Origin of the sequence: Streptomyces sp. NPDC006197, from assembly GCF_040613865.1 — a bacterium.
In the GTDB taxonomy this organism is placed as follows: Bacteria; Actinomycetota; Actinomycetes; order Streptomycetales; family Streptomycetaceae; genus Streptomyces.
The window spans coordinates 1-55,462 of the sequence record NZ_JBEXSZ010000011.1 but is presented as its reverse complement, the minus strand read 5'-3'; the positions used below and the strand labels follow the sequence as shown (position 1 = coordinate 55,462).

Below are 55,462 nucleotides of genomic sequence, written 5' to 3'. Positions count from 1 at the left end.
GGCCACGAGCCGGTAGAGGATCAGGAGGATGACAGCTCCGACGACGGCGGCGATCCATGTGGAGAGCTCGAAGAAGCCGTCGATGGAGTCGACGCCGAAAATGACCTTTCCGAGCCATCCTCCCAAAAGGGCGCCGGCGATTCCGATCAGTATCGTCACGATGCAGCCGCCGGGGTCCCGGCCAGGCATCAAGGCTTTCGCGATGATTCCGGCGAGCAGGCCCAGCAGAATCCAGCCGATGATTCCCATGGGGTTCCTCTTGTCAGGGCGGCAATCTTCTGTAATCCGTCTGCACAGCCCAGCCGATGCCAAACATGGAAGGCCCATAAATCTGAAGCGTCAACGAGCGCCGAAACGCCGGGCGGCGGCCCCTGCCCAGGAGGACCCCTCGCAGCGCGATCGGACAGCGGACGGCACTCGTCCGTGCGTGGCGGGCGCATCCGCGCATGGCGGGTGCGTCCCTGCATCGCGGGCGTGTCCGTGTATCGCGGGCGTATCGAAAATCGCATACGCCCCCGCAACCGCCCGCCGTCTCCAATGGGGGCATGAACCACGACGCGTCCCTGCCCTCCCCGTCCCGCCGCACGCGCGGGGCCGTGCTCCTCGGCCTGGCGGTCCTCGGCACGGCGAGCGCCTTGTTCGCCGTGCGGAGGCCGCTCATGATGTCCGCTCCGATGTGCCTGGCCGGGCGGTGGCACGGTTGCCTGGACACGTTCAACGGCGTCGTGCTCGTCACCCTGGCCGCGCTGCCCCTGGCCGTTCTGGTGGCGTGGGCTCTGGCGCGCCGCCGGCGCGCCGCCGGTGTCGCGGGGGCCTGGCGGATGTCGCTGGCCGAGGTGGGGATGGTGCACGGGACGGTGCCGTTCCTGTGGCTGACCATGATGCCGGGCGCCGGGGCCGGCACCGTCCCCGGCCGGGTGAGCCTGGTGCCGCTGCGGGACCTGGTCACGATGGGGCCGCTCGGGATCGCCGGCAACCTGCTGGTCTTCGCGTCCCTGGGGTTCTTCGCGCCGGTGCGGTTCGGGGCGGTGGCGTCCCTGCCGAGGATCCTGGCGCTCGGGGCGGGCTGCTCGGTCCTGGTCGAGACCGCGCAGTACGTCCTGCGGCTCGACCGGGTGTCCTCCGTGGACGACGTCCTGGTCAACGCCGCCGGCGCCGTGCTGGCCGCACTGGCGTCGCGCCGCTGGTGGCGCACTCCGGCGGACGCTCCGGCGGAGCGGCCCCGCCCCGCTCCGGCAGCGGCGGGCTGAGCCGCGACCCCGGCGGGCTCCACGTCTCCGCATACGCGGGCGATATGCGGGGTTGTCTAGGCTTCGGCCATGCGTGTACTGATCGTGGAGGACGAGCCCTACCTGGCGGAAGCCGTACGGGACGGCCTGCGGCTGGAGGCGATCGCCGCCGACATCGCCGGCGACGGCGACTCCGCCCTGGAGCTGCTCGGCGTCCACTCCTACGACCTCGCGGTCCTCGACCGGGACATCCCGGGCCCCTCCGGCGACGAGGTCGCCCGGCGCATCGTGGCCTCCGGCAGCGGCATCCCGATCCTCATGCTCACCGCCGCCGACCGCATCGACGACAAGGCCTCCGGTTTCGAACTCGGCGCCGATGACTACCTCACCAAACCGTTCGAGCTGCGGGAGCTCGTCCTGCGACTGCGGGCGCTCGACCGCAGGCGCGCGTACGCCCGGCCCCCGGTCCGCGAGCTCGCGGGCCTGCGCGTCGACCCCTTCCGCCGGGAGGTGTTCCGCGACGGGCGTCACGTCGCGCTCACCCGTAAGCAGTTCGCCGTGCTCGAGGTCCTCGTCGCCGCCGAAGGCGGGGTCGTGGGCGCCGAGGAGCTGCTGGCGCGGGCCTGGGACGAGCACGCCGACCCCTTCACCAACGCCGTCCGCATCACCGTCTCCGCCCTGCGCAAACGGCTCGGCGAACCGTGGGTCATCGCCACGGTGCCGGGGGTCGGCTATCGCATCGACGTCGGCCCCGTGAGCCCGGCATGATCCGAAAGGCAGGCCCCAGACGCCCGGGGCTCAGCGTCCGGCTGAGGCTCACCCTCAGCTACGCCGGGTTCCTCGCCGTCGCCGGCGCCCTCCTGCTGGCCGTGGTGTGGGGGTTCCTGCTGCGCTACGTACCGGACAATTCGCAGGGTCTCCTCGGGATCTCGCCCAACCGCTACCTCCTCGTGCACACCTTCGCCCCCGCCGCGGCCGTGGCGATGGCCTTCCTGCTCGTCTTCGGCCTGGTCGGGGGATGGATCCTCGCGGGCCGGATGCTCGCGCCGCTCACACGGATCACGGCCGCGGCACGGACCGCCGGGAGCGGGTCGCTGTCCCACCGGATCCGTCTGGAGGGGCGCCGGGACGAGTTCCGCGAACTGGCCGACACCTTCGACGCCATGCTCGAACAGCTGGAGTCGCACGTCGCCGAGCAGCAGAGGTTCGCCGCGAACGCCTCTCACGAGCTGCGCACCCCCCTGGCCATCTCGCAGGCGCTGCTCGACGTCGCCCGCAGGGATCCCGCGCGGGACCGGGACGAGCTCCTGGAGCGGCTGCGGGCCGTCAACACGCGGGCGATCGACCTCACCGAGGCCCTCCTCGTGCTCAGCCGCAGCGACCGGGGGGCCTTCGGCCGCGAGAGCGTCGACCTCTCCCTCGTCGCCGAGGAGGCCGCCGAGACCCTGCTGCCCCTCGCCGAACAGCGCGGGATCACGCTCGACGTCACCGGCGGGGCAGCCCGGACCAGCGGCTCCGCGGAGCTCCTGCTGCGGCTGGTGACGAACCTCGTCCAGAACGCCGTCGTGCACAACCTCCCCGCCGGCGGCACCGTGACGGTCCATACCGGGACGCGGGGCGGGGCGAGCGTGGTGCGGGTCGAGAACACGGGCCATCCGCTCCCGCCGGACCTGGTGCCGACCCTCACCGAGCCCTTCCGGCGCGGCACGGAGCGGGTGCGCACCGACGAGCACGCCGGCGTCGGTCTGGGCCTGGCCATCGTGCACAGCATCGTCCGCGCCCACGACGGGACCCTCGACCTCGTCCCCCGCCCCACCGGCGGTCTCGTCGTCACGGTCCGGCTCCCCGGCATGCCGTAGGCCTCGCTCCCGGAGGTCGCCGCACGACCGCCCGCGGCCGTGTGACCCGTGTCACACGCTGTTCCTGTCAGGAATCGGAGCGCTGTCCCGCTCAAGTCACCGGAAAGCAGCCAACCGACGGGAGCACCTCATGAAGCACCGCATCGTCGTCCTCGGCGCCGGGTACGCCGGGGCCTACGTGGCCGGGAACCTGGCACGGCGACTGTCCCCCGCGGACGCCGAGATCACCGTGGTCAACGCCGTGCCGGAGTTCGTCCAGCGGCTGCGGCTGCACCAGCTCGCGGCCGGCCAGGAGGTCGCGGCGCCGAGGCTCGCCGACGTCTTCGCGGGGACGGGGGTGCGGCTGCGCGTGGCCCGTGTCACCGCGGTCGACCCCGACCGCCGGGCCGTCACCGTGGCCGACGCCGACGGCGGCGGCGAGCTCCGCTACGACACGCTCTTCTACGCGCTCGGCAGCCACGGCGACGACCACCGGGTCCCCGGCGCGGCCGAGCACGCCTTCGACGTCGGTTCACGGCCCGCGGCGCTGCGGCTGCGCGAGCGCCTGGACGGCCTGTGCGGGCGGGAGGAGGGCGGGAACGTCCTGGTCGTCGGCGACGGGCTGACCGGCATCGAGACGGCCACCGAGATCGCCGAGTCCCGCCCCGGTCTGTCGGTCACGCTGGTCGCCCGCGGCGAGCTGGGCGCCCGGCTCTCCGCCGGAGCCCGCGACCATCTGCGCCGGGCCTGCGACCGGCTCGGCGTCACCGTCCTGGAGCACACCGATGTCGAAGCCGTCGAGGCGACTCGGGCGCTGTGCGCCGACGGCACCGTCCTGGCGTCCGACGCGACCGTGTGGACGGCCGGGTTCGCGGTCGGTCCCCTCGCGGCCGCCTGCGGGCTCGACGTCACCGAGAGCGGCCGGATCGTCGTCGACCGCGCCATGCGGTCGGTCTCGCACCCGGACGTCTACGCCGTCGGCGACAGCGCCCACGCGGTCGGCGACAACGGCCTGCCGCTGCCGATGTCCTGCGCCTCGGCCGGCTTCACCGCCATGCAGGCCACGGCCGCGGTCATGGGACGCCTGACGGGCCGCAAGGTCACGGACACGAAGCTGGGGTACGCGGGCAACCACATCAGCCTCGGGCGCCGGGACGGGATCCTGCAGCTGGTCGACGGCGAAGGGCGGGCGAAGCCGAAGTACCTGGGCGGCCGGAAGGCCGCGCGGATCAAGGCGGGCATCCTCGGGATGTCGCTCTGGACCACCTCGCACCCGACCTTCGGCCTGCCCAGGCTCAGGCACCGCCTCATCGCCGCGACGGACCCGTCCGGCGAGAAGGCGTTCGCGTAACCGCCCGGGACGGTCTCCATGGACAGCATCACCACGGACCGCTTCGACACCGGCCGGTTCGAGGCCGACCGCGCGCGACTGGCCTCGCTGGCGTACCGGCTCCTCGGCTCCGCCGCCGACGCGGAGGACGCCGTGCAGGACGCGTTCCTGCACTGGCAGGCCGCCGACCGGCGGCGGATCCGGGTGCCGGAGGCGTGGCTGACCAAGGTCGTCACGCACCTGTGCCTCGACCGGCTCCGCTCGGCACGGGCCCGTCGCGAACGGGCCGTCGGCGCCTGGCTGCCCGAACCGCTCCTCGACGGCGATCCGATGCTCGGCCCGGCCGACACCTTCGAGCAGCGCGAATCGGTCTCCCTCGCCGTGCTGACGCTGATGGAGCGCCTGTCGCCCCTGGAGCGGGCGGTCTACCTCCTGCGTGAGGCGTTCTCGTACAGCCACGCCGAGATCGCCGGGATCCTCGACGTCACCGAGTCCGCGAGCCAGCAGCACCTGCACCGGGCCCGGAGCCGGATCACCGCCGCGCGGCGCCGCGGCGGTGACGAGGTCGACCCGGCGTCCGCGCGCAGGATCGTCGAGGAGTTCCTCGACGCCGCCTCCTCGGGCCGGACCGAACGCCTGGTCGCGCTGCTCACCGACGACGTGACCGCGGTCTCCGACGGCGCCGGCCTGACCGAGAGGCTTCTGCGGTACGACACCCCGCGGCGCGTCGCCGCCGTCGCGCGGGCCGGCTTCAGACCCACTCCCGCGAAACGGCGGCTCGTCGGTGGCACCCCCGCCGTCCACCACGCGCTCGTCAACGGCGCTCCCGCCATGCTCTTCGTCCTCGGCGACCGGGTGATCGGCTGCGTCACCTTCGACATCGTCGGCGGCAGGATCGCGACCGTGCGCGGCATCGCCGCGCCCACCCGTCTCACCCGCCTCGCCGAGGCCTGGCGGCGGCGCGCACCGGACGTGCCGCTCGTCGCCCGGTGGTGACGGCCGCGCCCCGCCGCCCGTGGAGCGTCAGACGGTTCCCGTGGCGGCCGGGGCCCGCAGGGCGTCGGCGATGCCCCGGGCCAGGAACGGGATGCGGTGCGCGGGGACGCCCGCGATGTTGATGCGGCCCGCGGTCGTGCCGTAGATGCCGGACCGGCGGCGCATCCGGAGCATTCCCTCGGGGGTGAGGGGCAGCATCGAGAACATGCCCTTCTGGCGCCCGAGGGCGCTCGCCGCCTCCTCGTGGCCGAGGGCGCCGAGGTGGGCGACGAGGTCCGTCCGGTTGGCCGTGATGCGGTGGCGCATCGCGTCGAGTTCGGCGAGCCAGGCGGCCTTCAGGCGCTCGTCCTCCAGGACGGTGGCGACGACGGCGGCGCCGTGGTCGGGCGGCATGGAGTACAGGGTGCGGGCGGCGTTCTGGAGGGCGGTCTCGACGTGCCGGAGCGCCCGTGCCGAGGAGCCGACGACGACGGCGCAGCCGGTGCGGTCGCTGTAGAGGCCGAAGTTCTTGGAGCAGCTGACGGCGATCAGCACCTCGGGGAGCCGTTCGGCCAGCATCCGGGTCGGCCGCAGGTCGGCGTCGAGGCCGTCGCCGAGGCCGTGGTAGGCGAGGTCGACGAAGGGGACCCAGCCGTTCGTCGCGGCGAGTCCGGCGAGCTCTTCCCAGGTCTCCGGGGAGGGGTCCGCTCCGGTGGGGTTGTGGCAGCAGCCCTGCAGCAGGACGACGTCGCCGCGCCCCGCCTCGCGGAGGTCCTCGAGGAGTCCCGTGGGGTCGAGCCACCGGAAGGTGCGGACGGTGAGGCCCGCCCCTTCGAGGATGGGACGGTGGTTGACGTACGCGGGGTCGCTGATCCACACGGTGGTGCCGGGGCGCGTCTGCCGTACGAGGTCGGCGAGGAGGCGCAGGGCGCCGGTTCCGGCCACGGTCTGGACGGCCGTCGCCCGGGCGGTGAGGGCCTCGGTGCCGAGGACGGTGGTGAGCATGGCGCGGTTGAAGGCGGTGTTGCCGGACAGGCCGAGGTACTCCTTGGAGCCGGAGCGTTCCGCCAGGCGCATCTCGGCCTCCTTGACCGCCGCCATGACGGGGGTGACCCCGGTGTGGTCGCGGTAGACGCCGAGGACGAGGTCGAGGCGCTCGGGGCGCGGGTCCGCGGCGTACTCGGCGGTCAGGTCCCAGAGCGGGTCGGCGGGCGGGGCGGGGAGGAGCTCAAGCATCGGCGGAGACCTTGGTTCGGGAGCGTCGGCGTCCGTTGGCGAGCGCGACGCCGAGGGTGATGAGGGGGACGCCGACCATGACGGGCAGGGTCGGCGACTCGTCGAGGAGGGGCACGGCGAGCAGGACGACGGCGACCGGGCTGAGGCTGCCGACGACGGAGCTGCGCTCGGGGCCGAGCCGGCGGATCGCGAAGGCGTACGTCAGCCCCGCGCACAGGCCTACGCCCAGGCCCTGGACGACGAGGAAGAGCGCGATGTCGCCGCCGGCCGCGTGGGCGAGGCCGGTGGGCAGGACGCCGGTCAGCGTCAGCAGTGCGATGACGGCGAAGGAGGGCAGGCAGAGCAGGCCGATGGACCCGATCGGGTCGAGGTCGACCTCCCGCAGGCCCACGGTGTAGAGGGCCCACAGTCCGCTGGCGACGAGCAGCGTGCCCGTGCCGAGCAGGACGTCCGCGTCGAGGGCCGCGGTGTGGCGCCAGACCAGGGCCGCGACGCCGGCCACGATGAGGGCGAGGCCTGCCGCCTGGGTGCCGCGCGGGGCGCTCTTGCCGCCCGCGACCATGAGGGCGGAGACGAACAGCGGGACCATGCCGGGCACGATCGCCCCGACGAAGGCGGCGGAGGTCAGCGAGCCGCCGTACATGGCGGCGAGGAAGAACGGGACCCCCGCACCACAGATGATCTTGGCCGCGGGGCCGAACCGGACGGCGGCCAGTCGGCGCCTGCGCCGCCACAGGGCGGGCGCCAGGACCACCAGGGGCACGCCGAACCGCAGCAGTGCGGCGTCGGCGGGCAGCAGCGTGGAGGCGCTCAGGGCGCGGGCGCTGAGCGCGAAGGCGGCCCAGATGGCCACGGTGAGGAGCAGGGCGAGCATGCCCACGGCCTGCGGGGAGGGCCCCCGGAGCCGGCCGGTGCGGGGCTTCCCGTCGTGCCCCTCGGGCGGAGTGCGCGTGCCCTGCGCCTCCCCCGTTCTCGCCCCCACCGATCGTGTTGCGGCCACCGGCCGTTCCTCCCTCTCGAAGCCGTTCGGGCGGAGCCGGTGCCCGGCCCACCCCCAGGAAGCAACGCTAGGGCTTCGGGCGGGGCAGGCGATTGCCAGTTATGCCCCTCAGACATAGCGTGGGGGCAGAATCTGCCAAGTTTCGCGAAGGAGAGCCGATGGACGCCGTGGACTTCCAGATCGTCCATGAGCTGCAGACGGACGGCCGCCTGTCGAACCAGGACCTCGCCGACCGGATCAGGCTGTCCCCCTCCCCCTGCCTGCGCCGGGTGCGCCGCCTTGAGGAGTCGGGGCTGATCGGCGGCTACACGGCCACCGTCGACCAGGTCGCCTTCGGTCTGCCGATCACCGTCTTCGTACGGATCCGCCTGGAGCGGCACACGGCCGAGGCGGTGAACGTGTTCGAGCAGCACGTCGGCCTCATCGACCACATCCAGGACTGCTATCTGATGGCCGGCAGCAGCGACTACCTGCTCAGGGTCGTCATCGAGAGCCTGGAGGCGTACGAGGCGCTCGTCCGCACCCGGATCCACGCCATCCCGGGCATCGCCTCGATCGAGTCGAGCTTCGCCTTCGGCAGCGTCAAGCAGTCCAGGGTCTACCCCCGGCCGGGCGTCCCGTCGAAGCGGACGACCGGGTCGCGATGATCCATGACATCGCCCCGGGATCTTCAGCAGGCCGCGGCGCAGCCCGTAGCGTTGCCGTGACGAGCCGGGCACGGTGAAGGGAGCAGGATGTTCCGCAAGGTGCTGGTGGCCAACCGCGGGGAGATCGCGATTCGCGCGTTCCGCGCGGGCTACGAACTGGGGGCGCGCACGGTCGCCGTCTTCCCGCACGAGGACCGCAACTCGCTGCACCGGCTGAAGGCCGACGAGGCCTACGAGATCGGTGAACCCGGTCATCCGGTACGGGCCTACCTCTCGGTGGCGGAGGTCATCCGGGCGGCCCGCCTGGCCGGTGCCGACGCCGTCTACCCGGGCTACGGATTCCTGTCCGAGAACCCGGAACTGGCGCGCGCCTGCGAGGAGGCGGGCATCACGTTCGTGGGGCCGTCGGCGCAGACCCTGGAGCTGACCGGGAACAAGGCGCGCGCGGTGGCCGCGGCCCGCGAGGCCGGCGTGCCGGTGCTCGCTTCCTCGGCGCCCTCCACCGACGTGGACGAACTCGTGGCGGCCGCCGAGGGGATCGGCTTCCCGGTGTTCGTCAAGGCCGTCGCCGGCGGCGGCGGTCGCGGCATGCGGCGGGTCGAGGACCCGGCGACGCTGCGCGAGTCCATCGAGGCGGCAGCCCGCGAGGCCGAGTCCGCCTTCGGCGACGCGACCGTCTTCCTGGAGAAGGCCGTCGTCGACCCGCGCCACATCGAGGTGCAGATCCTCGCCGACGGCGAGGGCGGGGTCATCCACCTGTACGAGCGCGACTGCTCGCTGCAGCGCCGCCACCAGAAGGTGATCGAGCTCGCGCCCGCCCCGAACCTCGACCCGGCGGTGCGGCAGCGGATCTGCGACGACGCCGTGAGGTTCGCCCGCCGGATCGGCTACCGGAACGCCGGCACCGTGGAGTTCCTCCTCGACCGCGACGGCGACCACGTCTTCATCGAGATGAACCCGCGCATCCAGGTCGAGCACACGGTGACCGAGGAGGTCACCGACATCGACCTGGTGCAGTCGCAGCTGCGCATCGCCGCCGGGGAGACCCTCGCCGACCTCGGCCTGACCCAGGAGTCCGTCGTCCTGCGCGGTGCCGCCCTGCAGTGCCGCATCACCACCGAGGACCCGGCCAACGGCTTCCGACCCGACACCGGGATGATCAGCGCCTACCGCTCCCCGGGCGGCTCCGGCATCCGGCTCGACGGCGGCACCACCCACGCCGGTACGGAGGTCAGCGCCCACTTCGACTCGATGCTGGTCAAACTGACCTGCCGGGGACGGGACTTCAGGACCGCCGTCGTCCGGGCCCGGCGCGCGGTGGCCGAGTTCCGCATCCGGGGCGTGTCCACGAACATCCCCTTCCTGCAGGCCGTGCTCGACGACCCGGACTTCCAGGCCGGGCGGGTCACGACGGCCTTCATCGAGCAGCGGCCGCACCTGCTCACCGCCCGCCACTCGGCCGACCGCGGCACGAAGCTGCTCACCTACCTCGCCGACGTCACCGTCAACAAGCCGCACGGCCCGCGTCCCGAGCTCGTCTCCCCGGTCACCAAGCTGCCCCGGCTGCCCGCCGGCCGGCCGCCCGCCGGCTCCCGGCAGCGGCTGACCGAGCTCGGCCCGGAGGGCTTCGCGCGGAGCCTGCGCGAGTCGCCGACCCTCGGCGTCACCGACACCACCTTCCGCGACGCCCACCAGTCGCTGCTCGCCACCCGCGTCCGTACGAAGGACCTGCTCGCCGTCGCCCCGGCGGTCGCGCACACGCTGCCGCGGCTGCTGTCCCTGGAGTGCTGGGGCGGCGCCACCTACGACGTCGCGCTGCGCTTCCTCGCCGAGGACCCCTGGGAGCGCCTGGCCGCGCTGCGCGAGGCCGTGCCGAACATCTGCCTGCAGATGCTGCTGCGGGGCCGCAACACCGTGGGGTACACCCCGTACCCGACCGAGGTGACCGACGCCTTCGTGCAGGAGGCCGCCGCCACCGGCATCGACATCTTCCGGATCTTCGACGCGCTGAACGACGTCGACCGGATGCGGCCCGCCATCGACGCCGTACGCGAGACGGGGACGGCGGTCGCCGAGGTCGCTCTGTGCTACACGTCGGACCTCTCCGACCCGGCGGAGAAGCTGTACACCCTGGACTACTACCTGCGGCTCGCCGAGAAGATCGTCGCCGCGGGCGCGCACGTCCTCGCGGTCAAGGACATGGCCGGTCTGCTGCGCGCCCCCGCCGCGGCGAAGCTGGTCTCCGCGCTGCGCCGGGAGTTCGACCTGCCGGTGCACCTCCACACCCACGACACGGCGGGCGGCCAGCTGGCCACGTACCTCGCGGCGATCCAGGCCGGCGTGGACGCGGTGGACGGCGCGGTGGCCTCCATGGCCGGCACCACCTCGCAGCCCTCGCTGCCGGCGATCGTCGCCGCGACCGACCACTCCGAGCGGCCCACCGGTCTCGACCTGGAGGCGGTCGGCGACCTGGAGCCGTACTGGGAGAGCGTCCGCAGGATCTACGCCCCCTTCGAAGCGGGCCTGGACTCGCCGACGGGACGCGTCTACCACCACGAGATCCCCGGCGGGCAGCTCTCCAACCTGCGCACCCAGGCCGTCGCGCTCGGCCTCGGCGACCGGTTCGAGGACGTCGAGTCGACGTACGCCGCCGCGGACCGGATGCTGGGCCGGCTGGTGAAGGTCACCCCGTCGTCGAAGGTGGTGGGCGACCTCGCGCTGCACCTCGTCGGCGCCGGGGTGGCGCCCGAGGACTTCGAGGCGGCGCCGAACCGGTACGACATCCCCGACTCGGTCGTCGGCTTCCTCCACGGCGAGCTGGGCACGCCGCCCGGCGGCTGGCCCGAGCCGTTCCGCACCAGGGCGCTGGAGGGCCGGGCCGGTCCCAAGCCGATGCGGGAGCTCACCGCGGAGGACCGCACCGGCCTGGCCGAGGACCGGCGCGCCACGCTGAACCGCCTCCTCTTCCCCGGTCCGACACAGGCGTACGAGGCGCACCGCCGGGCGTACGGCGACACCAGCGTGCTCGACAGCAAGGACTTCTTCTACGGGCTGCGCCCCGGGAAGGAGTACGGCGTCGACTTCGGGCCCGGCGTGCGGCTGCTCATCGAACTGGAGGCCATCGGCGAGGCCGACGAGCGCGGCATGCGCACGGTGATGTCCACCCTGAACGGCCAGCTGCGGCCGATCCAGGTGCAGGACAGGGCCGCGGCCGCCGGCCTCCCGGTGACCGAGAAGGCCGACAGGTCCGACCCCGGCCATGTCGCCGCGCCGTTCGCCGGTGTGGTCACGCTGGCCGTCGCCGAGGGCGACGAGGTCGAGGCCGGCGCGACGGTGGCCACGATCGAGGCGATGAAGATGGAGGCCTCGATCACCGCCCCACGGAGCGGACGGGTGTCCCGTCTGGCCATCACCCGGATCCAGCAGGTGGAGGGTGGCGACCTCCTCGTCGAGATCGGCTGAGGCGGCGGACGGCGGACGACAGGCGGCCGGGGCGCCGGGAAGGTGCCCCGGCCGCTCTCGTACCGCCGGCGCCTCCTGCCCCGTCGGGCGTGCCGGGCAGGAGGCGCGGAGGCCGTTTCCGGTGCACACTGGGCACCAAAGTGGCGTCGAGTCCTGTTGGGGGCCGAAAGAGTGAACGGCGGCAGCGGCGGACGGCGCCTGCCCGGCCGCGGCTCGGCCGGGCGGGACCCGGCGGGACGCCGCGCTGCCCGGGAGAACGTCCGGTTCCGAAGGGGCAGGGGCGTTCTGCCGCCCGACCGGTTCACCATGCGCAGCCGGCTCGCCTGGCTGAACTCCGCCACCTCCAGGATCGGCACGACCCTGGACCTGGAGCGCACCGCACAGGAACTCGCCGAGTTCACCGTGCCCCGCTTCGCCGACGGGGCGGCCGTGGACATCCTCGAGAGCGTCCTGCGGGGTGACGAGGGCTCCCGGTGGACGGAACCGGGCATCCCGCCCATGCGGGCCACGGCGCTGTGCGCCATCGAGGAGCTCTCCTCGCTGGAGCCGACCCCGGTGGGCGAGACCTTCGTCCATGCCGAGCAGCCCCACGAGACCCTGCTCCACCGGTACTGCCTCCGGCAGGGCAAGCCGGTCCTGCTGAGCCGGATGCGCGACGACGACTTCATCCGCGTCGCGCCCACCGCGAGCGCGGCCGCCAAGATGCGGGCCGCCGGGGTGCACAGCTATCTGGCCGTGCCCCTCATCGCCCGCGGGCTGCTCCTCGGCAGCGCCGACTTCGTCCGTGCCCCCGGGACGCCCCCGTTCTCCACCACCGATCTGGCGCTGGCCGAGCAGCTCGCCTCCAAGGCGGCCGTCTTCATCGACAACGCCCGGCTGTACGGGCGCGAGCGCGAGCACGTCGTCTCCTTGCAGCGCAGCCTGCTGCCCCGGGTGAACCCGGCGACGCCGGGCCTGCTGGTGCACTCCGAGTACGCGCCCGCGACGGCCCACCACGGCGTGGGCGGGGACTGGTACGACGTGATGGCGCTGCCCGGCGGGCGGACGGCCCTCATGGTGGGCGACGTGATGGGGCACGGTCTGCCGGCCGCCGCCACCATGGGGCGGCTGCGGACCGTCGCCCGCACCCTCATGACCCTGGACACGGCCCCCGAGCGGATCCTGGCCCGGCTGGACCTGGCCACCCGCGACCTGGAGGACGAGCAGGTCGCCACCTGTCTCTGTGCCGTCTACGACCCCGCCGACTCCACGTACACGCTGGCGAGCGCCGGGCACCTGCCGCCGCTGCTCCTCGACGGGCAGGGCGCCGGCGAGTTCGTCCCGGTGCCGATCGGCGCGCCGCTGGGGGCGGGAGTCATCCCGTACGACCCGCTGCGGCTCCGCGTCCCGGACGGCGCCCATCTGGTCATGTACACGGATGGCCTGGTCAAGTCCCGCGAGGAGGACGTGGACGCCCAGCTGGAGCGACTCCGCTCGGCGGCGCTGGGTCTGACTCCCGAGGCGCTGGAGCAGGGCGGTCTGGTGGAGTGCGCTCCGGCCGCCGCCGCCCGCTTCGACGAGGCCGTGCTCCTCGTGACGGCGGACTCCCCGCTCCCGGCCGGGGATCTGCGGGTGTGGAAGCTGCCGCAGGACGGGAGGGCCGCCTCGGTCGCCCGGGGGCTCGTCACCGGGCAGCTCGCCACGTGGGGGCTGGCGGAGCTGGCCGACGTGTCCGAGCTCGTCGTCTCCGAGCTGGTCGGCAACGCGCTGCGGTACGGCAACGGCCCGGGCGAGCTGCGGTTGCTGCGGGGGGAGCGGCTCGTCGTGGAGGTCTCGGACACCGGCCCCGACCTGCCCCAGATCCAGCACGCGGACCTCAGCGACGAGGGCGGTCGGGGGCTTCAGCTCATCAACATGTTGTGCCGCAGATGGGGTTCCTGTCGCACCGTCACCGGCAAGGTGGTCTGGGCGGAACAGAACATGCCGTCCTGAAGCGTGGTGTCTTCGGGCGGTGACCGGCCCGTCGGGACGTGCCGGTCACCGCTCGTGCCGGGTCAGCGGACGGCGAGGGCGACGATCTGGGTGACCGCCTCCGTGTCGAAGTTGTCGTCGCTGACCAGGATCAGCGACCGCTCGCCGGACGGCAGGACCGGTCCCCAGGTCATGCCTTCGGTGTTGTCGACGGTGGAGAGGCCGAGGGTGTGGAAGTCCGCGACGAGCGTCTTGCGCATCGCCACCACGGGCTGTCCGGCCAGGGATTCCATCGCCCGCACATCGGTCGCCCCGCGCGTGGTGGCGTCGTAGAGGCGGATCTTGTATCCCGAGCCGGCGACCCAGGTGCGCTCGAGCACGAGGTAGCGCTCGGGGTCGTCGGGGAAGGCGAGGATCGACGGGACGCCGGTGTCCGGGCCCCAGGGGCTGGTCGGGTCGGACGGGGCGAAGATCTTCTCGATGGGGTACGCGAACTGTCCGAGCACCCGGCCTCCGCGCGTCTGCTGCGTGACCCGGACGAGGGCGCCGTGCTCCAGGTCGGGCACGGGGCCGTCCTGGATCAGGGGGCCTTCGACCGCGCTGGTCACCACACGGCCGTGGGAGCCGAAGGTGATGGCCTCGATCACCTGGTTCCGGCGCGGCCCGCGCTCGTCCATGGTGATCTCGTAGTTCGACGGCAGCCGCAGCCGCCCCAGGTAGGCGCCGGTAGGGCCGGCGAACTGGACGGACGGCTGGACCACCGGTCCGGTGCCGACCGCCTTGGGCCGGTCGCCCTCCTGCGCCCACCAGTAGTCGCAGCTGCGCGGGTCGACCCGGATCTCCTCGGGATCGACGGCCTTGCCGTCCCCGACGGACGGTGACGGGTAGACGGAGCCGTCCGGCTGGAGGAACGGGTGGGTGCCGGTGAAGTCCACGGAGTGCACGCCGGCCGCGTCCACGTCCAGCTCGGCGGTGTAGAAGCGGGCGGGCTGCAGGTACGAGCGGTCGTCGCTGATGAACACGTACTCGCCGGTGCACCGGTTGCGGTCGACACCGGAGAAGCCGCCGACCGTGGTGCCCTGGAAGTCGAGCTTGTGCGGGACGATTTTCTCACCGAGCAGACGGGCGTGGGCGGCGCGCTCCGACGGGCGGCTCTCTCCGCCGGGTTGAGCGGCCACGGCCACGGCGGGGGCCAGCGTCGACGTCAGGAGCAGGGCCGCGGCGAGCGCCCGGCGTGTCAGGGAAGATCTCATGTTGATGATCTTGCCGTTACCCCGCGTGACGGCACAGTCACCCAATCGGGTGTTCCTGTCGGTGCGACACGCTCGGGCCCTGCCGTGACGGCGGGGCCCGAGGGGTGATCGGATCGATCGGGCGGAACGACGGTGCGTCAGAGGACGTTGACCCCGGTCCAGGCCGCGGCCACGGTGGCGTACTCGGGGCTGGTGGCGCCGTACAGGTCCTTCGCCGCGTTCAGGGTCGCCACGCGGGCGCCCTTGTAGTCCGTGGTGGAGGTCATGTAGACGGTCAGCGCCCGGTACCAGATGGCGGAGGCCTTCTGGTTGCCGATGCCGGTGACGGTGGAGCCGTTGTACGTCGGGCTGTTGTAGGTGACGCCGTTGATCGTCTTGCTGCCGCTGCCCTCGCTGGCGAGGTAGAACCAGTGGTTGCCGACGCCCGAGGAGTTGTGCACGTCGAGCCGGCCGACGGACTTCGACCAGTAGTCGGCGGAGCGGCCGTCCAGGGAGGGCTTGTCCATGCGGCGCAGCCACGGCGGGGTGGACTGGTCGCTGAAGAGGTAGTCCGGGGTGTCGATCGCGTTGTTGGCGTACCACTCGACCATCGTGCCGAAGATGTCGCTGGTGGCCTCGTTCAGGCCGCCGGACTCGCCGCTGTAGCGCAGGTTGGCGGTGGCGGAGGTGACGCCGTGGGTCATCTCGTGGCCCATGGTGTCGAGGTCGACCTGCTCGGGGTCGACCGTGCCGTTGCCGTCGCCGGTCATCATGCAGAAGCAGGCGTCCGACCACTGGGCGTTGTCCCAGTTGGTGCCGACGTGAACGAAGACGGTGGCGCCGCGGCCGTCGTTCTTGATGCCGTTGCGGCCGAAGGTGCTCTTGTAGTAGTCGAAGGTCTTCGCGGTGTTGGCGTGCGCGTCGACGGCGGCGGTGGCGCGGTCGGTGGAGAACTTCCTGCCGTCGCCCCAGATGTTGTCGGCATCGGTGAACAGGGTGCCGGAGGAGCTGTTCAGGGACGAGGACGAGACGTTGCGCGCGTCCCTGGTGATGTGCTTGCGGATCGGGTCGATCAGGGCGAAGGTGCCGTCGGCCTGCAGGGTGGTGTCGATGCCGACGTCGCCGGTGTACTCGGAGTGGCCGGTGCCGGTCGCCTCGTGCTCGGAGTCGTAGTTCTCGATCGCGGCGCCGGTGGTGGCGTCGGTGACGAAGACCTCGCCGTGCGGCTGGCCCTTGTCGCCCAGGCCCTGCACGGTGGTGCGCCAGGCCAGGCGGGGGGTGCCGTCGGCGGCCCACACGATCAGCTCGGGGGTGGACCTGGCGTTGCCGACCACTCCCTGGGCGCGCTTCGCGGCGCCGGCCGCGGTGCCCTTGGCGTCCGTCGCGGGGGTGACGGAGGCGAGCGCCACCTTGCGGGCCTTGGCGTGGGTGGATCCCTTGAGCGAGCCGTCGGCCTTCTGGTGGACGACGAAGTCGCCGCCGACGACGGGGAGGCCGCGGTAGGTCCGGTCGAAGCGGACGTGCTGGGTGCCGTCGGCGTCGATCACGACGTCCTTGGCCCGGAGCGCCTGGCCCGCGCCGAAGCCGAAGGTGTCGGCGTGCCGGGTCACGTTCGCCTCGGCCCGGGATATCGCCGTGTCGCGGGCGGAGTTCCCGGGCTGCACGGCGTCGGGCTGCGAGTACGCCGGCACGGCCACCGCGCCCGTGGTGATGACGGCGGCGGCGACCATCGTGGAGAGGGCAAGGAGAGGACGGGACATGACGGGGTGTTCCTTCGCTCGTCGTGGGGGGTGACGACGTCCTTGGACGTTGACGCGAAGTGTTCACCAGGTGACATGTTCCTGACGTGATCCCATATGGGGTATAGCCCCGGAGCTATAGGGGGTGCGGAACGGGGTCCGGCCGGTCAGGCGTCCGCGCCGAGCGCGAACCCCTCTCCGCCGTCCTCCCACCAGGCCAGGTACCGCGGCCGCTGCCGCACCAGCGCCAGGTACTCCGCGAGCAGACGCCCGGCCACCGCGTCGGCGAGCTCCGGCGCAACCGACTCCGGGTTCCAGGCCAGTTGCAGCCGCCGGTGGAACGGGACGCCCACGAGCGGCCGCTGCACGGTGCCCTGGGCGGGCACCTCGGCGCTCGGCCACACCCCGCAGACGGCACGCCGGCCGGCGACCAGGATCTGCGCCACGGACAGGTCCGGCGTCACGTGCGCGATGCGCGGGGTGAATCCCGCCGACTGGCAGGTGAGATGGAGATACGCGTGCACCCCGCTCTCGTCGGCCTCCGGCATGACCCACTCCTCGCCGCGGAGTTCGCTCAGGCCGACGCTCTCCCGGTGCGCCAGCGGATGGTCCTCGGCGAGCAGGACGAAGACCGGCTCGCGCACCAGCGTGCGCGTCACGACCGACTCGCCGACCGGAAGCGGGAAACCGGGGAACTCGCCGAAGACCGCGATGTCGCATTTCGACTGGCTCAGCGCTTTCACGAGGGCATGCACCGAACGGCGGGCGTCGATGGCCAGTCGACTCTCCGGTACGAGCTCGAAAAGGGCGGATATGAGCAGCGATACCAGGGGGCCGGCCGTGCCGCCCGCCCGCAGTGGCGCGACGGTCCCGCCGTCCGTCTCGGCGGCCGATCGCGCGTGCTCGCGCAGCCGGTCGAAGCCGAGCACGAGGTCACGCGCGCAGCGCAGGACGTACTGGCCGTGCTCGTTCGGCTTCACGCCCTCGGCGCTGCGGACGAAGAGCGGGCCGCCGAGCTCCTGTTCGATCCGTTTCAGTTGGGCGCTCGTGGCGGGCTGGGAGAGCTGCAGCCGTGCGGCGGCTCTGCGGATGCTGCCGGCCTCGGCGATGGTGAGCAGGACACGGAGGTGCCGGAACTCGAGGTGCATGAACTTTCCCCGCTCAGGGCGGAGGGCCCTGTGCACCCCCCGTGACCAGCAGAACCAGCTGCCCGAGGGGCATGGTCACCAAGAGTCCGACGGACCCGCCGGAGCGGCAACCACGGGAGGGCAAAATCTACGTGGGCATGCCACGTCTTCGCCTCGGCATCGTGCTGCCGGACCGCACCCACCGGGTGCCGCCCCCGCGGGCCGGCTCCCGCTGTCCGGGGGACCGGCCGGGGATCGGCCGGGAACGGCTCGTTACAGTGGGTGGCATGCCTCGCACATCGCCTTCGGTCGCTCTCGACGCCATGCTCGCCGGCAACCGCCGCTTCGTCGCCGGAACCCCGGACCACCCCAATCAGGACGCCGCCCGCCGTGCGCAGCTCGCACCCGGACAGGAGCCGTTCGCGGTCATCCTCGGGTGCTCCGACTCGCGGCTCGCGGCCGAGATCATCTTCGACCAGGGACTCGGCGACCTGTTCGTCGTGCGGACCGCCGGTCATGTGCTGGGGGCCGAGGTGCTGGGCAGCGTCGAGTACGCCACGAGCATGCTCGGCTGCCGGCTGGTCGTCGTCCTGGGGCACGACTCGTGCGGCGCCGTCGCGGCGGCCCGCGCCGCGGTGGAGGACGGGCTGCCGGCGGCCGGATTCGTACGGGACGTGGTGGAGCGGGTGACGCCGAGCGTCCTGGCGGCCCGCGCCGCCGGTCTGACCGAGGACAGCGACATCATCGACGAGCACATAAGGCACACGGCGCAGCTGCTCATGGACCGTTCCCGCGTCCTGTCGGAGCAGGTGAAGACGGGCGAGGTGGCGGTCGTGGGACTGGCCTACCAGCTCGCCGAGGGCAACGCCCGGCTGGTGACCTCGCACGGCGTGGAGAGTACGGAGTGAACGACCCCATGACACAGCGGTTCGACTGCTCGGACCCGTCGTCCCGCCGGGCGGGCATCGACGCGGCGGTGACCGCCCTCGGGGAGGGGCGTCTCGTCGTCCTCCCGACGGACACCGTCTACGGCATCGGCGCCGACGCCTTCGCCCCGAAGGCCGTCGCCGGTCTGCTGGCCGCGAAGGGACGGGGCCGGCACAAGCCCTCCCCCGTCCTCGTCGGCTCCAGGGACGCGCTCGACGGCCTGGTCGAGGAGCTGCCGGAGAAGGCCGGGGAACTGATCGAGGCCTTCTGGCCGGGCGGTCTGACGCTGGTGCTCCGCCACCGGCCCTCGCTCTCCTGGGACCTGGGCGAGACCGGCGGGACGGTGGCCGTGCGGATGCCCGACCACCCCCTCGCGCTCGACCTGCTGGCCGCGGCCGGCCCGATGGCCGTCTCCAGCGCGAACCTCACCGACCGGCCCTCGCCGGAGGACTGCGACGCGGCCTTCGGGATGCTGGGCGACTCCGTGGCCGTGTACCTCGACGGGGGCCGGACCGCCGGGCCGGTGTCGTCGTCGATCGTCGACCTGACCGGCGACGCCCCGGTCCTCGTCCGGGAGGGCGTCCTGTCCGCCGCGGAGCTGGCGAAGGTCGTACCCGACCTGATCGTGCCCTGACCCCTCCTCCCTGCCACCGCACCGCCGTTCCCGTTCCCGGGGGCGGCGGTGCCGTCGTTCCGCGGCACGGACGGCCCGGAGACGAAAGAAGCCCCGCACCTTCCCGGTGAGCGGGAACCTCCCCCTGCGCCGGGGCGCCCCTCCCTGCCAGGCTCCGATCCGCTGTGGTTCCACCGCCCGCGCCCCGCCGGGGGGCGGGGCAGCAGGGAGGACGTGACAGATCATGAGGGGCGCGCAGACCATCGCCGGGCTCGCGGACTGGGCCGCGGAGCGGTACGGGGATGAGGAGGCCCTCGTCTTCGGCGAGGAGCGCTGGACGTTCGCGGAGCTCCGCGACCGGGTGGACCGCGCGGCGCGCGCGGTGATCGCGCAGGGGGTGCGCCCCGGTGACACGGTCGCCGTGTGGGCCCCCAACAGCGCGCGCTGGGTGGTGGCCGCGCTCGGCGCGGTGGCGGCCGGCGGGGTGCTGGTCCCGGTGAACACCCGCTACAAGGCGGCCGAGGCCGCCGACATCCTGCGCCGTTCCCGGGCCCGGCTGCTCTTCACCGAGCACGACTTCCTGGGTACGGACTACCGGGCGCTGCTCGCGGCCTCCGGCGAGGAACTCCCGCTCCTGGAGCGGACGGTGACCCTGCACTCGACGGACTGGCCGCTGTTCCTGTCGGCGGCGGACCGGGTGACCGGGGAGGAACGCCTTGCCCGTACCGCCGCCGTGCGTCCGGCCGACACCGCCGACGTCCTGTTCACCTCCGGCACCACCGGCCGCCCCAAGGGGGTGCCCACCACCCACGGACAGAACCTGCGCGTGTACGACGCCTGGGCCCGTACGGTCACCCTCCGGCGCGGAGACCGCCACCTCCTCGTCAACCCGTTCTTCCACACCTTCGGGTACAAGGCGGGCGTCCTCGCCTGTCTGCTGCGCGGGGCCACGATCGTCCCGGAGCGGGTCTTCGACGCCGAGGCCGTGCTCGGCCGGATACGGGACGAGCGCATCTCCGTCCTGACCGGCGCCCCGACGGTCTTCACCTCGCTCATCCACCATCCCGAGCGCGAGGCGTACGACCTGACGTCGATGCGGATGGCGGTCACGGGCGCGGCGAACATCCCCGTCACGCTCATCGAGGAGATCAGGACGTCCCTCGGCGCGCGGAGCGTCAACACGGCGTACGGGCTGACCGAGTCGACGGGCGTGGTGGCGATCTGCCCTCCGCACGAGTCGCCGGAGACCCTGGCCCGCACCTCCGGGACGGCCCTGGAGGGCACGGAGCTGCGCGTCGACGCCCCGCCCGGGGAGCCGGGCGAGATCCTCACCCGCGGCTACCACGTGATGCACGGCTACCTCGACGACCCCGAGGCCACCGCCCGGGTCGTCGACGCGGAGGGCTGGCTGCACACGGGGGACGTCGGGGTGCTCGACGAGCGCGGGTTCCTGAGGATCACCGACCGGCTGGGGGACATGTTCGTCGTGGGCGGGTTCAACGTGTACCCGGCGGAGGTGGAGCAGGTGCTGCGCGGCCACCCGGCCGTCCGGGACGCGGCGGTCGTCGGCGTGCCGGACGCACGGCTCGGGGAGGTCGGCGTCGCGTACTGCGTACCGGCGGGCGGGACTCCGGTCGACGCGGCCGAGCTGACCGCGTACACGCGGGAGCGGCTGGCCAACTTCAAGGTCCCGCGCGCCTTCCGCTCCGTGCCGGAGCTGCCACACAACGCGGCGGGCAAGGTCGACAAGAAGGCGCTGCGACGGTCGGCGGCGAACACCACCACTCGATGAGGAGAGTACGAACGTGAACGACAGCATCACCGAGTCCGTCGACGTGGTCGTCGTCGGAGCGGGCGTCACCGGTCTGTACGCCGTGCACAGGCTGCGCGGTCTCGGCCTCGGCGTGCGCGGCTTCGAGCGCGGGGACGACGTGGGCGGCGTCTGGTACTGGAACCGCTACCCCGGCGCCCGCTGCGACGTGGAGTCCGTGGACTACTCGTACTCCTTCGACGAGGATCTCCAGCAGGAGTGGGACTGGAGCGAGAAGTACGCCGCGCAGCCGGGGATCATCCGCTATCTGCGCCATGTCGCCGACCGCTTCGACCTGCGCCGCAGCTACACCTTCGCGACCTCGGTGACCTCCGCCGAGCTGGACGAGGAGACGCTGCGCTGGACGGTCCGCACGGACGGCGGCGAGGTGGTGTCGGCCCGGTACTGCGTGTTCGCCGTCGGCTGCCTCTCCAGCACGCACGTGCCGGACATCCCGGGGGCCGGGGACTTCGCCGGCGCCACGTACCACACCGGTGCCTGGCCGCACGAGGGCGTGGACTTCGACGGGCTGCGCGTCGGCGTGATCGGCACCGGCTCCTCCGGCATCCAGGCCATCCCCCTGATCGCCGAGCAGGCGGCGCACCTCACCGTCTTCCAGCGCAGCGCCAACTTCAGCATCCCGGCGGGCAACACGCCCCTGGACGAGGAGACGCGCCGCCGGCAGAAGGCCGGCTACGCCGAGCGGCGGCGGCTCTCGCGGCTCAGCGGCGGCGGTTCGCCCCACGCGGTGCACCCGTCGGCCACGTTCGCCGTCTCCCCCGAGGAGCGGCGGGCCGCGTTCGAGGAGCGCTGGGAGCTCGGCGGCGTCCTGTACTCCAAAACGTTCCCCGACCAGCTCACCGACCGCGCGGCGAACGACGAGGCGCGCGCCTTCTGGGAGGAGAAGGTCCGCGCGCTCGTCGACGACCCGGCCGTCGCGGACCTCCTCGTGCCGACGGACCATCCGATCGGCACCAAGCGGATCGTCACCGACTCGCACTACTACGAGACGTTCAACCGCGACGACGTGCGCCTCGTGAGCCTGCGGGAGAACGCGATCGAACGGATCGACCGCACCGGGATCGTGCTGGCCGACGGCAGCCGGGTGGAGCTGGACGCGATCGTGTTCGCGACCGGTTTCGACGCGATGACCGGGGCGATCGACCGGGTGGACGTCCGGGGGCGGGGCGGCCGGAGGCTGAAGGACGTGTGGAGCGGGGGCCCCCGCACCTATCTGGGCCTGGGCGTCGACGGCTTCCCGAACCTGTTCAACCTCACCGGGGCCGGCAGCCCGTCCGTCATGGCCAACGTCGTGCTCTGCGCCGAGCAGCACGTCGACTGGCTCGCCGACTGCCTGCGCCATCTGGACGAGCACGGCTACCGCGCGATCGAGGCGGGCGAGGAGGCCGTCGAGCAGTGGGTGGCGCAGTGCCGCGACCGGGCGGCGGCCACGCTGTTCCCGGCGGCGAACTCCTGGTACCTGGGGGCCAACATCCCCGGGAAGCCCCGGGTGTTCATGCCGTTCATCGGGGGCTTCGGGGTGTACGGGGAGATCATCGCGGACGTCGCGGCCTCGGGGTACAAGGGGTTCACGCTGATACGGGACTGATGCGAACCGATGCGTGAAAGCGCCCCGCCCCACCGGCCAGGTGGGGCGGGGCGCACGCGCGCGTACGTCCCGGTCAGCGCGGGGCGAGGGCCTCGCGCAGGGCGGCGAAGGCGGTCTCGCGGGCCTCGGCCGCCGCGGGCAGGGCGCCCGCCATGGAGAGGAAGCCGTGGAACATCCCGGCGTGGTGGCGGGCCTCCACGGGGACGCCCGCGGCGGTGAGGGCCTCCGCGTACGCCAGGCCGTCGTCCCGGAGGGGGTCGAAGCCGGCGGTGACCACCTGGGCCGGCGGCAGTCCGGACAGGTCGGCGCCCGCCAGCGGGGCCGCGTAGGGGCTGGTGCGGTGCGCCGGGGCCTGCAGATAGCCGTCCCAGTACCAGCGCAGGTGGTCGGCGGTGAGGAAGTAACCCTGGGCGTTCTCCCGGTGGGAGGGGCGGGAGCGGGTGGGATCGAGCATCGGGTAGTAGAGCGCCTGGCAGGCGATCTCGGGGCCGCCCCGGTCGCGGGAGAGCAGGGTCAGGACGGTGGCGAGGTTGGCGCCCGCGCTGTCCCCGGCGACGGCGATCCGCCGGCCCGGGTAGGCCTCCGCCGCCCACAGCAGGGCCGTGTAGGCGTCCTCGGGGGCGGCGGGGAAGGGGTGCTCGGGGGCGCGCCGGTAGTCGACGGAGACGACGATCGCCTCCGTGGCGCGGGCGAGGGAGCGGCAGAAGTGGTCGTGGCTGTCGAGGTCGCAGAGGACGAAGCCGCCCCCGTGACAGAAGACGATCACGGGGGCGGTCTCGTGGACGGCCGGGTCGTAGACGCGTACGGGCACGCCGTCGGCGTCCTCGTCCGTGACGCGGGCGACGGGCGGTGGCGGGACGTGCGGCTTGGGGCGGGCGGCGAAGAAGGCGCGCACCTCGGCGATGTCCGTCATCTCCGTCGCCAGCGGGGGGAAGCCGGCGGTGGCCAGGTCGATGACCGCCTGGACCTCGGGGTCGGGTCGGTTCACGCGTCGCTCCGTTCGGGGTCGGGTCGGTTCACGCGTTCGTCTCCTTCGGGGTGAGGGCGGGCATGCGGCCGGCCGACGCGCCGCCGTCCACCGCGAGTTCGGCGCCGGACAGGTAGGAGGAGTCGTCGGAGGCGAGGAAGGCGACGAGGCGGGCGACCTCCTCGGGCTCCCCCACCCGTCCGAGCGGGGCGGCCGGATGCTCCCTGGTGCCCAGGTGTGCGGTCATGGCGGTGGCGATGGCTCCGGGGTGGACGGAGTTGACCCGGATGCCGTCGGGGCCGAGCTCCAGGGCGGCCGTTCTGGTCAGGCCGCGCAGACCCCATTTCGCGGCTCCGTACGCGCCGTGTCCCCAGATGCCCTGGAGGCCGGCCTGCGAGGAGATGTTGACGATGGACCCGCCGCCGCTCTCCTTCATCGCTCCGGCGACGGCGCGGACGCCGAGGAACGGGCCGATCAGGTTGACGCGGAGGATCGCCTCCAGGCGGGCCGGGTCCTCCTCGGTGATGGGCGAGGTGGAGTAGATCGCGGCGTTGTTGACGAGGACGTCGAGCCGGCCGAAGGCGTCCAGGGCGGCGGCCACGGCGGTCGCCCAGGACCGCTCGTCGGTCACGTCGTGGCGTACGAAGCGGGCAGCGGCGCCGAGGGAGGCGGCGGTCGCCCCTCCCTCCCGTTCCAGGACGTCGGTGAGGACGACCTTCGCGCCGAGGGCGGCGAACAGGCGGGCCTCGGCCTCGCCCATGCCGCGTGCCGCGCCGGTGACCAGCGCGACCTTTCCTGTGAGGTCGACGGGCATCAGGGGTTCTCCTCGATCGGTCGGAGGGTCGGGCCGGTCGTCCAGCCGCCGTCGACGGCCAGTTCGGCGCCGGTGACGTACGAGGCGGCGTCCGAGAGCAGGAAGGCGACCGCCCGCGCGATCTCCTGGGGCTCGCCGACCCGCCCCATCGGCGTGTTCGGATACTTCCCCTCGCCACGCTCGATGCCCACGTGGGCGGTCATCGGGGTGTGGATCATGCCGGGGTGGACGGAATTGACGCGGATCCGGGCGGCGCCGAGCTCCACCGCGCCGAGCTTGGTGAGCCCGCGCACGCCCCACTTGGCCGCGCCGTAGCCGGCGGTCCTGGCCAGGCCCATGAGACCGGCGGCGGAGGAGACGTTGACGATCGAGCCGCCGCCGTTCTCCCGCATCGCCGGGATCACGGCCCGCATGCCGAGGAAGACCCCGGTGAGGTCGATGTCGACGACGCGCCGGAAGGCCTCGGCCGTCTGCTCCTCCAGGAGGTGGGAACCGCCCGAGATCCCCGCGTTGTTGACGAGGCCGTCCACCCGGCCGAACGTGGCGGCCGTGAAGTCGACGACCGCGCGCCAGTCGTCCTCGGAGGTGACGTCGTGGCGGACGAACCGGGCGTGACCGCCGAGCCGTTCCGCCGCGGCCCGCCCCTCCTCCTCCCGTACGTCGGTGAGGACGACCCGGGCGCCGGACTCGACGGCCACCCGGCCGGTCTCCGCGCCGATCCCCCGCGCCCCGCCGGTGATGATCACCGTTCTGCCCCGCAGGTCCGTCACCGGGCCCCTCGCCCCGCCCCGCGGGTCCGTCACCGGGCCGTTCACCGCGTCTCGGCGGAGCGCGTCCGGGCGATGTGGTCGGCCGCGAGCCAGCTGAAGGTCATGGCGGGGCCGATGGTCGCGCCGGGTCCCGGGTAGGTCTCGCCCATGACGGCGGACGAGACGTTGCCGGAGGCGTACAGGCCGTCGATGGGCGTGCCGTCCTCCCGCAGCACGCGGGCGGTGGCGTCGGTGACCAGGCCGCCCTTGGTGCCGATGTCGCCGGGGTGGACGGGGATCGCGAAGTAGGGGCCCTTCTCCAGCGGCGCCAGGTTGGGATTGGGCAGGGTGGGGTCGCCGTAGTAGCGGTCGTAGACGCTGTCGCCGCGGTGGAAGTCCTCGTCGCGGCCGGCGCGGGCGAAGCCGTTGAAGCGGTCCACGGTGGCCCGCAGCCGCTCCGGGGCGACGCCGATCCGGTCGGCCAGCTCCTCGACGGTCGCGGCCTTCTTGACGAAGCCGCTCTCCAGCCACGGCTTGGGGAACGCCTGGCCCGGGAAGAGGCCCATGAAGACGTAGCGGGCCTTGGCGGTGGCGTCGAGGATCAGCCAGGACGGCACGGTGGTCGCCCCGGGCCTGTCGTTGGCGTACATGGCGTCGACGAACTCGTGGTACGGGGCGGCCTCGTTGGCGTAGCGCTCCCCCGCCGCGTCGACGATCACCATGCCGGGGATGCCGCGGTCGGCGACGAGGAAGAACGGCTTCCCCTCGGGAGGCACCACCGACGGCGCGCCCCAGACCCGGTCCATCAGGTCGGTCGCGGCGCCGAGGGCCACGGCCGGTTCCAGGGCGTCGCCGGTCTGGCCGTCGGCCGCGCAGCTCCACTCGGTGGAGGTGGGCGCCGGCAGGTGCTTCTCGCGGAGCCGCTGGTCGTGGGAGAAGCCCCCGGAGGCGAGGACGACGCCGCCGGTCGCCCGGACGGTGAGCTCCCGGCCGTCCCTCGTGACCCGGACGCCGGTGACCCGGCCGTCCTCCTCGACGAGGCCGGTCAGCGGGGCGGAGAGCCACAGGTCCGCGCCGAGGGTGTCGAGCGAGTGCCGCATGCGGGCGATCAGCGCCTCGCCGAGGGAGAGCGGTTCCTTGCCGGTGAGCTTCGCCCCGACCGCCCGGGCGCCGACCTTGACGGCGGTGCGGCGGCCGGCCCAGGTGCGTCCCACCATGTTCAGCTGCCGGAAGTCCTTGGAGGTGATGGTGAGGCCGTAGGTGGGCAGGCCGGCGCGGCGCATGGTGGCGCGCTGTTCTGGGCCCAGCTTCCCGAAGTCGAAGATCTGCGGTTCGACGGAGCGGCCCTGCGGGTAGCCGCCGAGCCGCTCGGGGTAGTAGTCGGAGTAGCCGGGGGTGTAGACGAACCTCACGGCCGTGCGGTCGTGGAACTCCCGTATCATCCGCGGTCCGTGGGTGACGTAAGCGTCCTTGCGCTCGGCGGGGACCCGGTCGCCGACCGTGGCGTCCAGGTAGGCGCGGGCCTTCTCGGGTGTGTCGCCGAGGCCGGCGGCGTCCAGGTGGAAGTTGTTCGGGACCCAGATCGCGCCGCCGGACAGGGCGGTCGAGCCGCCGTAGACGTCGGTCTTCTCCACCACCAGGGCGGTCAGTCCGCGCAGTCGGGCGGTGATGGCCGCGGCCATGCCGGCGGCGCCGGAGCCGACGACCACCACGTCGTACGTGTGGTCCCATGTGTCGTTCATCGCGTTCTCCCGGGTCGTGTCGGAGAGGCAGGAGGTGGGTCGGCGGCCGGGGCGGGCCGTCCCCCGCCCCGGCCGCCGGGTCATCGCGCGGTGATCCGCGCGTCGGTGAGGACCGGCGCGTCCTCGCGGTCCGCGGCCGTGGCCGTCAGCCGGTAGCCGTCGGGGGTGTCCCAGACGCGCAGCCGCAGGGTCTCGCCGGGGAAGAAGACCCCGGCGAAGCGGGTGCGGCAGGCGGCGACCGCGCTCGCGTCGCCGCCGAGGAGGCGGTCGGTGACGGCCTTGACCGCCATCCCGAAGGTGCAGAGCCCGTGCAGGACGGGGCGGTCGTGGCCGGCCCGCCGGGCGGTGGCGGGGTCGGCGTGCAGCGGGTTCCAGTCGCCGGTGAGCCGGTAGAGCAGGGCCTGCTGACGGAGCGTCGGGATCTCGGCCGTCAGATCGGGCTCGCGGTCGGGGGCGGGGAGGCGCTCGGAGGGGCCTCGGTCGCCGCCGAAGCCGCCCTCCCCGTGGACGAAGATCTGGTTGCGCTGGGTGATCAGCGGCTCGCCGTCCTCGCCGAGGAGGGTGGACTCCTGGACGACGACGGCGGCCTTGCCCTTGTCGTGCACGGCCGCGGCGCGGGTGAACGCGGTCGCCCGGGCGGCGGTGGGCAGCGGGCGGTGCACGGTGATCTCCTGGCCGCCGTGCAGCACCTTCGCCAGGTCGATGTCGACGCCCGGCAGGTCGAAGACCTGGAAGCCGACGCCGCCGGTGCCTCCCGCGACGACCCCGAAGGTGGGCAGGACCTGGAGGCCCCGCTCGTGTCCTTCGTAGGTGTAGCGCAGTTCGCGCGGGTCGGTCTCGGGGACGCCGGCGCCGAGGGCGAGATGGTAGAGCCGTACGTCGCGCTCGTCCCACCGGACGTCGGTGCGCACCGGCGGCGCGGAGGTCGCCTTCTCGGCGTCGATCGGCATCAGAAGGCTCCCACGGCGTAGCGGCTGCGGAAGAACAGCAGCGGCCGGCCGTCCTCGCCGGCGTCGAGCGCCACCACCTGCGCGGTGACCAGGTGGTGGTCCCCGGCCTCGTAGACCGCGTCGAGTTCGCACTCCACGTGGGCGAGGGCTCCGTCGACGCGTACGGTGCCGTGCGCGCCGGCGCTCCAGGGCACTCCGGCGAACTTGTCGGGGCCGCTGCGACCGAGCGCGGCGCAGGTGTCCTGCTGGTCCTCGGCGAGGATGTTGACGCAGAAGCGGCCCGCGCGCTCGATCCTCGGCCAGCTGGTGGAGTTCCTGCCGACGGCCAGCATGACCAGCGGGGGGTCGAGGGAGAGGGAGGCGAAGGACTGGCAGGCGAAGCCGACGGGCTCCGCGCTGTCGGCGTCGAGCGTCGCCACCACCGTGATGCCGCTGGCGAAGCGGCCGAGCACGTCCCGGAACTCGGAGGGCGGGATCAGCCGTTCCACTGGTGGCCCCAGAAGCTGTCGGCGGTGATCTCCTTCGCGACCCAGGTGGCGGGGTCGACGACGAGGCCGTCCCAGCCGTACTCGACCTGGAAGCCGCCGGGGGCCTGGGCGTAGAAGGACACCATGCGGTCGTTGGTGTGGCGGCCGAGGCTGGACGCGATGGGGATGCCCGCGGCCTGCATGCGGTCGAGGCCGCGGCCCACGTCGTCGAGGGTCTCCAGCTCCACCATGAAGTGCACGATGCCGGGGGGCAGCGCGCCCGGGTAGAGACCGAGGCTGTGGTGGCGGCGGTTGGGGCTGAGGAAGTGCATCCAGTGGAAGTCCCGCTGCTCGGTGGCGGTCGGGACGGCCTGCGGCGGCAGCTTCATCGAGTCGCGCAGCTGGAAGCCGAGCAGGTTCTCGTAGAAGTCGAGCGCGGCCTCGACGTCCGGCACGGGGAGCACGACGTGGCCGAGGCCCAGGTCGCCGGTGACGAAGCGGTTGCCGTACGGGGTGCCGAGCGCGGTGTGGTCCTGTGCCTGGCCCCAGTAGATCTCCAGCGGGTTGCCGCCCGGGTCCGTCACGTGGATCAGGCCCTGGACGCGGCGCTCGGCGAGTTCGGCGGGGTCGGCGGCCTTGACGGCGACGCCGGCCGCCTCCAGCTCCTCGGCGGCGCGGGCGAGCGCGGCGGCGTTCGCCACCTCCCAGCCGGCCGCGAGGAGCCGGTCGCTCTCGCCCGCCTGGATGACGATGCGGTGGACGCGGTCGTCCAGGCGGAGGCAGAGGGTGTCCTTGGTGGTGCCGGATGCCTCCACCATGCCGAGGACGTCGAGCGCGTAGCGGCGCCACTCGTCCAGGGTGGTGGTCTCCAGGCGCAGGTAGCCGAGAGCACGGATGTCCATGGTGTGCACCTCTCCGGTGGAAGGTTCAGGAAGGTTCAGGAGGGTTCGGGAAGGTTCAGTGGGAGAAGAAGTCGACGGCGAGGCGGTTGAACTCGTCGGCCTGCTCGGTCTGGGCCCAGTGGCCGCAGTGCGGGAAGACGTGCAGGCGGGCGTCGGGGATGGTCTTGAGGGCGACCAGCGCGCCGTCGAGGGGGTTGACGCGGTCCTCGCGGCCCCAGGTGAGGAGCACCGGGTGGGTGATCCGGTGGGCCTCGCGCCAGAGCATCGTGTCCCCGACCCAGGCCGGGTTGCCGAACGAGGCCGCCATCCGGGCGCTGCCGAGCCGGGTGTCGGGGTCGGTGGCCGAGGCCCAGCGCTCCTCGACGAGCTCGTCGGTGACGATGGACTGGTCGTATGCCATCACACCGAGGAAGGCGCGCAGTTGGTCCTTGGTGGGCTCGGGCGAGGCGTTGAACTCGAAGAGGCGCTTGATGCCCTCGGTCGGGTCGGGGGCGAAGAGGTTGACGGAGACGCCGCCGGGGCCCATCAGGAGGAGCTTGCCGACCTTGTCCGGGTGGTTCAGGGCCATGCGGACGGCGGTGCCGCCGCCGAGGGAGTTGCCGATGAAGTGCGCCCGCCGGACGCCCAGTTCGTCCATCAGGGCGGCGACGGCGTCCGCGCTGTAGCTGAAGTAGTCCTTGTCGAGCTCCGGCTTGTCCGAGCGGCCGAAGCAGGGCTGGTCGACGAGCAGGGTGCGGAAGTGCTCGGCGAAGACGGGGAGGTTGCGGCCGAAGTTGCTCCACGCGGAGGCGCCCGGGCCGCCGCCGTGCAGCATGATCACGACGGGCGCCTCTGAGGCCCGGCCGGCGGGCGCGGCCTCGTGGTAGTGGAGGGTGAGCCCGGCCGCCTTGGCGGTGCGGGAGGTCGACTCGTAAGTGAGCTCTGCCATCGTCGGCGCCTCTCAGGCCATGGTGTCTTGGATGTCGATGCCGAGCGCGCTCTGTCCGTACATGACCAGGGCCCGCTCGGGGTCGTTGGCGGCGTGGCCGCGGCCGGTGTGGGCGTCGCGCCAGGCCCGCTGGACGAGACCGGGGCCGGTGCGCATGGCGCTGCCGCCGGAGTTCTCCATGAGCAGGTCGACCGCCGCGACGGAGCGTTCGGTGGCGAGGACCTGGTCGCGGCGGGTGCGGGTGCGCAGCTCCATCGGGATCTCCTCGCCGCGCTCGGCGAGGGCGTACATCTCGCCCATGTTGCGGGTCAGCTGCAGCCAGCTCGCGTCGATGTCGCCGGCGGCGCGGGCGATGCGGACCTGCGCGAAGGGGTCTTCGGCGACCTTCTGCCCGTACGAGACGCGGAACCGCTGCCGGGTGGCCTCGGCGTAGGACTCGAAGGCGCCCTCGGCGATGCCGACGATCGGGGTGGAGATGGTGGTGGTGAACACCCCGGCGTACGGCAGCCGGTACAGCGGCTCGGGGTTGACCTCGTGGCCGGGCACCTTCAGGGCGGTGACCGGGCCGAAGCTCAGGGCGCGGTGGTCGGGGACGAAGACGTCCTCGACGACGACGTCGTTGCTGCCGGTGCCGCGCAGGCCGACGGTGTCCCAGACGTCGTCGATCCGGTAGTCGGACCGGGGGATCAGGAAGGTGCGCATGTCGACCGGGTTGCCCTCGCCGTCGGTGACGAGGCAGCCGAGGAGCGCCCAGCGGGCGTGGTCGCAGCCGGAGGAGAAGTGCCACCGGCCGGAGAGCCGGAAGCCGCCGTCGACGGCGGCGGCCTTGCCGGTGGGGGCGTACGAGGAGGCGATGCGGGTCTTGGGGTCCTGCCCCCACACCTCCTGCTGGGCGCGGGAGTCGAACAGGGCGACGTGCCAGGGGTGGACGCCGACCACGGAGGCGACCCAGCCGGTCGAGCCGCACGCCTTGGCGATCTCCTTGACCGCCGTGTAGAAGACCACCGGGTCGGCCGCGCGGCCGCCGAAGGCCTTGGGCTGGAGCAGCTGGAAGAAGCCGGTGTCCTCCAGCTCCTTGACGGAGGTGTCGGGCACGCGTCGCAGCGTCTCGGCCTCGGCCGCGCGGTCGCGCAGGGCGGGAGCGAGGTCACGGATCGCTGCCAGGACGTCATCGGCCATGGGGCATCCCCTTTCGGGTCGTGGTGGGGGAATGCCAGGACCGTACGGCGTGCCGTACGGCGGGGAAATGCGCTGCTCCCACTGAGCGGGAACCCTTGCGCGGGAGGGTCCCGGCGGGTCAGAGCATGGGGTCGTGGACGTCCATGCCGAGGGCGTCCTGGGCGTAGAGGACCAGGGCCCGCTCCACGTCGTTGGCCGCCTGGCCGCGGCCGGTGTGCAGGTCGCGCCAGGCCCTCTGCAGGACGTCGTCGCCCGTGCGCAGCGGCCCGCGGCCGGCGTTCTCCATGAGCAGGTCCACGGCGGTGATGGCGCGTTCGGTGGCGAGCGCCTGGTCGCGGCGGGTGCGGGCGCGCAGCTCCCTCGGGATCTCCGCCCCGCCGCGCACGACCGCGTACAGCTCCGCCATGTTGCGGGCGAGCTGCAGCCGGGCGGCGTCGATCTCGCCGGCGGCGCGGGCGATGCGCACCTGGGCGAAGGGGTCCTCGGCGGCCCGCCGGCCGGGCGCGGCCCGGAGGCGCTCGCGGGCGGCGGTGAGGTGGTCCTCGTGGGCGCCTTCGGCGATGCCGACCATGGCGGTGGAGATGGCGGTGGTGAAGACGGCCGCGTACGGCAGCCGGTACAGGGGTTCGGGGTGGACGTCGTGCCCGGGGCAGCGCAGCACGGTCACCGGGCCGTAGCCGAGCGCCCGGTGGGCGGGGACGAAGGCGTCCTCGACGAGGATGTCGTTGCTGCCGCTGCCGCGCAGCCCGACCGTGTCCCACACGTCGTCGACGCGGTAGTCGACGCTCGGCACCAGGAAGGTCAGCATGTCGACCGGGCGGCCGTCGCCGTCGGTGACGAGGCCGCCGAGCAGCGCCCAGCGGGCGTGGTCGCACCCGGCGGAGAAGTGCCACCGGCCGGAGAGCCGGAAGCCGCCGTCGACGGCGGTGACCTTCCCGGTGGGGGCGTGGGAGGAGCAGATCCGGGTGGTTTCGTCCGCGCCCCAGACCTCCTCCTGTGCCCGGGGGTCGAACTGGGCCACGTACCAGGGGTGGACGCCGAGGACCGACGCCGCCCAGCCGGTCGAGCCGCAGGCCTTGGCGATCTCGTGCACGGCGGCGTAGAAGACGGCGGGGTCGGCGGCGAGCCCGCCGTACGCCCCGGGCCGCAGCAGCCGGAAGAAGCCGGCGGCCTCCAGTGCCTCGACGGAGGCGTCGGGCACCCGGCGCAGGGCCTCCGCCTCGGCCGCGCGCTCGCGCAGGGCGGGGGCGAGGGCGCGGACCGCCGCGAGGACGTCGTCGTCGCGCATGGGCGCCCCTCCCGGATTCCGGTCCGTCGTGCCGTGACGATAGGGAACCTACGCGTTACTGTTCCGAGACGGAACTCCCCCTTCCCAGCGCCCGTCATCCTCTGGCAATCTCCACGCAATACCGGAGATTACGGACCCAGCCACGGGCCGTTCGGCTGTGCTGTCCGTGTGGGAGGTGTCGATGACGACCAGTGCTGTCGAGCCTGTCGAGGCCGGGATGCCGCCTCTGTCCCTGCTGGAGAAGGCGGCGAAGGTGCTGAGCGCCTTCGAGAGCGCGGGGCCCCGGCTCACCCTCACCGAGGTCGTGCAGCGTTCGGGCATCCGCCGCTCCTCCGCGCACCGCATCCTCGACCAGCTGGTGCAGCTGCGCTGGCTGGAGCGCGAGGGCCGCGACTACCGGCTCGGCATGGGAATGCTGGAGCTCGGCGCCATGGCCTCGCACCACAACCGGCTCCGCCGGGCGGCACTGCCCCATCTGCACGCGCTGCACGAGTCCACCGGCCATCTGGTGCACCTGACGGTGCTCGACGGCTCCGAGGTGGTCTATCTGGAGCGCATCGGCGGTTCGGACGACTCCGTCGTGCCCTCGCGCACGGGCGGTCGGCAGCCGGCGTACTGCACGGCCTCGGGCAAGGCGATCCTGGCCTTCGGGGACGGGGCGCCGGTGGAGCAGGTGATCCGGGACGGGCTGCGGGCACGTACCCCGCGCACCATCACCCGCCCGGAGTCCTTCCGCCGTGAGCTGGCGATGACGCGGGAGCGCGGTGTGGCCTTCGACCACGAGGAGGGGTACCGGGGGGTGTTCTGCGTGGCCGCCCCGCTGCGCGGCGCCGGCCGGGCCGTCGCCGCGATCTCGGTGAGCGGCCACGGCGTCCACCGGGAGATGGAGCGGCTGGCCCCGGCCGTGCGCGGCTGCGCGCGGTCGGTGTGGCAGTCGATGTTCGGCCCGGGGCGGCAGCCGGAGAAGCGGGCTCAGCCGGTCGGCGCGGGGCCCGTGGGGCTCCCGCAGCCCTCGATGGACAACATGATGGCCTGGCTGCGCTTCAGCGACTGGATGTGAAGCGCGCCCGCAGGGCGGCGAGTCCGGTGCCGTACGTGCCGTCCCCGAAGACCGACTCCACCCGGGGCACGACGTCGTCCGTGCTCCGGTAGGCGGCTGACCACCGGACCTCGGCACCGTCGGGGTGCGGACGCACGGCGAGCGTCGCCACGTAGTCGTGGACCGGGAGCATGACGGGGTCGAGGAGGGTGTAGCGGTACGAGCGGGCGGCCGCGTCACGGTCGAGCAGGCGCTCCCGAGCGACGGCCTCGCCGTCGACGGCGAAGACCCTGACGGTCCCGGGGACGGCGGGGTCGCCCTCCAGGGTGGACGGCGGCACGTGGGGATGCCAGTCGGCGAGGGCGCCGAAGTCGCCGATGACGGCCCACACGGCGTCGGGGGTGGCCGGGACGACGGCGGAGCGTTCGAGCGTACGGGGGTTCACGGGCGTCTCCTCGTTGCGGGCACGAATACGGGTACGGGTGTACGACCAGGGGCACCCGTACGGGTGCCCCTGCGGCTTCGGATGGTCCGGTGTCCTCACCAGACGCGGTCGCCGCGCAGGACCGCGTCGGCGCCCCCGTCGGCGAAGACGACCTGCCCGGTCACGAGGGCGTTCTCGGGCGAGGCCAGCCATGCGATGAGCGGGGCGATCTGCTCGGGGCGGGCATGGCCGTGCAGCGGCATCGGCACGCTCCGCTCGACGAGCCCCCGCATCTCGGGGTCGTCGAGCAGCGGCCGGGTCAGGGGCGTGACGACCACGCCGGGGGCCACGGCGTTGAGCGGGACGCCGTCGCCTGCCCATGCCCCGGTGGGGGCGGCGCGCCGGACCCAGCGGGAGATCGCCGCCTTGGACGAGGAGTAGACGAGGTGTCCCTCGCCCCGGTCGACGGCCGTCCGTGAGGCGGCCACCGCGGCCTCCTCGTCCCCGGCGAGCGCGGCGTCCACGATCGCGGGGTCGACCGGGTGGACGGAGTCGATGGATCCGACGACCACGGCCCGGGGATCGGTGCCGGCCACGAGCAGCGGACGCAGTCCGTCGAGCGTGGCCACGGCACCGAAGTGGTTGACCCTGACGGTGAGGGGGTCGAAGCGGGCGACGCCCGCGCAGGAGACGACGGCGTCGAGACGGCCGCCGGTCAGCTCGCGGGCCCGGGCGACGAGTTCGGCCCGGCCCTCGGCGGTGGACAGGTCGGCGTGGATGTCGCCGTCGGCGAGGTCGGCGCCGATGACGGTGTGGCCGCGCTGCCGCAGGAGGTCGGCGGTGGCCTTGCCGATGCCGGAGGCGGCTCCGGTGACCAGGCAGGTTCGGGACATGGCGGTCTCCTCGTCAGGAGTAGGTGATCTCGACCCGGTCGGTGAGGGGGAGGGCCTGGCAGGCCAGGACGTACCCCTCGGCGATGTCCTGGTCGTCCAGGACGTCGTTGCGGAGCATCTTGACCTCGCCGGTCACGACACGGCAGGTGCAGGCGCTGCAGGCGCCCTCCCGGCAGGAGTACGGGGCGTCCACGCCCGCGGCGAGGAGCACGTCGAGCAGGGGCGCCGTCGGCGGCCAGGCGACCGTGTGCGTCTCGCCGTCGAGCTCGACCTCGGCGGTCGCGCCGCCCTCGGCCGCCGTGTCCCGCGGCACCTCAGGGGTGTCGAAGACGTCCGCGCCGAGGGAGAAGAACCGCTCCCGGTGGATGCGCTCGCCGGGCGCGCCGAGCGTGCGCAGGGCCTGCTCGACGGCGTCCATGAGCGGCTGCGGGCCGCAGACGAAGGCCTCGCGGCCGGCGTACGGCGCGAGCGCGGCGGCCAGCAGTTCCACGGCGGGCAGGCCCTGGAGGGACTCCAACCAGTGGAGCACGAGCAGCCGGTCCGGGTGGTCCTCGGTCAGCTCCCGCAGCTCGTCGCGGAAGACGACCGAGGACTCGTCGCGGTTGGCGTACAGCAGCACCACCCGGCCCCGGCCGGCGACCAGGGCCGACTTGGCGATCGACAGGACCGGGGTGATGCCGCTGCCTCCGGCGACGAGCAGCAGGTCGTCGTCGAGGGAGTCCGGGGTGAAGGTGCCGGCCGGGGGCAGCACCTCCAGCTCGTCCCCGGCCGCCAGGCGGTCGCAGACCCAGTTGGAGCCGTACCCGTCGGCGACCCGTTTGACGGTGATCTTCAGGGGCTCGCCGGTGTGGGGCGAGCTGGCGAGGGAGTAGCAGCGGGCGGCCGGCCTCCCGTCGGCGCCGGGCAGCTTCAGGGTGAGGAACTGCCCGGGGCGGTACGCGAAGCGGTCCGCGCTCTCCGCCGGTGCCTGGAGCACCAGGGAGTGCGCGTCGGCCGTCTCGGCGATGACCTCGACGACGCGCAGCCGGTGGGTGCGGGCCCCGGTCGTGGGCTCAGACATCGACGGCCTCCGGGGCGCCGATGCCCGGGGTGCCGGCCTCCGAGGCGCTGGCCTCGGAGGTTCCGGCTTCCGGGGCGCCGGGCTCGGAGGTTCCGGACTCCAGGGCGCCGGACTCCGAAGCATCCGGCTCCGGGGAGCCGACCGTCAGGGTTCCGTCCTCGACCGCGCGGTCGATGCTCGCCCGCAGGGCCCGGCAGGTCCGCATCCGGGCGGTGGTCACGCCCGGGCGCACCCGGTCGCGGAACTCCGCGCAGGCGACGGCCGCGTCGGCCGTCCACTGCACGGAGGTGTGGGCGACGCTGAACTTCTCGCACAGGACCTGGTTGCCGCAGGCCGCGCACTCCACCGCTCGCATGTCAGGCTCCGCTTTCCGTCTCCGCCGCGCGGCGCGCGAGGTTCTCCTCGACCTCGGCGCGCCAGGCCGTGTTGGCGCGCTGGGTGTCGATCTCGAACTCGAAGCGGCGGGTCATCTCGTCCTTGACGTCGGCGACGTCGACGTAGAACTGCTCGTACCAGCGGCGGAGTTGGTAGACGGGGCCGTCCTCCTCGGTGAGCAGGGGGTTGTCGATCCGGGTCTTGTTCCGCCAGATCTCGACGTCCTGCTCGAAGCCGACGGTGGCGCCCTCGGCGGTGAGCCTTGCGGCCTCCGTGGCCTGCTCGTCCGTCATCCCGGGCAGGCGCTTCACGATCGCTCCGTACTGGAGCAGGAAGCTGTTCGCGTCGATCGGGTAGTGGCAGTTGATCAGGACGATCTCCATCTCCGTGCCGCCGCCGACGTCGCTGTAGAGGTGGTCGATCATGTAGGAGGGGCCGTAGTAGGAGGCGTCGGAGCGCAGGCGGCCGGAGCTGAGGGTGCCCAGTTCCATGTCCCCTCGGGGGCTGCTCTCCATGTACTGCGTGGCGACGTGGCCGTCGAAGACGTTCTTGAAGTACTCGGGGAAGGCGTAGTGGACGTAGTAGAAGTGCGCCATGTCCACGGCGTTGTCCACGATCTCGCGGCAGTTGGCGCCCTCGACCCGGAGGGTCTTCCAGGTCCAGTCGCTCCACTGGTCGGCGTCCGGGCCGTGGATGCCCGCGATCTCGGGGACGGTCACCTCGGGGGGCGGCGGGTTGCCCTCCGGGTCGTTCCAGACGAAGAGCTGCCTGTTCCGCTCCAGGGAGGTCCAGGACCGGGTCCTGGCGCGCGGGGGGACCCGGCGGGCGTACGGGATGCCGGCGCAGCGGCCGTCGCCCGACCAGCGCCAGTCGTGGAAGGGGCAGGCGACGGCGTCGCCCTTGACGCTGCCCTGGGCGAGGTTGCCGCCCATGTGCGGGCAGTAGGCGTTCAGGACGTGCAACCGTCCGTCGTCCTGCCCCTGGAAGACCACCAGCTTGGTGCCGAAGGCCTCGATCTCGTGCGGCTTTCCGTCCTTGAAGGCTTCGGCGAGGCCGAGGCAGTGCCAGCCGCGGGCGAACCGCGTCGGCGGCCTGCCCGCGTCGATGACCCGGACCTCGTCGTTGAGAGCAGTCATCTCGTCCCTCCTGATGTTCCGTCGGTTCACTTCTGTGCGGCGAGTTCGACGGCGATGTCGATGAGCTGGTCCTCCTGGCCGCCGACCAGGCGGCGCTCGCCGGCGCGCAGGAGGATCTCGGCGCCGGAGACGCCGTAGCGCTCGGCCTGCCGGTAGGCGTGCTTGAGGAAGCTGGAGTAGACGCCGGCGTGGCCCATCAGGAGGGCGAGCCGGTCGAGTCGGCACTCGTCGTCCATGACGGGGCGGACCACGTCCTCGGCCGCGTCGATGATCTTCAGTACGTCGACGCCGGTACGGATGCCCATCTTGGCGCAGACGGCGACCAGGGCCTCGACGGCGGTGTTACCCGCGCCGGCGCCGAGCCGGCGGGTGGAGCCGTCGATCTGCAGGGCTCCTGCCTTGATCGCGGCGATGGAGTTGCCGGTGCCGAGGGCCAGGTTCTCGTGGCCGTGGAAGCCGACCTGGGCGTCGTCGCCGAGCTCGGATACCAGGGCCTCGACCCGGGCGGTGACGTCGTCCATGACCATGGCGCCGGCCGAGTCGACGACGTACACGCACTGGCAGCCCGCGTCGGCCATGATCCTGCCCTGCCGGGCCAGCTTCTCGGGGGTCGTGGAGTGGGCCATCATCAGGAAGCCGACGGTCTCCAGCCCCATCTCCCGGGCGAGTCCGAAGTGCTGGTCCGCGATGTCGGCCTCGGTGCAGTGGGTGGCGATGCGGCAGATGCCCGCGCCGTTGCCGTGGGCGGCCCGGATGTCGTCCTTGACGCCGAGTCCGGGGAGCATGAGGAAGGCGATCCTGGCCCGTCGCGCGGTCTCCACGGCGACCTTGATCAGCTCCTGCTCGGGGGTCCTGGAGAAGCCGTAGTTGAAGGAGGATCCGCCGAGTCCGTCGCCGTGCGTCACCTCGATCACGGGGACGCCGGCGTCGTCGAGGGCGGCGACGATCGACCGTACGTCCTCTGCGGTGAACTGGTGGCGCTTGGCGTGCGAGCCGTCGCGCAGCGAGGAGTCGGTGATCCGGATGTCGAGGGTGTCCGAGTAGGGCATGCGATGTGCTCCTTACGCGCCCGGGGCGAGGAGCGCCTTGGCGAACTCCTCGCCGACCTTGGTGGCGGCGGCGGTCATGATGTCGAGGTTTCCGGCGTAGGGCGGCAGGTAGTCGCCGGCGCCCTCCACCTCCAGGAAGATCGCGACGCGTGCCGTCCCGCCGTTCTCGGGGCTGGGGTCGTCGAACTGCGGCTCGGCGCGCAGCCGGTAGCCGGGGACGTACGAGGCGACCTGCTCGGCGATCTCCTTGACGGAGAGGGTGATGGCGTCCTGGTCGGCGTCCTCGGGGATGGCGCAGAAGACGGTGTCGCGCATGATCACCGGCGGCTCGGCGGGGTTGAGGATGATGATGGCCTTGCCGCGTCCGGCGCCGCCGATGGTCTCGATGCCGCGTGAGGTGGTGCGGGTGAACTCGTCGATGTTCGCGCGGGTTCCGGGACCGGCCGAGACGGAGGCGACGGAGGCCACGATCTCCGCGTAGGCGACGGGGACGACGCGGGAGACGGCGTACACCATGGGAATGGTGGCCTGTCCGCCGCAGGTGATCATGTTGACGTTGGGCCGGTCGAGGTGCTCGTGGAGATTGGCGGGCGGTACGACGGCGGGGCCGACGGCCGCCGGGGTCAGGTCGACCGCCTTGATGCCGAGCTCCGCGTAGCGCGGGGCGTTGGCCCGGTGGACGGAGGCGCTGGTGGCCTCGAAGACGATGTCGGGCCTCTCGTCCTGGGCGAGCAGCCGGTCGACGCCTTCGTGGCTGGCCTCCAGGCCGGCGCGGGCGGCGCGGGCGAGGCCCTCGCTGTCGGGGTCGACGCCGATCATCCAGCGGGGTTCGACGTGCTCGGAGCGCAGCAGCTTGTACAGCAGGTCGGTGCCGATGTTGCCGGAACCGACGATGGCGGCGGTCGCCTTCGTCTTGATGGTCATGATCACCTCAGATGAACGAGAGGGAGACGGAGCCGAGGCCGGTGAACTCGGCGGTGAAGGTCGCCCCGGCCGCCACGTCGACGGCCCGGGTGCAGGAACCGGGCAGCACCACGTGCCCCTTCTTCAGCGGCACTCCGAAGCGGGCGACGGTACGGGCGAGCCAGGCGACGGAGCGGGTCGGGTCACCGAGCACGGCGTCGCTGCGGCCCTCGGCGAGGAGCTCGCCGCCGCTGCTCAACCGGGCGTCGATGGAGGTGAGGTCGAGCTCGCGGGGGTCCCGGCCCTCCCCGATGACGTATCCGGCGGAGGAGGCGTTGTCCGCGATGGTGTCGGCGATGGTGATCCGCCAGTCCCGGATCCTGCTGTCGATCAGCTCCAGGGCGGGCACGACGCGTTCGGTGGCAGCGAGGACGTCCGCCGGGGTGCAGGTCTCGCCCGGCAGGTCGTCGCCGAGGACGAAGCCGACCTCGACCTCGACGCGGGGGTGACAGTAGCGGGCGACGGGAACGGGGTCGTGGGGCCGCAGCTCCATGTCGTGGAGCAGATGACCGTAGTCCGGCTCGTCGACGCCCATCATCCGCTGCATGACCGGCGAGGACAGGCCGACCTTGTGACCGCGCACCTCCGCGCCGGCCGCGAGGCGGTGGCGGATGTTGACGAGCTGGATCTCGTACGCGTCCTCGGTGCCGATGCCGGGGAACGCCTCCGTCAGCGGGGCGATCGGCGTGACACCGTGTTCGGCGGAGCGGAGCAGCTCGGCCGCCTCGTGTCTCTGGCGGTCCGTGAGCATGGCGGGTCCCTCCTGCGGGGGCGGTTGGGGCTGTGCGGGGAGGCTAGGCCGGGGCCGTCGCCGCCGGGGAGCGCCAGTTCCCGGTGAGCGGGAAAGCAGGTGGGCCCCTTGCCGGGGCAGGACCGGGGAGCCCTGGCACGCACCCTCGGTGCGGGCGCGTGCCGGGCCGGCGGGGCGGTCAGCGGGTGCCGTAGACCGGGTGCGGTGGTTCCGAGGCCGCGAGGAGCTTCAGGGCCGTCTCGCCCGCCTCCGTCGGGGTCCAGCGGGCGCCCTTGTCGGCCGTCGGGCCGGGGCGCCAGCCCTCCATGACCGTGATCCGGCCCGCCTCGGCCTCGAAGACGCGCCCCGTCACCCCGGCCGAGGCCGCGGAGCCGAGCCAGACGACGAGGGGGGAGACGTTCTCCGGGGCCATCGCGTCGAAGGCCGCCCCTTCGGGCGCGGCCATCGTCTCCGCGAACGTCTGCTCGGTCATCCGGGTCCGGGCCGCCGGGGCGATCGCGTTGATCTGCACCCCGTACCGGCCCATCTCGGCCGCGGCGACGAGGGTGAGGCCGACGATCCCGGCCTTGGCGGCGGCGTAGTTGCCCTGGCCGACGCTGCCGAGCAGGCCCGCGCCGGAGCTGGTGTTGATGACGCGGGCGACGGGCTGCCGTCCGGCCTTGGCCTCGGCCCGCCAGTGCGCGGCGGCGTGCTTGAGCGGCAGGAAGTGGCCCTTGAGGTGGACGCGCATGACGGCGTCCCAGTCGTCCTCGTCGAGGTTGACCAGCATGCGGTCGCGCAGGAAGCCGGCGTTGTTGACGAGGGTGTCGAGGCGGCCGAACGCGTCGAGCGCGGTGGCGACGAGGGAGGCGGCGCCGTCGCTGGTGGCGATGTCGCCGCCGTGGGCGACCGCCTCACCGCCGGAGGCCGTGATCTCGTCGACGACCTGCTGGGCGGGCCCCGTGCCGCCTCCGGTGCCGTCGAGGCCGACGCCGAGGTCGTTGACGACGACCTTGGCGCCTTCGGCGGCGAAGGCGAGCGCGTGCGCGCGGCCGAGGCCGCGGCCGGCGCCGGTGACGACGACGACGCGGTCGTTGCACAGTCCTGTCATGGTGGGTGCCTTTCGGTGAGTGGGTCGTTCAGTGGTTGACCGTTGCGGCGTCCAGGAAGGCCGGGCGTTCGCCGCCCCCGTGGACGAGCAGGCTGGCGCCGGTGATGTACGCGGCGCGGTCGGAGGCCAGGAAGACGCACGCGTCGCCGATGTCGGCGGGTTCGGCGAGCCGGCCGAGCGGCACGGTGCGGCCGACGGAGGCGATGCCGTCCTCGTCCCCGTAGTGCAGGTGGGACAGTTCGGTGCGCACCATGCCGGGGACGAGCGTGTTGACCCGGACCAGCGGCGCCCATTCCACCGCCATGGACCGGGCGAGGTTGTCGAGGCCCGCCTTGGCGGCTCCGTAGGCCGCGCTGCCCGGTGAGGGGCGGGTGCCGCTGACGCTGCCGATCATGACGACGGCCCCTCCCCCGGGCTGGTGGCGCATCACCTCGTACGCGGCGAGGGAGGCGGTCAGGGGGGCGACGAGGTTCAGTTCGACGACCCGGGCCTGTTGCTCGGCTCCCCCGTCGCCGAGCATCCGGAAGGGTGTTCCTCCGGCATTGTTGACGAGGAGGTCCAGCCTTCCGTGGTCGCCGCGCACCCGGTCGAAGAAGGCCGTGACGGCGGCCGGGTCGCGCAGGTCGAGGGGGAGGAAGCGGGCCGTGCGGCCGGCCGCTTCGACGGGCTCGTCGGGGGCCCGTCGCGCGCAGGTCACGACCTCCGCGCCGGCTTCGAGCAGGGCTCTGGCGATTCCGGCGCCGACGCCCCGCGTGCCGCCGGTGACGACGGCGACGGTTCCCGACAGATCGATGGTGACTGGCAAGGGACACCTCCCGCAGCGTGCGAACCGCTGCTATCTTCCACCTAACAAACGTTTGGTGGAAAGGTAGCTGATCTGCTCATGGGTGTCTCCACCTCCGCCCCCGACAAGGGCGTCGCCGTCGTCACCGTCGACTTCCCCCCGGTCAACGCCCTCCCCGTACAGGGCTGGTACGACCTCGCCGCGGCGGTACGCGCCGCCGGTGCCGATCCCGAGGTGCGCTGCGTCGTGCTCATCGCGGAGGGCCGCGGCTTCAACGCCGGCGTCGACATCAAGGAGATCCAGCGCACGGCCGGGCACGACGCCCTCCTGGGCGCCAACCGCGGCTGTTACGAGGCCTTCGCCGCCGTCTACGACTGCGAGGTGCCGGTGGTCGCCGCCGTGCACGGCTTCTGCCTCGGCGGCGGCATCGGGCTGGCCGGCAACGCCGACGCGATCGTCGCCTCCGAGGACGCGACCTTCGGCCTGCCCGAGCTGGACCGGGGCGCGCTCGGCGCGGCCACGCACCTGGCCCGGCTCGTCCCGCAGCAGCTGATGCGGGCCCTGTACTACACCTCGCGCACGGTCACCGCCGAGGAGCTGCACCGGCACGGCTCGGTCTGGCGGGTCGTCCCGCGCGAGCGGCTGCTCGACGCGGCGCTCGAACTCGCGCGGGAGATCGCCGCCAAGGACGGACAGCTGATCCGGCTCGCCAAGGCCGCGATCAACGGCATCGACCCGGTGGACGTCCACCGCAGCTACCGCTTCGAACAGGGCTTCACCTTCGAGGCCAATCTCAGCGGCGTCGCCGACCGGGTCCGCGACGCCTTCGGCAAGGCCGACGGGCGGTCGGCCCTCGACACGGACAAGGAGCAGCAGTCGTGAGCAGGGACAAGACGATGACCGCCGAGGAGGTCGTGGGCCGGCTCCGGAGCGGGATGACGATCGGCATCGGCGGCTGGGGCTCGCGCCGCAAGCCGATGGCGCTGGTACGGGCGCTGCTGCGGTCCGACGTCACCGACCTGACCGTGGTGTCTTACGGCGGCCCGGACGTCGGGCTGCTCGCCGCGGCCGGGAGGATCCGCAAGCTGGTCGCGGCCTTCGCCACGCTCGACTCCGTGCCCCTGGAGCCGCACTTCGGAGCGGCCCGGCAGCGCGGCGCCTTCGAGCTGGTGGAGCTGGACGAGGCCATGCTCATGTGGGGCCTGACCGCCGCCGTGCACCGGCTGCCCTTCATGCCCATCCGGGCCGGACTCGCCTCCGACGTGATGACCGTCAACCCGTCGCTGCGGACCGTCACGTCCCCGTACGGCGACCGCGAGGAGCTCGTCGCCGTCCCCGCGCTGCGGCTGGACGCCGCGCTCGTCCACCTCAACCGTGCCGACGCGCACGGCAACGGCCAGTACCTGGGCCCCGATCCGTACTTCGACGACCTGTTCTGCGAGGCCGCCGACGCCGCGTACGTCTCCTGCGAGCGGATCGTGGAGACCTCGGAGCTGCTCAAGGACGCGGGGCCCCAGTCGCTGCTGCTCAAGCGGGCGTTCGTCGACGGCGTCGTCGAGACGCCGAACGGCGCCCACTTCACCTCCTGCGCCCCCGACCACGACCGCGACGAGGCCTTCCAGCGCGCCTATGTGAAGGCGGCCCGGGACCCGGAGGCCTGGCGGGCCTTCACCGCCCGGTTCCTGTCCGGCGACGAGGACGCCTACCAGGCCGCGGTCGCGGCGTTCCACGAGGAGGAAGCATGAGCGGCACCACTCCCACCCCGACGACCCCGCCGGCGACCCGGGCCGAGTACTGCGTCGTCGCCTGCGCCGAGGCCTGGCGGGACGCGGGCGAGGTCCTGGCCAGTCCCATGGGCACCGTCCCGATGATCGGCGCCCGCCTCGCCAAGCTCACCTTCGCCCCCGACCTGCTGCTGACCGACGGGGAGGCGCTGCTCATCGCCGACGTGCCGGCGATGGGCGCCGCGCCCCGGGTGGTCGAGGGCTGGCTGCCGTACCGCCAGCACCTGGCCATGGTCGCCACCGGGCGCCGGCACGTGATGATGGGCGCGAGCCAGCTCGACCGGTACGGCAACCAGAACATCAGCTGCATCGGCGACTGGGCGCGGCCCAAGCGCCAGCTCCTCGGTGTGCGCGGCGCGCCCGTCAACACCCTGAACAACCCGACCAGTTACTGGGTCCCCAAGCACTCGACACGCGTCTTCGTCGAGCGGGTCGACATGGTCTGCGGCGTCGGCTACGACCGGGCCGCCGCGGCCGGCCCCTCCGCGACCCGCTACCACCGCCTCCCGGACGTCATCAGCGACCTGGGCGTCTTCGACTTCGAGACCCCGGACCGCACCATGCGGCTGCGCTCGCTGCACCCCGGCGTCACGGTCGAGGAGGTCAGGGAGGCCACCGGCTTCGCGCTGGCCGTCCCCGACGAGGTGCCGTACACCCGTGAGCCCACCGCCGAGGAACTGCGGCTGATCCGCGAGGAGATCGACCCGAAGGGACTGCGCGACCGGGAGGTCCCCTCATGAGCGACGTCACGATCGCCACGCCGCTCACCGAGCTCGTCGGGGTGCGGCACCCCGTCGTGCAGACCGGCATGGGGTGGGTGGCCGGTCCCCGCCTGGTCTCGGCCACCGCGAACGCCGGCGCGCTCGGCATCCTGGCCTCGGCCACGATGAGCGTCGACCGGCTCCGTTCCGCGGTGCGCGAGGTGAGGTCCCGCACGGACGCGCCCTTCGGCGTGAACCTGCGGGCGGACGCCGGGGACGCGGGCGAGCGCGTGCGGGTCATCATCGACGAGGGCGTGAAGGTCGCCTCGTTCGCGCTCGCGCCGTCCCGCGAGCTGATCGCACGGCTCAAGGACGCCGGCGTCGTCGTCATCCCGTCCATCGGGGCCAGGCGGCACGCCGAGAAGGTCGCCGCGTGGGGCGCCGACGCGGTGATCGTGCAGGGCGGGGAGGGCGGCGGCCACACCGGCAGCGTCGCCACCACCGTCCTGCTCCCGCAGGTCGTGGACGCCGTGGACATCCCGGTCGTCGCGGCCGGCGGCTTCCACGACGGGCGCGGCCTGGTCGCCGCCCTGGCGTACGGCGCGGCCGGGGTCGCCATGGGCACGCGCTTCCTGCTCACCTCCGACAGCACGGTTCCCGACGCGGTGAAGGCCCGCTACCTCGCCGCGGCGGTCACGGACGTCACGGTCACCACGAAGGTGGACGGGCTGCCGCACCGGATGCTGCGCACGGGGCTGGTCGACGCGCTGGAGCGCTCGGGCCGGGCCGCCTCGCTGCTGCGGGCGGTCCTGCACGCCGGGGCCTTCCGGCGCGATTCCGGCATGAGCTGGGCGCAGATGGTCCGGGACGGCCTGGCGATGAAGCACGGCAAGGACCTGACGTGGAGCCAGGTCCTGCTGGCCGCCAACACCCCGATGCTGCTCAAGGCGTCCATGGTCGAGGGCCGTACCGATCTGGGCGTGATGGCCTCCGGTCAGGTCGCGGGGCTGATCGACGACCTGCCGTCCTGCGCGGAACTCGTCGACCGGCTGATGGCGGAGGCGCGGGCGGCGCTGGGCTCCCTGCCGGCCGCCGGCTGACCGGACTCACGCCTGTCCGCCGGGGTGCCTCCACCCCGGCGGACAGGCGTTCCGACGTGTACGGTGCGGAGGCCCCGAGAGGTCCCCGCACCGGTCACGCCGTGTGGCGCGGGCTCTTCGGCGCCGGCGTCACAGACGCTCGATGATCGTCACGTTCGCCTGGCCACCGCCCTCGCACATCGTCTGCAGGCCGTAGCGGCCGCCGGTGCGTTCCAGTTCGTGCAGGAGGGTGGTCATCAGCTTGGTGCCGGTCGCGCCGAGCGGGTGGCCGAGGGCGATGGCGCCGCCGTTGACGTTGACCTTCTCCGGGTCGGCGCCGGTCTCCTTCAGCCAGGCCAGGACGACCGGGGCGAAGGCCTCGTTGATCTCCACCAGGTCGATGTCGTCGAGCGTCATCCCGGCCTTCTTCAAGGCGTACGCCGTCGCCGGGATCGGGGCCGACAGCATGCGGATCGGGTCCTCGCCCCGGACGGACAGGTGGTGGACGCGGGCGCGCGGCGTCAGTCCGTGTTCCCGTACGGCGCGCTCCGAGGCGATCAGCATCGCCGAGGCCCCGTCGGAGACCTGCGAGGAGACCGCGGCGGTCAGCCGGCCGCCCTCGACCAGCGGCTTCAGGCCGGCCATCTTCTCCAGGGTGGTGTCGCGGCGCGGCCCCTCGTCGGTGGTGACGTCCCCGTAGGGGACGATCTCGCGGTCGAAGCGCCCCTCGTCGATGGCGCGGGCGGCCCGCCGGTGCGAGCGGAGGGCGAACTCCTCCATGTCCCGGCGGGAGATGTCCCACTTGGCGGCGATGAGCTCGGCGCCGTGGAACTGGTTGACGGGCTGGTCGCCGTAGCGGGCGCGCCAGCCCTCGGAGCCGGCGTACGGACCCTCGGTGAGCCCGAGCGGGTCGGCGGCCTGGCGGCTGGCGAAGGCGATGGGGATCTGCGACATGTTCTGCACGCCGCCCGCGACCACCAGGTCCTGGGTGCCGGACAGGACGCCCTGGGCGGCGAAGTGCAGGGCCTGCTGGGAGGAGCCGCACTGCCGGTCCACGGTCGTGCCGGGCACCTCCTCGGGCAGTCCGGCAGCCAGCCAGCAGGTGCGGGCTATGTCGCCGGCCTGCGGTCCGACGGTGTCCAGGCAGCCGAAGACGACGTCCTCGACGGCGGCCGGGTCGGCGCCCGAGCGTTCCATCAGCGCCTTGAGCACGTGTGCTCCGAGGTCGGCCGGGTGGACGGCGGCCAGTCCGCCGTTCCGCCGGCCGACCGGGGTGCGTACCGCTTCGACGATGTATGCCTCGGCCATGGCCGCTCCTTCTTCGATGTCCACGATGTCATGTCATATACGGGTACGGAAGGCGATGCCCTCCAGCACCGTCGACAGGTACTGGCGGGCGATCTCCTCCGGGCTGTGCTGTCCGCCCGGCCGGTACCAGGACGCGGCGACCCAGACGGTGTCGCGCACGAAGCGGTAGGTGAGCCGGACGTCGAGGTCCGTGCGGAAGACCCCGGCGGCCACGCCGCGCTCCAGGGTCCTGAGCCAGGCCTCCTCGAACCTCCGCTGGGAGCCGGCGAGGTAGCCGAAGCGCGGCTGCTCCCGCAGGTGCCTGGACTCCTTCTGGTAGATGGCGACGGCGGCGCGGTGCCGGTCGATCTCCCGGAACGACTCGGTGACGAGGGCCTCCAGGGTCTCCCGGGGGCCGAGCACCGCGGCGAGCACGGCGTCGTACCGGGCCCACAGCTCGTCCAGGAAGGCGCGGAGGATCTCGTCGAGCATCGACTCCTTGGAGTCGAAGTGGTAGTAGAGGCTGCCGGCGAGCAGGCCGGCCGCGTCCGCGATGCGGCGGACGGTGGTGGCGTCGTACCCCTGGGCGGCGAACACCTCGGCCGCCGTGTCCAGGATCTCGCGGCGCCGCTCCGGCGCCGGTCTCACGGGTGCTGGCTGCTGACGGAGAGGACCTCCCCCGTCAGGTACGAGGAGTAGCCGCTGGCCAGGAAGACGATCACGTTGGCCACCTCCCACGGTTCGGCGTGGCGCCCGAAGGCCTCGCGGGAGGTCAGTTCCTCCAGGAGTTCGGGGGTGGTGACCTTCACCAGGTGCGGGTGCATGGCCAGGCTCGGGGAGACGGCGTTGACGCGCACGCCGTACTCGGCGGCCTCCAGGGCGGCGCAGCGGGTGAGCGCCATCACGCCGGCCTTGGCGGCGGCGTAGTGGGCCTGCCCTTTCTGGGCCCGCCAGCCGATCACGGAGGCGTTGTTGACGACGACGCCTCCGGCGCCTTCGGCCTTCATCCGGCGCAGTGCGGCGCGGGTGCAGCGGAAGGTGCCGTTGAGGGTGACGTCGAGGACCTTGTCCCACTGTGCGTCGGTCATGTCGACCAGGTCGGCGGTGCCGCCGAGGCCCGCGTTGTTGACGACGACGTCGAGGCGTCCGTGGCGCTCGACGGCGAGGTCGAAGAGGGCGGCGACCTGGGTCTCGTCGGTGACGTCGCAGGGCAGGGCGGCGACGCGGTCGGCGCCGAACTCCGCGGCCAGTTCGGCCTCGGTCTCCTTCAGTCGGCGGGCGTGGGCGTCCGAGACGACGACCCGCGCGCCCTCCTCCAGGAGCCGCCTGGCGGTCGCGCCGCCGATGCCGGCGCCGGCCGCGGCGGTGACGACGGCGCCGCGTCCGGCGAGCAGGCCGTGACCCGGCACGTAGGGGGGTGGTGTGCCGGTCATGGGCGGACCTCCTTGGGCAGGCCGAGGACGCGCTCGGCGATGATGTTCCGCTGGATCTCGTTGGAGCCGGCGTAGATGGTGTCGGAGCGGGAGAAGAGGTAGAGCCGCTGCCAGTCGGTGAGGTCGTACGGTGCGCCCTCGGCCAGCATCCCGGCGGCTCCGCAGACGTCCATGGCGAGCTCGCCGAGCTCCCGGTGCCAGGTGGCCCAGAAGATCTTCCCGATGGAGGCCTCGGGGCCGGGGGCTCCGGTGGCGACGCCGTCGAGCATGCGCAGGGCGTTGAACCGTATGGTCTCCAGGCCGATCCAGGCGCGGGCGATGCGGTCGCGGATCAGCGGGTCGGCCGCGGCGCCGTTGCGTCTGGCCAGTGCGACGACGGCTTCCAGTTCGCGGCGGAAGCCGACCTGCTGACCGAGGGTGGACACGCCCCGCTCGAAGCCGAGGGTGGCCATGGCCACCCGCCAGCCGTCGCCGGGGGCGCCGACGACGTGGGAGGCGCGGGTGCGGGCCCCGTCGAAGAAGACCTCGTTGAATTCCGAGGTGCCGGTCAGCTGGACGATGGGCCTGATCTCGACTCCGGGCTGGTCCAGGGGGACGAGCAGGTAGGACAGGCCGTGGTGGCGGGTGGATCCGGGCTCGGTGCGGGCGACGACGAAGCACCAGTCGGCCTCGTGCGCGAGTGAGGTCCAGACCTTCTGCCCGGTGACCACCCACTCGTCGCCGTCGCGCTCGGCGCGGGTGCGCACGTTGGCGAGGTCCGAGCCGGCGTCCGGCTCGGAGTAGCCCTGGCACCACTGCTCCTCGACACTGACGATCTTCGGGAGGAAGCGCTCGCGCTGCTCGGGCGTGCCGAAGGCGATGAGGGTGGGCCCCAGGAGCTGTTCGCCGATGTGGCCGACGCGGGCGGGGGCGTCGGCGAGGGCGTACTCCTCGTGGAAGGCGACCTGCTGTTCCAGGGTGGCGCCCCGTCCGCCGTACTCCTCGGGCCAGCCGACGCAGGTCCATCCCGCCGCGGCCATGTGCCGTTCCCAGGCGAGGCGTTCGGCGTGCGCCTCGTGTTCCCGTCCGGGGCCGCCGCGCCCGCGCAGGGCGGCGAACTCGCCCGTGAGGTTGGCGCTCAGCCAGCCGCGGACCTCTCTGCGGAACTCCTCGACGTTGCTCATGGCCGTACGTTAACCTACCAAACACTTGTTAGGGAAGGAGGGCGGATGTCCGCTGCCCGCACCGCATCCACGGCCCCGGTCCGCTACGAACGCCTCGGCCCGGTGGCCGTCGTCACGATGGACCGGCCCGATTACCGCAACGCCCAGAACTCCGCGATGACCTACGCCCTCGACCGCGCCTTCTACCGCGCGGCCGACGACGACGAGGTCAAGGTCGTCGTGCTCGCCGGAGCGGGGAGGCACTTCTCCGCCGGCCACGACATCGGCACCCCCGAGCGGGACGCCCACCTGCCGTTCGACCGGCGCGCCGGACTCTGGTGGGACCACTCGGACAAGCAGGGGGCGGAGAGCCGCTTCGCCCGCGAGTCCGAGGTCTACCTCGGCATGTGCCGCCGCTGGCGCGAACTGCCCAAGCCCATGATCGCGTCGGTGCAGGGCGCCTGCGTCGCGGGCGGTCTGATGCTCGCCTGGGTGTGCGACCTCATCGTCGCCGCCGAGGACGCGTTCTTCGCCGACCCCGTGGTCCGCATGGGCATCCCCGGCGTCGAGTACTTCGCCCACCCCTGGGTGATGCCACCGCGCATCGCCAAGGAGTTCCTCTACACCGGGGACCGGATGGACGCCCGGCGCGCCTACGAGGTCGGCATGGTCAACCGGGTCGTCCCGGCCGGGGAGTTGACGGAGCGAACCATGGAACTGGCCTCCCGGATCGCCGAGATGCCCCGCATGGGCCTGGCGCTCGCCAAGCGCGCCGTCAACCAGGCCGAGGACCTCCAGGGCCTGCACACCGGCATGGACTCGGTCTTCGGCCTGCACCACCTCGCGCACGCGCACAACGCCGAGACCGCGCCCGACGCGCTGGGCGGCATGGACATACGCAAGATGAAGGCGGCGGGTGCCTGATGGACCTCGACTTCTCCCCGGCGGAGGACGCCTTCCGGGCCGAGGCCCGCGCCTGGCTCACCGCCCGCGTGCCCGACGTCCCGCTGCCCTCCCTGGAGACGGCGGAGGGTTTCGCCGCCCACCGGGAGTGGGAGCGGACCCTCTTCGCCGACCGCTGGTCGGTGGTCTCCTGGCCCGAGGAGTACGGCGGCCGGGGCGCCTCGCTCCTCCGGTGGCTGGTCTTCGAGGAGGAGTACTACGCGGCCGGCGCCCCCGGCCGGGTCAGCCAGAACGGCATCAACCTCCTCGCCCCCACCCTCTTCGAGCACGGCACCGACGAGCAGCGCGCCCGCGTCCTGCCCCCCATGGCGAGCGGCGAGGTCATCTGGGCCCAGGCCTGGTCCGAACCGGAGTCCGGCTCCGACCTCGCCTCGCTGCGCTCCACGGCCGAACGGACCGACGGCGGCTGGCTCCTGCGCGGCCAGAAGACCTGGTCGTCCCGGGCCGCCTTCGCCGACCGCGCCTTCGGCCTCTTCCGCAGCGACCCCGGCGCCGCGAAGCCGCACCAGGGCCTGACGTACCTGATGTTCCCGCTGGACGCCGACGGGGTGACCGTACGGCCCATCGGGCGTCTCGACGGAAAGCCCGCCTTCGCCGAGCTCTTCCTCGACGACGTGTTCGTGCCCGACGAGGACGTCATCGGCGCGCCGGGACAGGGCTGGCGGGTCGCGATGAGCACCGCGGGCAACGAGCGCGGTCTCACCCTGCGCAGCCCCGGCCGGTTCACGGCCGCCGCCGAACGCCTCACGGCACTGTGGCGGGAGACCGCCGACCCCGCCGACACCGCGCTGCGCGACCGGGTCGCCGACGCGGTCATCGGCGCCCGCGCCTACCGGCTGTCCGCCTACGCGGGCGTCTCGCGGATCGCCGCCGGAGGCTCGATCGGCGCCGAGTCCAGCCTCAACAAGGTCTTCTGGTCCGAGCTCGACATCGCGCTCCACGAGACCGCCCTCGACCTGCTCGGGCCGTACGGCGAACTGGCCGACGCGGCGGCGGACGCGCCCGCACACGGCAGTTGGGCCGAAGGCTTCACGTTCTCCCTCGCCGGCCCCGTCTACGCCGGCACCAACGAGATCCAGCGCGACATCATCGCCGAGCGGCTGCTCGGCCTCCCGAAGGGACGCCGGTGATGCGGTTCCTCCTCGACGACGAGCAGCGGGAGTTCGCCCGCTCCCTCGACGGCATGCTCACGGCGGCCGACACCCCCGCGGCCGTACGGGCCTGGGCGGCCGGCGACACCACGCCCGGCCGCGCGCTCTGGTCGCGGCTCGCGGAGGCCGGCGTCCTCGCCCTCGCCGTCCCGGAGCGGCACGACGGGCTCGGCCCGCTGCCCCTCGAACTGGCCGTCGCCTTCATGGAGTCGGGACGGCACGCCGTGCCCGGCCCGCTGGTGGAGACGGTCGCCGCGGCGGCGCTCCTCGACCGTCTCGACGGCTCCGACGGCTCCGGCACGGAGGGGGCCGCCGCCGCCTGGCTCCCGCAGATCGCCTCGGGAAAGGCGCTCGTCTCCCTGTGCGTCCCGGAAGCCGGCGGCCCCTACGCCCTGGACGCGGACGCCGCCGACGCCGTGCTCGTCGTCGAGGGCGACACCGTGCGCCTGGCGGAGGCGGCCGGGCCCGTCCAGCCCTCGGCCGACCCCGCGCGCCGGCTGGCCCGTCCGCTCGGCGGAGCAGTCCTGGCGCGGGGGCCGGCCGTGGCCGCCGCCGCCGCGCACGCCGCCGACGTCGCCGCCCTGGCCACCGCCGCCCAGTCCCTCGGCCTCGGCCGCGCCCTGCTCGACCGGACCGTGGAGTACGTGAAGCAGCGCACCCAGTTCGGCGTCGCCATCGGCTCCTTCCAGGCGGTGAAGCACCGCCTCGCCGACACGCTCCTCGCGCTGGAGTTCGCCCAGCCGCTGCTCCACTCGGCCGCCCTGGCCCTGGCCGAGGGGGCGGCCCACGCCTCCGCCGAGATCGCCGCGGCGAAGGTCACGGCGGGCGAGGCCGCGTACGCCGCCGCCCGCACCGCCCTCCAGCTCCACGGGGCCGTCGGCTACACGGAGGAACTGGACCTCGCCCTGTGGATCCGCAAGGCCCGTCCCCTCCGCGACGCCTGGGGCACCCCCGCGGCCTGCCGCGCCCGCGTCCTCGCGTCCTGAACGGCGCCCGCTGCCCCGGGCCGGGCAGCGGGCCCCGGTTCCCTTCCGCTCGTCGGTCCCCCGTTCCCCTACCGCTTTCCCTACCGCACCCGGGAGTCAGCGTGTCCCCCGCACCGTCCCCGTACACCCCCGAGAGATCCTCCGACCCCGCCCTGCTGCGCAGGGTGGCGCTGTCGAGTCTGCTCGGCACCGTCATCGAGTACTACGACTTCCTGCTCTACGGCACGATGGCCGCGCTCGTCTTCGGCGAACTGTTCTTCCCCGCGTCCGATCCCGCCGTCGGCACGATCGCCGCCTTCGGGACGCTCGCCGCCGGCTATGTGGCGCGCCCGCTCGGCGGCGCCGTCTTCGGCCACTTCGGCGACCGGCTCGGCCGCAAGTCCATGCTCGTCCTCACCATGGCCCTCATGGGCGTGGCCAGCTTCCTGATCGGTGCCCTCCCGACGTACGGGACGATCGGCGTCGCCGCCCCCGTCCTCCTGGTGCTGTTCCGCGTCGTCCAGGGCGTCGCCATCGGCGGGGAATGGGCCGGCGCGACGCTCATGGTCGTCGAGCACGCCGACCCCCGGCGCCGCGGCCTGTGGAGCGGCGTGATGCAGATGGGGTCCCCGATCGGCTTCCTGCTCTCCACGGTCGCCGTCACCCTCACCTCACTGCTCCCCCGCGCGTCCTTCCTGAGCTGGGGGTGGCGCGTCCCGTTCCTGTTCAGCGCGGTGCTCCTCGCCATCGGCCTCTACGTGCGCGTCAGCGTCACGGAGAGCCCGCTCTTCCAGCGGGCGGCACGGGAGCGCGAGGCCGGAGCGGCTTCCGGCGTCCCGCTGGCGCAGGTGCTGCGCAGGCCCCGCACCCTCGTCCGCGCATGCGCCGTGGGCATCGGCCCCTTCGCGCTGACGGCGCTGATCAGCACGTTCATGCTCACCTACGCCACGGCCATCGGATACGCCACCTCCGAGGTGATGACCGGACTGCTCTTCACCTCGGTCACGGGCCTCGTGTCCATCCCGCTCTTCTCCGCGCTCTCCGACCGCGTCGGCCGCCGGGCCGTCGTGCTGGGCGGTGCGGCGGGCGTCGTGCTGCTCGCCTTCCCGGTCTACGCCCTGGTCGACGCGCGCTCCCCCGCGCTGCTGGTCCTCGGCATGGTCCTCGGCCAGGTGGTGCAGTCCGCGATGTACGCGCCCCTGGGACCGCTGCTCTCGGAGATGTTCGGCACCCGCGTCCGCTACACCGGCGCCTCGCTCGGCTATCAGCTGGCCGCGCTGATCGGGGGCGGATTCACCCCCGTGTTCGCCGGCGGACTGCTCTCCTCCGGTGACGCCCGGAGCGCTCCCCTCGCGGTCCTCGCCGTCGTCTGCGGGCTCGTGACCGCGCTCGCCGTCTGGCGGACGGCCGAGACACGCGGCCGGGACCTCTCGGCGGAGGACCCGGCGGCGGCCGAGCAGCCCCGTACCCGACCGACATCGAAAGGAGCAGAGGCATGAGGCTGACGGAGGAGCAGGAAGAACTGCGGTCCGCCGTGCGGGCCGTGCTCGGACGCCACACGGGCGGGGCGGCCTGGCGGCCGCTGACCGAGCAGATCGGCGTCGCGGGGCTCGCCGTCCCCGAGGAGTACGGCGGCGCCGGATACGGGGCCCGGGAGGTCCATGTGGTCCTCGAGGAGCTGGGACGGGAGCTGAGCCCCGTCCCGTACCTCGGTTCCGCGGTGCTCGTGGTGCAGGCGCTGCTCGCCTCCGGTGACGCGGCGGCGTGCGCGCGGCTGCTGCCGGAACTGGCCTCGGGGAGCGTGGTGGGAGCCCTGGCGTGGGCCGAGCGCGGCTCCTGGGAGCCGTCGGCCGTACGGGCCGAGGCCACCCCCGGGCCCGGCGGGAGCTGGCGGATCACCGGGACCAAGGAGCACGTCCTCGACGGCGCGGAAGCCGGGGCGCTGCTCGTGGCGGCCCGGTCGGGAGCGGGGGTCTCGCTCTTCGACGTGCCCGTGGACGGCGCGGGCGTGGACCGCGAAGCGGCCGTGACGATGGACTCCACCAGGACGCAGGCGCGGGTGGTGCTCACGGCGGCGGAGGGCCGGCTCGTGGGAGCGGAGGGGGAGGGCGAGCGGGTGCTCGCGCACGTCCTCGACCTGGCGTGCGCGGCGCTCGCCGCCGAACAGGTCGGCGCCGCCGCGCGCTGCCTGGAGATCACGCTCGCCCATGCCGGGGAGCGGGTCCAGTTCGGCCGGCCCATCGGCTCCTTCCAGGCGGTCAAGCACCGGCTCGCGGACGCGTACGTCCTGGTCGAATCGGCGCGCTCGGTCGCGCTCGGCGCCTCCTTCGCCGCCGCCACGGACGACCCGGGACTCACCCGCCGCGCGGCCGCCGCCAAGTCCGCCTGCTCGGAGGCGTTCTCGGCGGTGGCGGGCGAGATGATCCAGCTGCACGGCGGCATCGGCATCACCTGGGAGCACGACGCCCATCGCTACTTCAAGCGGGCGCACGGCGCGGCGCGGCTCTTCGGCCCGCCGGCCTGGCACCGCGCCCGCCTGGCGGCCGATCTGGGGCTGCTCGCGACGTGAGCCCGTCGCCACGCCGTCCGGCGACCGGCGACCGGCGACCGGCGACCGGCGACCGGCGTGCGGCCGGGGCCCGGGGGTGGGGCGGGGGCCGGCGCGCCCCCCGGGGTTGTGAGG

52 protein-coding genes (1 of these 52 cut by a window edge) are annotated in these 55,462 nt (G+C 73.2%); 22 read left to right on the top strand and 30 right to left on the bottom strand.

Annotated elements, in window-relative coordinates; translation table 11 throughout:
* On the bottom strand, window positions 1–249 hold the 5' portion of the coding sequence (locus ABZ318_RS05605; RefSeq protein ID WP_356901208.1) for a GlsB/YeaQ/YmgE family stress response membrane protein. The gene continues 18 nt to the left of window position 1, outside the view; 249 of the gene's 267 nt are visible here — the first part of the coding sequence; its start codon is at window positions 247–249; its stop codon lies beyond the left edge, outside the window.
* 296 nt (window positions 250–545) lie between these two features.
* Here ABZ318_RS05605 and ABZ318_RS05600 point away from each other — a divergent pair, with 296 nt between their 5' ends.
* The 5 genes from ABZ318_RS05600 (at window position 546) to ABZ318_RS05580 (ending at window position 5,393) form a co-directional block, all read left to right on the top strand.
* Window positions 546–1,250, top strand: coding sequence for a VanZ family protein (locus ABZ318_RS05600; RefSeq protein ID WP_356901207.1), 705 nt, complete (start codon window positions 546–548; stop codon window positions 1,248–1,250).
* Between the two features lie 69 nt (window positions 1,251–1,319).
* Window positions 1,320–1,997: a response regulator transcription factor gene (locus ABZ318_RS05595; protein WP_356901206.1), complete on the top strand. Its 678-nt coding sequence runs from the start codon at window positions 1,320–1,322 to the stop codon at window positions 1,995–1,997.
* Window positions 1,994–3,088, top strand: a complete 1,095-nt coding sequence (locus ABZ318_RS05590) for a HAMP domain-containing sensor histidine kinase (protein ID WP_356901205.1) — start codon at window positions 1,994–1,996, stop codon at window positions 3,086–3,088. The genes ABZ318_RS05595 and ABZ318_RS05590 overlap by 4 nt, the downstream gene beginning before the upstream one ends.
* 130 nt (window positions 3,089–3,218) lie before the next feature.
* Window positions 3,219–4,418: an FAD-dependent oxidoreductase gene (locus ABZ318_RS05585; RefSeq protein ID WP_356901204.1), complete on the top strand. Its 1,200-nt coding sequence runs from the start codon at window positions 3,219–3,221 to the stop codon at window positions 4,416–4,418.
* An 18-nt stretch (window positions 4,419–4,436) separates the two neighbouring features.
* Complete coding sequence (locus ABZ318_RS05580; protein ID WP_356901203.1) at window positions 4,437–5,393, top strand: sigma-70 family RNA polymerase sigma factor; 957 nt, start codon at window positions 4,437–4,439, stop codon at window positions 5,391–5,393.
* Between the two features lie 27 nt (window positions 5,394–5,420).
* Here the strand turns inward: ABZ318_RS05580 and ABZ318_RS05575 are convergent, their stop codons facing one another.
* The gene (locus ABZ318_RS05575) at window positions 5,421–6,608 is read right to left on the bottom strand and encodes an aromatic amino acid transaminase (protein ID WP_356901202.1); all 1,188 of its coding nucleotides are present in this window, start codon (window positions 6,606–6,608) and stop codon (window positions 5,421–5,423) included.
* Window positions 6,601–7,608, bottom strand: a complete 1,008-nt coding sequence (locus ABZ318_RS05570; protein WP_356901201.1) for a DMT family transporter — start codon at window positions 7,606–7,608, stop codon at window positions 6,601–6,603. Before ABZ318_RS05570 ends, ABZ318_RS05575 begins: the two co-directional genes overlap by 8 nt.
* Window positions 7,609–7,766: 158 nt before the next feature.
* On the opposite strand from ABZ318_RS05570, the gene ABZ318_RS05565 reads away from it, so the two are divergent.
* The 3 genes from ABZ318_RS05565 to ABZ318_RS05555 all read left to right on the top strand — a co-directional run bounded on the left by ABZ318_RS05565 (window position 7,767) and on the right by ABZ318_RS05555 (window position 13,688).
* Window positions 7,767–8,255, top strand: coding sequence for an Lrp/AsnC family transcriptional regulator (locus tag ABZ318_RS05565; RefSeq protein WP_356901200.1), 489 nt, complete (start codon window positions 7,767–7,769; stop codon window positions 8,253–8,255).
* Window positions 8,256–8,342: 87 nt separating this feature from the next.
* Complete coding sequence (locus ABZ318_RS05560) at window positions 8,343–11,717, top strand: pyruvate carboxylase (RefSeq protein ID WP_356901199.1); 3,375 nt, start codon at window positions 8,343–8,345, stop codon at window positions 11,715–11,717.
* 306 nt (window positions 11,718–12,023) lie between these two features.
* The gene (locus tag ABZ318_RS05555; protein WP_356901198.1) at window positions 12,024–13,688 is read left to right on the top strand and encodes a SpoIIE family protein phosphatase; all 1,665 of its coding nucleotides are present in this window, start codon (window positions 12,024–12,026) and stop codon (window positions 13,686–13,688) included.
* A 62-nt stretch (window positions 13,689–13,750) separates the two neighbouring features.
* Here the strand turns inward: ABZ318_RS05555 and ABZ318_RS05550 are convergent, their stop codons facing one another.
* From ABZ318_RS05550 to ABZ318_RS05540, 3 genes are all read right to left on the bottom strand, one after another.
* Window positions 13,751–14,920: an esterase-like activity of phytase family protein gene (locus ABZ318_RS05550; RefSeq protein WP_356901197.1), complete on the bottom strand. Its 1,170-nt coding sequence runs from the start codon at window positions 14,918–14,920 to the stop codon at window positions 13,751–13,753.
* Window positions 14,921–15,057: 137 nt separating this feature from the next.
* Complete coding sequence (locus ABZ318_RS05545) at window positions 15,058–16,659, bottom strand: M4 family metallopeptidase (protein ID WP_356901196.1); 1,602 nt, start codon at window positions 16,657–16,659, stop codon at window positions 15,058–15,060.
* Window positions 16,660–16,805: 146 nt separating this feature from the next.
* Window positions 16,806–17,786 carry a LysR family transcriptional regulator gene (locus ABZ318_RS05540; protein ID WP_356901195.1) on the bottom strand — a complete coding sequence of 327 codons (981 nt, stop codon included), beginning with the start codon at window positions 17,784–17,786 and terminating at the stop codon, window positions 16,806–16,808.
* A 266-nt stretch (window positions 17,787–18,052) separates the two neighbouring features.
* Here ABZ318_RS05540 and ABZ318_RS05535 point away from each other — a divergent pair, with 266 nt between their 5' ends.
* From ABZ318_RS05535 to ABZ318_RS05520, 4 genes are all read left to right on the top strand, one after another.
* Window positions 18,053–18,673, top strand: a complete 621-nt coding sequence (locus ABZ318_RS05535) for a carbonic anhydrase (RefSeq protein WP_356901194.1) — start codon at window positions 18,053–18,055, stop codon at window positions 18,671–18,673.
* A gap of 8 nt (window positions 18,674–18,681) precedes the next feature.
* Entirely contained in the window at window positions 18,682–19,326 is a 645-nt protein-coding gene (locus tag ABZ318_RS05530) for an L-threonylcarbamoyladenylate synthase (protein ID WP_356901193.1), read from the top strand.
* Between the two features lie 223 nt (window positions 19,327–19,549).
* Complete coding sequence (locus ABZ318_RS05525) at window positions 19,550–21,097, top strand: FadD3 family acyl-CoA ligase (protein ID WP_356901192.1); 1,548 nt, start codon at window positions 19,550–19,552, stop codon at window positions 21,095–21,097.
* A gap of 13 nt (window positions 21,098–21,110) precedes the next feature.
* Window positions 21,111–22,724: an NAD(P)/FAD-dependent oxidoreductase gene (locus tag ABZ318_RS05520; protein WP_356901191.1), complete on the top strand. Its 1,614-nt coding sequence runs from the start codon at window positions 21,111–21,113 to the stop codon at window positions 22,722–22,724.
* Between the two features lie 73 nt (window positions 22,725–22,797).
* Here ABZ318_RS05520 and ABZ318_RS05515 read toward each other — a convergent pair whose 3' ends face one another.
* From ABZ318_RS05515 to hsaA (ABZ318_RS05470), 10 genes are all read right to left on the bottom strand, one after another.
* On the bottom strand, window positions 22,798–23,712 hold the full coding sequence (locus ABZ318_RS05515) for an alpha/beta hydrolase (RefSeq protein WP_356901190.1): 915 nt from the start codon (window positions 23,710–23,712) through the stop codon (window positions 22,798–22,800).
* 28 nt (window positions 23,713–23,740) lie between these two features.
* Window positions 23,741–24,505, bottom strand: a complete 765-nt coding sequence (locus ABZ318_RS05510; RefSeq protein WP_356901189.1) for a glucose 1-dehydrogenase — start codon at window positions 24,503–24,505, stop codon at window positions 23,741–23,743.
* On the bottom strand, window positions 24,505–25,275 hold the full coding sequence (locus tag ABZ318_RS05505; RefSeq protein ID WP_356901188.1) for a glucose 1-dehydrogenase: 771 nt from the start codon (window positions 25,273–25,275) through the stop codon (window positions 24,505–24,507). The genes ABZ318_RS05510 and ABZ318_RS05505 overlap by 1 nt, the downstream gene beginning before the upstream one ends.
* Before the next feature lie 41 nt (window positions 25,276–25,316).
* Window positions 25,317–26,996 (bottom strand): FAD-dependent oxidoreductase, encoded by a 1,680-nt coding sequence (locus ABZ318_RS05500; protein ID WP_356901187.1) that lies wholly within the window; start codon window positions 26,994–26,996, stop codon window positions 25,317–25,319.
* Window positions 26,997–27,076: 80 nt separating this feature from the next.
* Window positions 27,077–27,946 (bottom strand): MaoC/PaaZ C-terminal domain-containing protein, encoded by an 870-nt coding sequence (locus ABZ318_RS05495; RefSeq protein WP_356901186.1) that lies wholly within the window; start codon window positions 27,944–27,946, stop codon window positions 27,077–27,079.
* Window positions 27,946–28,434, bottom strand: a complete 489-nt coding sequence (locus ABZ318_RS05490) for a flavin reductase family protein (protein ID WP_356901185.1) — start codon at window positions 28,432–28,434, stop codon at window positions 27,946–27,948. Before ABZ318_RS05490 ends, ABZ318_RS05495 begins: the two co-directional genes overlap by 1 nt.
* Window positions 28,422–29,315 carry a VOC family protein gene (locus ABZ318_RS05485; RefSeq protein WP_356901184.1) on the bottom strand — a complete coding sequence of 298 codons (894 nt, stop codon included), beginning with the start codon at window positions 29,313–29,315 and terminating at the stop codon, window positions 28,422–28,424. Before ABZ318_RS05485 ends, ABZ318_RS05490 begins: the two co-directional genes overlap by 13 nt.
* Window positions 29,316–29,370: 55 nt before the next feature.
* Entirely contained in the window at window positions 29,371–30,243 is an 873-nt protein-coding gene (gene hsaD, locus ABZ318_RS05480; protein ID WP_356901183.1) for a 4,5:9,10-diseco-3-hydroxy-5,9,17-trioxoandrosta-1(10),2-diene-4-oate hydrolase, read from the bottom strand.
* A 12-nt stretch (window positions 30,244–30,255) separates the two neighbouring features.
* A complete protein-coding gene (hsaA, locus tag ABZ318_RS05475; protein ID WP_356901182.1) occupies window positions 30,256–31,422 on the bottom strand; it encodes a 3-hydroxy-9,10-secoandrosta-1,3,5(10)-triene-9,17-dione monooxygenase oxygenase subunit in 1,167 nt (388 codons plus the stop codon).
* A 118-nt stretch (window positions 31,423–31,540) separates the two neighbouring features.
* Window positions 31,541–32,710, bottom strand: a complete 1,170-nt coding sequence (gene hsaA / locus ABZ318_RS05470; RefSeq protein ID WP_356901181.1) for a 3-hydroxy-9,10-secoandrosta-1,3,5(10)-triene-9,17-dione monooxygenase oxygenase subunit — start codon at window positions 32,708–32,710, stop codon at window positions 31,541–31,543.
* A 181-nt stretch (window positions 32,711–32,891) separates the two neighbouring features.
* On the opposite strand from hsaA (ABZ318_RS05470), the gene ABZ318_RS05465 reads away from it, so the two are divergent.
* Entirely contained in the window at window positions 32,892–33,770 is an 879-nt protein-coding gene (locus ABZ318_RS05465; RefSeq protein ID WP_356901180.1) for an IclR family transcriptional regulator, read from the top strand.
* On the opposite strand, the gene ABZ318_RS05460 is transcribed toward ABZ318_RS05465, so the two are convergent.
* From ABZ318_RS05460 to ABZ318_RS05415, 10 genes are all read right to left on the bottom strand, one after another.
* Complete coding sequence (locus ABZ318_RS05460) at window positions 33,754–34,194, bottom strand: SRPBCC family protein (RefSeq protein ID WP_356901179.1); 441 nt, start codon at window positions 34,192–34,194, stop codon at window positions 33,754–33,756. The genes ABZ318_RS05465 and ABZ318_RS05460 overlap by 17 nt on opposite strands.
* A gap of 95 nt (window positions 34,195–34,289) precedes the next feature.
* A complete protein-coding gene (locus tag ABZ318_RS05455; protein WP_356901178.1) occupies window positions 34,290–35,066 on the bottom strand; it encodes an SDR family oxidoreductase in 777 nt (258 codons plus the stop codon).
* A gap of 13 nt (window positions 35,067–35,079) precedes the next feature.
* Window positions 35,080–36,126: a ferredoxin--NADP reductase gene (locus tag ABZ318_RS05450; protein ID WP_356901177.1), complete on the bottom strand. Its 1,047-nt coding sequence runs from the start codon at window positions 36,124–36,126 to the stop codon at window positions 35,080–35,082.
* The gene (locus tag ABZ318_RS05445) at window positions 36,119–36,481 is read right to left on the bottom strand and encodes a hypothetical protein (protein ID WP_356901176.1); all 363 of its coding nucleotides are present in this window, start codon (window positions 36,479–36,481) and stop codon (window positions 36,119–36,121) included. The genes ABZ318_RS05450 and ABZ318_RS05445 overlap by 8 nt, the downstream gene beginning before the upstream one ends.
* Before the next feature lies 1 nt (window position 36,482).
* Entirely contained in the window at window positions 36,483–37,637 is a 1,155-nt protein-coding gene (locus ABZ318_RS05440) for a Rieske 2Fe-2S domain-containing protein (protein ID WP_356901175.1), read from the bottom strand.
* Between the two features lie 26 nt (window positions 37,638–37,663).
* Complete coding sequence (gene dmpG / locus ABZ318_RS05435) at window positions 37,664–38,686, bottom strand: 4-hydroxy-2-oxovalerate aldolase (protein WP_356901174.1); 1,023 nt, start codon at window positions 38,684–38,686, stop codon at window positions 37,664–37,666.
* Window positions 38,687–38,698: 12 nt separating this feature from the next.
* Window positions 38,699–39,610, bottom strand: a complete 912-nt coding sequence (locus ABZ318_RS05430) for an acetaldehyde dehydrogenase (acetylating) (RefSeq protein WP_356901173.1) — start codon at window positions 39,608–39,610, stop codon at window positions 38,699–38,701.
* 7 nt (window positions 39,611–39,617) lie between these two features.
* Window positions 39,618–40,400, bottom strand: a complete 783-nt coding sequence (locus ABZ318_RS05425) for a 2-keto-4-pentenoate hydratase (RefSeq protein WP_356901172.1) — start codon at window positions 40,398–40,400, stop codon at window positions 39,618–39,620.
* 178 nt (window positions 40,401–40,578) lie between these two features.
* On the bottom strand, window positions 40,579–41,490 hold the full coding sequence (locus ABZ318_RS05420) for an SDR family oxidoreductase (RefSeq protein WP_356901171.1): 912 nt from the start codon (window positions 41,488–41,490) through the stop codon (window positions 40,579–40,581).
* A gap of 28 nt (window positions 41,491–41,518) precedes the next feature.
* Window positions 41,519–42,295 (bottom strand): SDR family oxidoreductase, encoded by a 777-nt coding sequence (locus ABZ318_RS05415; RefSeq protein WP_356901170.1) that lies wholly within the window; start codon window positions 42,293–42,295, stop codon window positions 41,519–41,521.
* 78 nt (window positions 42,296–42,373) lie between these two features.
* Here ABZ318_RS05415 and ABZ318_RS05410 point away from each other — a divergent pair, with 78 nt between their 5' ends.
* From ABZ318_RS05410 to ABZ318_RS05395, 4 genes are read left to right on the top strand one after another with little or no spacing between them, the layout of a single operon-like run.
* The gene (locus ABZ318_RS05410; RefSeq protein WP_356901169.1) at window positions 42,374–43,156 is read left to right on the top strand and encodes an enoyl-CoA hydratase family protein; all 783 of its coding nucleotides are present in this window, start codon (window positions 42,374–42,376) and stop codon (window positions 43,154–43,156) included.
* 14 nt (window positions 43,157–43,170) lie between these two features.
* Entirely contained in the window at window positions 43,171–44,019 is an 849-nt protein-coding gene (locus ABZ318_RS05405) for a CoA-transferase (RefSeq protein ID WP_356901249.1), read from the top strand.
* The gene (locus tag ABZ318_RS05400) at window positions 44,016–44,798 is read left to right on the top strand and encodes a CoA-transferase (protein WP_356901168.1); all 783 of its coding nucleotides are present in this window, start codon (window positions 44,016–44,018) and stop codon (window positions 44,796–44,798) included. The genes ABZ318_RS05405 and ABZ318_RS05400 overlap by 4 nt, the downstream gene beginning before the upstream one ends.
* Entirely contained in the window at window positions 44,795–45,859 is a 1,065-nt protein-coding gene (locus ABZ318_RS05395; RefSeq protein ID WP_356901167.1) for a nitronate monooxygenase, read from the top strand. The genes ABZ318_RS05400 and ABZ318_RS05395 overlap by 4 nt, the downstream gene beginning before the upstream one ends.
* Window positions 45,860–45,988: 129 nt before the next feature.
* Here the strand turns inward: ABZ318_RS05395 and ABZ318_RS05390 are convergent, their stop codons facing one another.
* The 4 genes from ABZ318_RS05390 to ABZ318_RS05375 are packed head-to-tail and all read right to left on the bottom strand — an operon-like array spanning window position 45,989 to window position 49,721.
* Window positions 45,989–47,146 carry an acetyl-CoA C-acetyltransferase gene (locus ABZ318_RS05390; protein WP_356901166.1) on the bottom strand — a complete coding sequence of 386 codons (1,158 nt, stop codon included), beginning with the start codon at window positions 47,144–47,146 and terminating at the stop codon, window positions 45,989–45,991.
* Between the two features lie 33 nt (window positions 47,147–47,179).
* Window positions 47,180–47,773, bottom strand: a complete 594-nt coding sequence (locus ABZ318_RS05385) for a TetR/AcrR family transcriptional regulator (RefSeq protein ID WP_356901165.1) — start codon at window positions 47,771–47,773, stop codon at window positions 47,180–47,182.
* Entirely contained in the window at window positions 47,770–48,558 is a 789-nt protein-coding gene (locus tag ABZ318_RS05380) for an SDR family oxidoreductase (RefSeq protein WP_356901164.1), read from the bottom strand. Before ABZ318_RS05380 ends, ABZ318_RS05385 begins: the two co-directional genes overlap by 4 nt.
* Window positions 48,555–49,721: an acyl-CoA dehydrogenase family protein gene (locus tag ABZ318_RS05375; protein WP_356901163.1), complete on the bottom strand. Its 1,167-nt coding sequence runs from the start codon at window positions 49,719–49,721 to the stop codon at window positions 48,555–48,557. The genes ABZ318_RS05380 and ABZ318_RS05375 overlap by 4 nt, the downstream gene beginning before the upstream one ends.
* Window positions 49,722–49,766: 45 nt before the next feature.
* Here ABZ318_RS05375 and ABZ318_RS05370 point away from each other — a divergent pair, with 45 nt between their 5' ends.
* The 5 genes from ABZ318_RS05370 to ABZ318_RS05350 all read left to right on the top strand — a co-directional run bounded on the left by ABZ318_RS05370 (window position 49,767) and on the right by ABZ318_RS05350 (window position 55,348).
* Window positions 49,767–50,624, top strand: coding sequence for an enoyl-CoA hydratase (locus tag ABZ318_RS05370; protein WP_356901162.1), 858 nt, complete (start codon window positions 49,767–49,769; stop codon window positions 50,622–50,624).
* Window positions 50,624–51,793, top strand: coding sequence for an acyl-CoA dehydrogenase family protein (locus ABZ318_RS05365; protein ID WP_356901161.1), 1,170 nt, complete (start codon window positions 50,624–50,626; stop codon window positions 51,791–51,793). Before ABZ318_RS05370 ends, ABZ318_RS05365 begins: the two co-directional genes overlap by 1 nt.
* Entirely contained in the window at window positions 51,793–52,800 is a 1,008-nt protein-coding gene (locus ABZ318_RS05360; protein ID WP_356901160.1) for an acyl-CoA dehydrogenase family protein, read from the top strand. The genes ABZ318_RS05365 and ABZ318_RS05360 overlap by 1 nt, the downstream gene beginning before the upstream one ends.
* Before the next feature lie 101 nt (window positions 52,801–52,901).
* Complete coding sequence (locus ABZ318_RS05355; RefSeq protein WP_356901159.1) at window positions 52,902–54,278, top strand: MFS transporter; 1,377 nt, start codon at window positions 52,902–52,904, stop codon at window positions 54,276–54,278.
* Entirely contained in the window at window positions 54,275–55,348 is a 1,074-nt protein-coding gene (locus ABZ318_RS05350; protein ID WP_356901158.1) for an acyl-CoA dehydrogenase family protein, read from the top strand. Before ABZ318_RS05355 ends, ABZ318_RS05350 begins: the two co-directional genes overlap by 4 nt.
* The last annotated feature ends 114 nt before the right edge of the window (window positions 55,349–55,462 follow it).

Coding starts and splice junctions, on each gene's coding strand:
- ABZ318_RS05600 (WP_356901207.1), top strand. CDS start 546: ATGAACCACGACGCGTCCCTGCCCTCCCCGTCCCGCCGCACGCGCGGG.
- ABZ318_RS05595 (WP_356901206.1), top strand. CDS start 1,320: ATGCGTGTACTGATCGTGGAGGACGAGCCCTACCTGGCGGAAGCCGTA.
- ABZ318_RS05590 (WP_356901205.1), top strand. CDS start 1,994: ATGATCCGAAAGGCAGGCCCCAGACGCCCGGGGCTCAGCGTCCGGCTG.
- ABZ318_RS05585 (WP_356901204.1), top strand. CDS start 3,219: ATGAAGCACCGCATCGTCGTCCTCGGCGCCGGGTACGCCGGGGCCTAC.
- ABZ318_RS05580 (WP_356901203.1), top strand. CDS start 4,437: ATGGACAGCATCACCACGGACCGCTTCGACACCGGCCGGTTCGAGGCC.
- ABZ318_RS05575 (WP_356901202.1), bottom strand. CDS start 6,608: ATGCTTGAGCTCCTCCCCGCCCCGCCCGCCGACCCGCTCTGGGACCTG.
- ABZ318_RS05565 (WP_356901200.1), top strand. CDS start 7,767: ATGGACGCCGTGGACTTCCAGATCGTCCATGAGCTGCAGACGGACGGC.
- ABZ318_RS05560 (WP_356901199.1), top strand. CDS start 8,343: ATGTTCCGCAAGGTGCTGGTGGCCAACCGCGGGGAGATCGCGATTCGC.
- ABZ318_RS05555 (WP_356901198.1), top strand. CDS start 12,024: ATGCGCAGCCGGCTCGCCTGGCTGAACTCCGCCACCTCCAGGATCGGC.
- ABZ318_RS05550 (WP_356901197.1), bottom strand. CDS start 14,920: ATGAGATCTTCCCTGACACGCCGGGCGCTCGCCGCGGCCCTGCTCCTG.
- ABZ318_RS05545 (WP_356901196.1), bottom strand. CDS start 16,659: ATGTCCCGTCCTCTCCTTGCCCTCTCCACGATGGTCGCCGCCGCCGTC.
- ABZ318_RS05540 (WP_356901195.1), bottom strand. CDS start 17,786: ATGCACCTCGAGTTCCGGCACCTCCGTGTCCTGCTCACCATCGCCGAG.
- ABZ318_RS05535 (WP_356901194.1), top strand. CDS start 18,053: ATGCCTCGCACATCGCCTTCGGTCGCTCTCGACGCCATGCTCGCCGGC.
- ABZ318_RS05530 (WP_356901193.1), top strand. CDS start 18,682: ATGACACAGCGGTTCGACTGCTCGGACCCGTCGTCCCGCCGGGCGGGC.
- ABZ318_RS05525 (WP_356901192.1), top strand. CDS start 19,550: ATGAGGGGCGCGCAGACCATCGCCGGGCTCGCGGACTGGGCCGCGGAG.
- ABZ318_RS05510 (WP_356901189.1), bottom strand. CDS start 24,505: ATGCCCGTCGACCTCACAGGAAAGGTCGCGCTGGTCACCGGCGCGGCA.
- ABZ318_RS05500 (WP_356901187.1), bottom strand. CDS start 26,996: ATGAACGACACATGGGACCACACGTACGACGTGGTGGTCGTCGGCTCC.
- ABZ318_RS05495 (WP_356901186.1), bottom strand. CDS start 27,946: ATGCCGATCGACGCCGAGAAGGCGACCTCCGCGCCGCCGGTGCGCACC.
- ABZ318_RS05485 (WP_356901184.1), bottom strand. CDS start 29,315: ATGGACATCCGTGCTCTCGGCTACCTGCGCCTGGAGACCACCACCCTG.
- hsaD (WP_356901183.1), bottom strand. CDS start 30,243: ATGGCAGAGCTCACTTACGAGTCGACCTCCCGCACCGCCAAGGCGGCC.
- hsaA (WP_356901182.1), bottom strand. CDS start 31,422: ATGGCCGATGACGTCCTGGCAGCGATCCGTGACCTCGCTCCCGCCCTG.
- hsaA (WP_356901181.1), bottom strand. CDS start 32,710: ATGCGCGACGACGACGTCCTCGCGGCGGTCCGCGCCCTCGCCCCCGCC.
- ABZ318_RS05465 (WP_356901180.1), top strand. CDS start 32,892: ATGACGACCAGTGCTGTCGAGCCTGTCGAGGCCGGGATGCCGCCTCTG.
- ABZ318_RS05455 (WP_356901178.1), bottom strand. CDS start 35,066: ATGTCCCGAACCTGCCTGGTCACCGGAGCCGCCTCCGGCATCGGCAAG.
- ABZ318_RS05450 (WP_356901177.1), bottom strand. CDS start 36,126: ATGTCTGAGCCCACGACCGGGGCCCGCACCCACCGGCTGCGCGTCGTC.
- ABZ318_RS05445 (WP_356901176.1), bottom strand. CDS start 36,481: ATGCGAGCGGTGGAGTGCGCGGCCTGCGGCAACCAGGTCCTGTGCGAG.
- ABZ318_RS05440 (WP_356901175.1), bottom strand. CDS start 37,637: ATGACTGCTCTCAACGACGAGGTCCGGGTCATCGACGCGGGCAGGCCG.
- dmpG (WP_356901174.1), bottom strand. CDS start 38,686: ATGCCCTACTCGGACACCCTCGACATCCGGATCACCGACTCCTCGCTG.
- ABZ318_RS05430 (WP_356901173.1), bottom strand. CDS start 39,610: ATGACCATCAAGACGAAGGCGACCGCCGCCATCGTCGGTTCCGGCAAC.
- ABZ318_RS05425 (WP_356901172.1), bottom strand. CDS start 40,400: ATGCTCACGGACCGCCAGAGACACGAGGCGGCCGAGCTGCTCCGCTCC.
- ABZ318_RS05420 (WP_356901171.1), bottom strand. CDS start 41,490: ATGACAGGACTGTGCAACGACCGCGTCGTCGTCGTCACCGGCGCCGGC.
- ABZ318_RS05410 (WP_356901169.1), top strand. CDS start 42,374: ATGGGTGTCTCCACCTCCGCCCCCGACAAGGGCGTCGCCGTCGTCACC.
- ABZ318_RS05405 (WP_356901249.1), top strand. CDS start 43,171: ATGACCGCCGAGGAGGTCGTGGGCCGGCTCCGGAGCGGGATGACGATC.
- ABZ318_RS05400 (WP_356901168.1), top strand. CDS start 44,016: ATGAGCGGCACCACTCCCACCCCGACGACCCCGCCGGCGACCCGGGCC.
- ABZ318_RS05395 (WP_356901167.1), top strand. CDS start 44,795: ATGAGCGACGTCACGATCGCCACGCCGCTCACCGAGCTCGTCGGGGTG.
- ABZ318_RS05390 (WP_356901166.1), bottom strand. CDS start 47,146: ATGGCCGAGGCATACATCGTCGAAGCGGTACGCACCCCGGTCGGCCGG.
- ABZ318_RS05380 (WP_356901164.1), bottom strand. CDS start 48,558: ATGACCGGCACACCACCCCCCTACGTGCCGGGTCACGGCCTGCTCGCC.
- ABZ318_RS05375 (WP_356901163.1), bottom strand. CDS start 49,721: ATGAGCAACGTCGAGGAGTTCCGCAGAGAGGTCCGCGGCTGGCTGAGC.
- ABZ318_RS05370 (WP_356901162.1), top strand. CDS start 49,767: ATGTCCGCTGCCCGCACCGCATCCACGGCCCCGGTCCGCTACGAACGC.
- ABZ318_RS05365 (WP_356901161.1), top strand. CDS start 50,624: ATGGACCTCGACTTCTCCCCGGCGGAGGACGCCTTCCGGGCCGAGGCC.
- ABZ318_RS05360 (WP_356901160.1), top strand. CDS start 51,793: ATGCGGTTCCTCCTCGACGACGAGCAGCGGGAGTTCGCCCGCTCCCTC.
- ABZ318_RS05350 (WP_356901158.1), top strand. CDS start 54,275: ATGAGGCTGACGGAGGAGCAGGAAGAACTGCGGTCCGCCGTGCGGGCC.